Genomic DNA, 55527 nt, shown 5'->3' with positions numbered 1-55527 from the left:
AAATTGGCGGCATGAAAACCAACCCGGATACACCTTAGATCAGCCGCTGAGCTGTCCGAAAAACCGGGACCACTTCACCCAATTCAGCCAGGGTATCGAAGGCCAAGTTCGGATTGCCTTTGCGGGTCGGCAGGTGATCGCTCTGGCAACGGGCGGTGCCGATCAGATACCAAAGCGCGAGTGCTTTCCGGTCGAGCGACGGGCAACCCAGAACAATCTGGCGCAGGCGGTCATCTGACATGGCGGCGAAGTGGGTGCGATCTTCGGCCAGATCAGGCAGCCGTTCGAGGCTCATGAGTAGATCATCGGCAGCGCGGGATTTGCGGGCGTCCACCATGCGCCGGATCAGGTAATCCGTGACCAAGACATCCCCGCCCAGATCTCGCCGTATCTTGGCGCTGGCCAGACAGGCGGCTGTAATCCCCACGGTTTCGATATCCGCCATGCCGATGTCTTCGGCGGCGATGACATTGAGACGGCGCAGCAGGTGTTCCCTTTTGGCCTCCAGCAAAAACCGTCCGGCTTGACGCGCCGCATACAGGTCGCCACGGCGGATGGCCTTCTGCAACAACGAGCTGGCGACCCACTGGGTGCTGGTAAACGGGGCGATCCTTGGCCCCGGATCAACTGCGGCAATCTCCTGCGCGGCGATGGTCTGAAATCTGGTGAGTTTGGATGTGTCTATCACGTCGTGCCCTCCTTGGCATTTTCGGAGGGGGGCGAGATCGTCTCACCCACATTAAGCGTATCCAGTGACACCTACAGGGGAAGGGAAATCGGCCAGATGGGCGCAATATATTGAGTGCAATTGATTGCAATCCACTACGAGTACCCCAAACGTCCACATTTTGTCGCTACTGGGACCCCCGCCAAATTCCCACTTTCAGAAAGGCGATTTCGCCCAATCCCCGTTGCCCAAAGCAAGGAAATTGGATTGTCGCGAAAACTGTCCCGGTCGGGTTCAGGGACACTTTTGTTGATCTAAGGAAATAGCCTAGCTTTGATTGTTGGAGCCAGGTTTCAGGTTCGGGTACTTTTCGTGAAATTCGGAACTGTCTTCCGCCATGACAGCTTGCACTTCTTCCCAAGACATCTTCTTCTTTTTCGGTGTGTGCTTCGCCTTCTTTCCAGTCGAAGGCGTTGTCTGCATTGATGAAGGCCCCGGCGCTTCAACCTTCGGACCGACAGTGCCCTTGGATATAAACTCTCCGTTTGCCCACTCGAGATTGTACTCCTGTTGCCAGAGAAAAATCGCCGTTTGGATGAATTTTAGCAGGAAACCTGTTGTCGGCGTATCTGGCACCTTGAATGCAGCGTGGTGCGTCTTCGCGTAGCCAACAAGCGATGGCCAGTTCTCAATCGCGTGCCGGAGAATGTTACCAGCATAGTCTGGCGGACAGGCCTTCACGAAATCTTTGAGCTGCTTGCCTTGAACGGACGTGAGCGGCAGCAGAGTGCTGGGAAAGCTCTTTTCGACTGCCTCCTGCCAAACCTCAGAGATTGGTTCGTGCAGTGGTAGCGGAAGGCCTGCGGCAGTTTTCTTTTCTCCTTCCCCGGGAAAGGGGTTTCCCGAAGGGGGACTTGGTGCGTCTTCCGAAAAGGAAGCGCAAACTGTCGTATCGGTCGTATTGATCGTTCCTTTCGGTTTATGTGTGTAATCGGTTGGCGCACCGATTGGAGCATTCGGGGGTGCAGGCGGAGGTGCGCCCGGTGGTGAATAGGCCGCACCGAGGCGCTTGATGTCGTCCGGCCTTCCCGCGTAGTCGAGCGCTCGGGAAGAGGGTTGCAGATGAGCAAGGACCTTGGAGCCGCCGAAACGGTGGCGCTCGCTCAAGACAAGGCCATCGGCAACGAGAACGCGCAACGCGCGCTTGTACTGGTCGAACGAAAGCCCCGAATGCATACACCAATCCTGTCTTGGGTATACTGCCCATGGCCCAGGTTTTCCCCGCACCTTGATCGTGGACACCCGCCATCTGAAAATAATTGTGTCGAGCAGCTTGGCGGCGTTCGGGTTTGCCAGTCTCCAGCCCTTGAAATCCTTCAAGTCGTTGATCTGATACACGTCGGTATGTGTCATGGATCAGCCCCCGCCTTGCCTGCGAAAGCGTGGAGACCACATTGGTTCGAAACATGGGCACGGCTCTCTCGGGTGTGATCAAACATTGTTCACCCTCGCGTCAATTTCGGCCTCCAACAGGTCGACGTAGTAGGTCGCCATATCATTGAAAACTGCGGCTTCGGCTCTCTTATTTTTGTCCATTAGCGCTCGGCGCATCGTGATTTTGAGCGCCTCGGCGTGATGTCGCGAGTATCTCGACCTGACATTTGCAATCATGGATTTCTTGCTGTCCTGAAGGTCTTGGATTTGGTCTTCGAGCTCCTTCCAGGCCAAATAAAACTGAAAGACGAAATCAGGTGACAACAGGTCACGCTCCCCTTCGCGTGTATGCGCGCCGTGCGCGTGCGCATGTGCGTGAGACTGATTTTCCATGCGCTCACTCCACCCGGCTTTCATCAAGGAAAACAATCACATCGCCGCGACGATAGCGCACGGTGCGGTGCCCCATGTTCATGTATGGAATTTTGGGAGAGGTGCCGTTAGCCCGCGCTTCATGGCGGTCCTTATCGAGAAAGCGGCGGCTGACGCCAAGCAACTTCGCGGCTTCGTCGGTCGTCAGAAGGTCGTCCACAGACGAGACAGATCTATTTAATTTGATGGGCATGACGCGCTCCATGGCAAGGAATAGAAGATTGCTTCGCGTCTGCCCGCTCCACCCGCGACCCTAGGGTCGCCAATGCAGCAGGACGGGCCTCCTTGCCGAACGCAAATTTCCATCTATCACGCCTCAGCTAAGGATTCAATCCCTCTTCTTTCATCAATATAGTCGCTAATTGCCTGAACCGCCCCCAGCATCATTTCAGGGTCAGTCAAAATCTGGTATCCGGCGGTCACGTCATTGGCCGTCGAGTGGTTCATGAGCTGTTTGAGTTTGGTTTGCTGGACATCAAGTCGTGTCGCCACCGTGGAAAAACTGCGGCGCAGGTCATGGAAGCCGATAGGCCAGCCAAGCGCCTCACGAAAGGCCATGAGCGTCTTGCGTGGGTCGCCATAGGGTGCAGCCCCCCAAACATAGGTTTCGCCCCCGGTGCGCTCTTCCTGAGCCTCAAAGAGCCTAACGGCTTGCTGGGCTAATGGCAGGGTTATGGCTTCCCCGTTTTTCGCCCTCTCAGCTATGATGGTCAACGTCTTGGCCTTTAGGTCCACATCGGCCCATTCCAGATAGGCGGCCTCAGTCTTTCGCATTCCGGTGCGCGCAAGCAATTCAACATAAGCTTTGAACTTCTCCCCCGCCTCAGGGTGGCGGTTTGAATTTGTTTCAAGGGTATCCAATGCCTCAAAAAACGCCTTCCAATCGCTCACAAAAGTCTTTCGGCGCTTTGGCTTGGGCATGATCTTTTTGCGCTTCACGATATCGGCGGGGCATTCCGGCAATAGCGGGTTTCCCTCAGCATCGGTCACGTCAGCCCGTGCCCAATTCCAGCAACTCTTGAACGTGCGCACAGCCAGAGCGGCCCCAGCGGGGGTGCGGTCCTTGATTTCATGAAAACGGGTCTGGAATTGCTTGGGTGTGATCCGGCGCAGTTCCATGCTCAGCCAATCGCCAAACTCACGCTGCATCGTAGCCCGGTATGTCGCAGCCGTGCCGTCACGGTGTGGGCGCTCTTCTAGCCACCCGTCCATCGCTTGGCCAAGGGTCATGAGCTTGGCCCGGTCTTGCCTGAGTTGGGCGTTGCGGTTTTTGCCATCGGCCATTTCAGCCAGCGCCTTCATGGCGAGCTTTCGGGCATCATTGAGCGTCAAGGTGTCAGCCCGGCCAAGCGTGACGCGCCGGGTTCGCCCCTTCACGCGGCTTTCAGCGAAATAGGATTTCGATCTCGTGCCAACCCTCACACCAAAGCCTGGCAATGCATCGTCTGTTATCAGGGACTGCCCGGCTCTAGCGAACGGCAGGTCTCTGACAAATTGCGCAGTCAACTTTGGCATCTTACATCCAATTAGTAGGCATTTAGTAGGCAGACATTGAGCGGATACCGACGACTATGGAGTGGAAAGAAAGATCGCGCAAGATAGGTTTATCATTTATTTTCAATGGCATGTAATGATTTGTGTAGGCATGTGGAGCTTTGGGGGAATAATGGCAATGGTAACTGTTAATCAATTGGTCGTAGGTTCGATCCCTACCGCCGGAGCCAAAATCTCTTAACGAGATCAAAGTGTTACAAAGCCGCCCTCCGGGGCGGTTTTTGTTTTCTGCAACATTGACACTGGCGGCACGGCGTTAACGCTTTGGTAACCTCGTTTGGTTAACGATTAGGAAATCGGCTGAGCGAATCTGTTTGAAATCAGTGCCTTGCTCACAGCATAATCAGGAGCAAGCGCACCGATGCTGCACTATGCGTCAGGAACACCAGCAAATGACGACTTTCAGGTGGTTGAGAACCAGTTGGCCCGTCAGCGGTTGTTCTCGGTGCATCCAAATCATTTCCAGCCGTTGTCTCGGTGGGTACTCGAAGAGCGGGTGGCGATGGGCGGCAAGCCGAAGAATACTCTGAAGGAGTTGTTCGAACTCGCGCTGCACTTTCTGTCAAGCCGCTGGAATATCTGGCAAAATGGTCGGATTGAGTGGCAAAAAACGGTGCTTCGAATGGCATTTTCGGAGCCTGTTCGGTACAGCCGTAGTCAGGGTGTTCGAACCGCGATTTTTTCTTTCCCTTTCAAGGTGTTGGAGGGATTTTCAACAGTCGAAAGTGAAATGGCGCACCTGAGAGGATTCGAACCTCTGGCCTCTGCCTTCGGAGGGCAGCGCTCTATCCAGCTGAGCTACAGGTGCCTGACGCGCGGTATAATCCGCACCGACCGGGGCCGCAATGTCAAAATTGCGGCTCAGGCAAACAGTTCATGCGCCAGTTCCAGCGCGTCCACCAGCGTATCCACCTCGTCGGTTGTGTTATACAGGCCAAAGGACGCCCGACAGGTTGCCGTGACGCCAAGATGGTCCATCAACGGCCCGGCACAGTGATGCCCGGCGCGCACCGCCACGCCTTTCTTGTCCAGAATTGTCGAGATGTCATGCGCATGGGCCGCCCCGTCCAGCGTAAAGCTGAAGATCGCGGCCTTGTCCGGCGTGGTTCCCTGGATCTGCAACCAGTTCAGCCCGCCCAGACGTTGCATGGCATAATCGCGCAATCCCGCTTCGTGGCGGGCCACGTTGTCCATACCCAGATCCATCAGATAATCCAGAGCCACACCCAGCCCGATGGTCTGAACGATGCCCGGCGTGCCGGCCTCGAATTTCATGGGCGGATCGTTATAGATCACGGCCTCCTTGGAGACCTCCTTGATCATATCGCCCCCCCCCAGAAACGGGCGCATTTCCGCCATGCGCTCTGGCTTGCAGTAAATCGCGCCCGACCCGGACGGGCCATACAGCTTGTGCCCGGTAATCGCGTAGAAGTCACAGTCGATGTCCTGCACATCCACGGGCAAGTGCACCGCCCCCTGCGACCCATCCACCAACACCGGCACGCCCCTGGCATGGGCGCCTGCACAGATCGTCTTTACGTCCACCACCGTGCCCAACACATTGGAGCAATGTGTCACCGCCACGAGCTTGGTTTTGGGCCCGATCGCGTCGATCACGGCTTGCGGGTCCAACGCGCCGGTGGCGTCCACATCCACCCATTTCAACACCACGCCCTGCCGTTCACGCAGAAAATGCCAGGGCACGATATTGGCGTGATGTTCCATGACCGACAGAACGATCTCGTCCCCGGCCTGCATCCGCGGCATGGCCCAGCCATAGGCCACCATGTTGATGCCCTCGGTCGTGCCGGAATTCAGCACGATCTCGTCCTCATGGGCGGCATTCACAAAGCGCGCGATCTTGCCGCGCACCGCCTCGTATTCATCCGTCGCCAGATTGGAGAGATAGTGCAAGCCCCGGTGAACATTTGAATACTCCCGGCTATAGGCCCGCGTGACCGCATCGATCACGACCTGCGGTTTTTGCGCCGAGGCGCCATTGTCCAGATAGGTCAGCGGCTTGCCGTTCACTTCCCGGCTCAGGATCGGGAAATCGGACCGGATCTTGGTGACATCATACATTTTCAGGACATCCCCATTGCGGTCACACCAATGACCGAAAGAAAGATCGACAGGCCCACGGTCAGCCCCATCAGCGTAAAGATCAGCATCATCACGGCCTTGCCAATCGTATCGAAACGATGCGCCACCATCAGGAAATTGATCACCACCCAGGCGCCGTAAAGGCCGGTAGCCATTACAAAAATCTGGGCCAGCCCCGGCAGGAAAAGCATCAGCACCAGAGACACCAGCTGTACCGCCAGCCGCATGTATTGCAGCCAGCCCATCATCAGCAGAATATCCTCAAACGCCGCCTGCCCCCCCATGGCGCGCCCGACCCAGTAAAAGGCAAACACGAAAATCACCACCACCCCGCCCAGCACAAAAGTGACAAGAACCGGCGACGTAAACAATGCCATCGTGAATTCCGCCGGCACAGGAAACAGCGTGGTCGACAGGAAGTAGGCCAGGGTGTTTAGGATTACCGCAAGACCAAGGATCATCCAGCAGATGCTCCTGTCCATTCCTTGTCCCACAAGCAACCTGGCCGCCTCTGCCGGGTTGCGGATCGTCAATACGAAGAGTTCGCGAAAAAAGACAATCATGCCCTGGCCTCCCTGCCCGCCTGCACCAAACCGGCACTCCAGAACCATAAAAACACCGCCACCCAGATCAACCCGACCGCGCCAAGCGCGGGGCCCGGCCCGACAAACCCTGCAACAAGTCCGTGCAACAGGATCAGCGGCGACGCCGCGAACAGCGCCCAGAACAAAGCCACCCGCGCACCATAAGCGCTGATCCGGCGGCCCAGCACACGCAACAGCAGATAGGACACCATTGCCAGCGCATAGAAAAACAGCGGCGCCACGAACAGCCAACCAAGCAACGCGCCACCCATCAGCGGATTAAGCTCCTGTCCGGTGAAATACGCCTCGCGCGCAAGGCGGGGCCATTGCGCCACGAAAACGATCACGCAGCCCGCCATAAGAATGGCCAGCGCCCGGTCTTCGCGCACTCCGGCGGCAAGGAGCCGCGACACCACCGCGCGTGGCCCCCGATAGGTGGCCAGCATGTCCCCTGTCACCGACATCAGATCTGACGCCGGCGTTCCAGCCACTCGGTCATTCTCCCGACAATGTCGTTGCGCAGGTCTTCGCGCTCAATCTCTTCCACGGCCTCCGCCAGAAACGCCAGGGTCAGAAGATCCGTCGCGATCTCCCTGGGCACGCCGCGCGCGCGCAGATAGAACAGCGCATCCTCGTCAATCGCCCCCGAAGTCGAGCCATGCGAACAGGCCACGTCATCGGCATAAATCTCCAGCTCCGGCTTGGCGAGGAACTGGCTGTCCTCATCCAGCAACAGCGACTGGCTGATCTGGTATCCGTCGGTCTTCTGCGCCCCTGATTTGACCAGAATCTTGCCCTGGAACACGCCGGTAGCACCATTGCGCAGGACTTTCTTGAAAACCTGCCGGCTTTCGCAATTCACCGCGTCATGGGTGATGAAGACCGTGTCGTCATGGTGGAAATCACCATCGCCCGCACAGGCCCCGGCCACATGCGCCACCGCGTCATCTCCGGCCAGCGTGATAACGGTTTCGTTGCGCGTCAACACACCATTCACAGTCAGCGTAAAGCTCTTGAACACAGATTCGCGCCCAAGCCTGGCAAACATATGCGTCACCGCGCGGCGCTCGTGATCGCGTCCCTGCGCGCGCACATGGTGCAATACACCGCCATCGGCAATGTCGATTTCCATGCACTTGTTGAACCGCGCCGCTGCCGGGCCATTCTCCAGAATGGTCGCTTCGGCCCCGCTTTCCACCCGCACCACATGATGCAGGAAAACATCCGAGCCTTCATCCTCGTGCGTGTAGACAAGGCTGATCGGTCTGGACGGCTTTCCCGTCACCCGGATCGTCACACCGTCCCCAGCAAAAGCCGTGTTCAGCGCCGCCAACGGGCGATCCACCGGCACCTGCCCGGCCGCCTCCAGCGTGCCATACAGGTCTTCGGCCCAGTGATCATCCTGACAACAGACATCTTCCAGCCGGTCGATCTGAACTCCTTCCAACGCAAGATCATCGGAACGCTCGGGGCTGAAAACCCCGTCGACGAACACGATCCTGAGCCGGTCAAACCCGGCAAACATCGGTTCTTCACCCGCATCGAATACCGCCGCGCGCGGCGCGTCGGTCCGGGTCAGGGTGTCAGGACGGGTAAATTTCCAGTACTCGTCGCGACGTTGCGGCAGCCCCATGGCGCGCACCCGTTCCAGCGCCGCGCCCCGCGCGGCCTTGGTACAGCCCACATCGGGCATGACCATTGCCGCCAGCCGCGCCTCGGTGTCGCTTGCTTTTCGATCGTCCAGCGCCATTACGCCACCTCGGCCAGGATATCGGCATAGCCGTTCTGTTCCACTTCCAGCGCCAGTTCCGGCCCGCCGGATTTGACGATCCGCCCGTCGGCCATGATATGCACCACATCCGGTTTGATATGGTCCAGCAAGCGCTGATAGTGGGTGATCACAAGAAATCCGCGGCCCGCATCACGCAATGCGTTCACGCCCTCGGACACAAGCTTCATGGCGTCCACGTCCAACCCCGAGTCGGTCTCGTCCAGGATGCACATCTTGGGTTCCAGCATCGCCATTTGCAGGATTTCGTTGCGCTTTTTCTCACCGCCCGAGAACCCCACATTGACGGGACGTTTCAGCATGTCCGCATCGATCTTCAGCGTCTTGGCCTTGGCCCGGATCACCTTCAGGAACTCGGCCGCCGACATGTCTTCCAGCCCTTTCGCCTTGCGCTGGGCGTTCACGGCGGTGCGCAGGAAGGTCATGTTGCCGACGCCGGGAATTTCCACCGGATACTGGAATGCCAGAAACAACCCCAGCGCGGCGCGTTCTTCCGGCTCCAGTTCCAGAAGGTCCGCACCCTCCAAAGTGGCGCTTCCACCGGTCACTTCATACCCGTCACGACCCGACAGCACATAGGACAGCGTCGATTTACCCGATCCGTTCGGCCCCATGATCGCGTGCACTTTGCCCGCCTCGACCGTCAGATCCACACCCTTGAGGATCTGCTTGTCTTCTTCTTCAAGTTTGACCCTCAGGCCCCTGATTTCCAACATATTATCTTCCTTCGACATTTCCCGGACGGTTCGCGCGCCGCCCTGTTATTCCACGGAGACGGCGGTGCCGCTGGCCGAAACCATCAACATCGAGTCGCCCACGACTTCGTAATCCAGATCCACGCCCACCACGGCATTGGCGCCCTTGCCTGCCGCCCGCGCTTCCAGTTCCGCCAGCGCGACTTCGCGCGCATCCTGCAATTTGCTTTCATAGGCGCCCGAGCGCCCGCCAACCACATCGGTGATCGAGGCAAAGAAATCGCGCACCAGATTGGCGCCCATGATTGCCTCACCCACGACAATGCCGTGGTATTCGGTGATCCGGCGCCCCTCGATGCCGGGTGTTGTCGTCACGATCATGCTCAGAACCCTCCGACATAGGTGATCAGCATCATCACGCCCAGCGCGACCGTTCCGAAGACCGCCGAGGTGACAAAGATGGATCCATTGATCAGCCCGTTACTGTTGCCGGTCCGGTGGCGCCGCACCAGCAGGCCAATGGCCGTTCCAATGGCCACGCCCGCCCCCGCGCCCGCGGATTTCTGCATGAGGATTTGCAGGGTTTCCATCAGCGCCGCCGTTGCATGAGTTTCAGAAGGATCCGGCCGGCGATCCAGCCGCCCACGATGCCCCCGCCAATCCCCAACACGGGATTGATGAATTCCGACTTGTTCATGTTCACCCAGATCACCCCGGCCAGCCCGCCAAGCGCCGGCATGACAATGGGGATCGCGGCCTCGATGCGTCGTGTGAAATCAGCCAACGGACCCCTCCAGCGAAATCGCCACAAGCTGTTGCGCTTCCATGGCAAATTCCATCGGCAGCGCCTGAAGCACCTCCTTGGCAAACCCGTTGACGATCAGCGCCACGGCCTCTTCCTCGTCCATGCCGCGCTGGCGGCAATAGAACATCTGGTCATCATCCACCTTGGACGTCGTGGCCTCGTGCTCCACTCTCGACGAGTTGTTCCTGACTTCGATATAGGGCACCGTATGCGCGCCGCATTTGTCGCCGATCAACAAGCTGTCGCACTGTGTATAGTTGCGGGAATTCTTCGCCCTTGGGTGCATCGACACAAGGCCCCGGTACGTGTTTTGCGCCACGCCCGCGCTGATCCCCTTGGAGACAATGCGCGACTTGGTGTTCTTGCCCAGATGGATCATCTTGGTGCCGGTGTCGGCCTGTTGGTGGTGGTTGGTGATGGCGATCGAATAAAACTCGCCCTGGCTGTCATCGCCGCGCAGGATGCAGGACGGGTATTTCCAGGTCACGGCAGAGCCGGTCTCCACCTGTGTCCACATCACCTTGGCACGGTCGCCGCGGCAATCGGCGCGCTTGGTCACAAAGTTATAGATGCCGCCCTTGCCGTTTTCATCGCCCGGGTACCAGTTCTGCACCGTGGAGTATTTCACCTCGGCGTCTTCCTCGACAATGATCTCCACCACGGCGGCGTGCAACTGGCTGGTGTCGCGTTGCGGCGCGGTGCAGCCTTCCAGATAGCTGACATAGCTGCCCTTGTCGGCAATGATCAGCGTGCGCTCGAACTGGCCGGTGTTTTCGGCATTGATGCGGAAATAGGTCGACAATTCCATCGGGCAACGTACCCCCGGCGGGATATAGACAAACGAGCCATCCGAGAACACGGCCGAATTGAGCGTCGCATAAAAATTGTCCGACACCGGCACCACCGATCCCAGGTATTTGCGGACCAGTTCAGGATGCTCGCGGATCGCCTCGGAAATCGAACAGAAGATAACCCCCGCCGCTTTCAGTTCTTTCTGGAACGTCGTGCCGACCGACACGGAATCGAACACCGCGTCCACAGCCACCTTGCGCCCCTCGGCGGGCGCGGCCTCGGCCCCTTCAACCCCGGCCAGGATCATCTGCTCTTTCAGCGGGATACCCAGCTTTTCATAGGTGGCCAACAGCTTGGGGTCGACTTCGTCCAGCGACTTGGGCTTGATTTCCATGCTCTTGGGGCGGGCATAGTAATATTGATCCTGAAAATCGATTTCGGGATAATCCACCATCGCCCAATCCGGCTCTTCCTTGGTCAGCCAGCGGCGATAAGCGTCCAGCCGCCATTCTGTCATCCACTCCGGCTCTTCGTTCTTGTGCGAAATCAGGCGCACGATGTCCTCGGTCAGCCCTTTTGGGGCATAGTCCATCTCGATCTCGGTTTCCCAGCCGTACTTGTACTTGCCGCCAACTTCGCGCACGGCATCGACGGTTTCCTGATCGACACCTTCCTTGACATCCGTCTGGTCCAGAGTGGCCATGATCTCTCCTGTTCAACTCACGCCGCGCGGGCGCGGAATTTCCTGTAATGTGCCAGCCAGCTTTCGGCAAAGCGCATCACCTCTTCCTGTTTCGTTTCCAGCCCCAGCGAGACCCGGATGGCCCCTGCCGCAGTGGCGTCTTCAAATCCCATCGCGGTCAGCACCCGGCTGGCGCGCACCTTGCCCGACGAACAGGCCGACCCGGCACTGATCGCGAAACCGGCCAGATCCATCTGCATCACCTGCGTTTCACCCTTCCAGCCGGGCGTGGCGATACAGGATGTATTTGGCAGGCGTCCGGAACCTTTCCCGACAAAAATGGTATCTTTTGCCTCGACGGCAAGGGTCTCTTCCAGCAAATCGCGTAAAGACGCAACCCGATCCCACGCCCCATCCGCCAAATCTTTTGCCGCAGCCGTGGCCGCAGCGGCAAATCCGGCGGCTCCGATCACGTTTTCCGTGCCCGCGCGCCGGCCCATTTCCTGGCCACCCCCGCGCAACTGGGCGGCCACATCCGTGCCGCGCCTGACCACCAATGCGCCAATCCCTTTTGGCCCGCCCAGCTTGTGCGCCGAAATCAGTGCCATACCGGCACCGGACCAGTTGAACGCCAGCGCCAGTTTGCCAAAGCCCTGCGTCATATCGGAAACCGCCAGACCCGCAGGCAAGTCCTGCACCACGCCGGTTTCCGAATTGGCCAGTTGCAACGCGCATCGCGCGGGGTCGCCCACGATCACCCGCCCCTGAGCGTCCACCGGCAAATCCGATGCGACCCAGGCCGCAACCGCATCATGTTCGATATCCCCGGCGTGCAGTTCCCGTCCGCGCAGGGCCAGTGCCGCCGCTTCCGTGGCACCCGAGGTGAATATCACATCCGCCCCGTCCGCTCCAAGCGCGCTGGCAATCTGGCCACGCGCCTTTTCCACAATCGCCTTGGCGCGGCGTCCCTCACCATGCACGCTGGATGGATTGCCCACGACATCCATCGCCGCAATCATCGCCTCGCGCGCTTCGGCGCGCAGGGGCGCTGTGGCGTTATGGTCCAGATACACGCGCATCAGCCGTCGTCATCCACCACAGAAAACAGGGTCGGCACCGCAGGGCACGGCGCCAGGTCATTGCGCACGACATCCGACAGGCGCGTCTGGTGCAGGAACACATAGACATGGGCCGACAGCCCCTCCCACAAGCGGTTGGCCATGGATTGCGCCCGCGATCCGCTCAGCGCCCCCGTTGCCCCGGCGCCCGTATGCAGGGCAGACACCGTTTCATCCACGGCCCCCAGAATGTCCACCACCCGAATTTCCGCCGGCGGCAGCGCCAGGCGATACCCGCCACCCGGGCCGCGCACCGAGTCCACCAGCCCGGCCCGGCGCAGCTTGACAAACAACTGTTCCAGATACGGCAGTGAAATGTCCTGACGCCGGGAAATCTCGGACAGGCTGACCAGACCATCCGCCGGTTGCATGGCAATATCGGCCAGCGCGACAACTGCGTAACGGCCTTTCGTAGACAGTTTCATCGCGCATCCCTTGCGAATAGATTGACGAAAGCGCCCTGTGCGCTTAAGTCCCTTGAAACCCTGCCGGTTGCGATACCGATCAGTGATTAGAACAGTTCTAAGGTGTCCTAGCAAATTCGTCAAGAATTGCCGTGCACCTTTCACAGGAGAGAAGCGACACACCATGCCCGAGGTGATTTTTCCCGGACCCGAAGGCCGCCTGGAAGGCCGCTACCACCCCCAGAAAGAAAAAGACGCCCCCATTGCCATCGTGCTGCATCCGCACCCGCAATTCGGCGGGACGATGAACAACAAGGTTGTCTATAATCTGCATTATGCCTTCTACAATATGGGCTTCACGGTCTTGCGGTTCAATTTCCGCGGCGTGGGGCGCAGCCAGGGCGAATATGATCAGGGCGTGGGTGAATTGTCCGATGCCGCCTCGGCGCTGGATTACCTTCAATCGATGAACAACAACTCCAAGCATTGCTGGGTTGCCGGTTTCTCGTTCGGGGCCTGGATCGGCATGCAGCTTTTGATGCGCCGCCCCGAGATTACCGGGTTCATCTCCGTCGCGCCGCCGGCAAACATGTATGATTTCTCGTTCCTTGCGCCCTGCCCCAGTTCGGGCCTGGTGATCAACGGCACCAGCGACAGGGTGGCACCGCCGCCAGACACGCATACGCTGGTCAACAAGCTGCACGAACAGAAGGGTATCACCATCACCCATACCGAAATCGACGGTGCGGGGCATTTCTTTGAAAACGACAACTACATGGACCAGATGGTGGGCAACGTGACCGATTACGTCAAACGCCGACTCACCGAAACCACCCGCTGATGGGGACGATCGAAACACTCGCGGCCAAGCTGGCCGAGGACACGCTGAAGGCACAGCGGATTACTGGCGACGATCGCCTGTTTGTCGAGGTCGGAAACGTTCTCGCCGCCGCCTCGCAATCGCTGGAAGAGGCGTTTCTGACAGAGGTGCGTGTGCGGCTGGCCGAGGAAAAGGCCCGGTCGTTTCTGGTGGCGCGGGTCAAGGAAGCGCGAAAGAACGCCGGGCCGGACGAATGACGACGGCCCGCATCAATTCCCAGATCGCCTTTCTGAAAGAGACCGATCATCTCAAATCGGTGTTGCGGGCCTCACGGCTGATTGACGACAGCCGGTTCGAGAATTCCGCCGAACATTCCTGGCACGTGATGCTGTATGCGCTGGTCTTGGCGGAACATGCCGAAACACCGGTAAACATCAACCGCGTGCTCAAGATGCTGCTGCTGCACGACATTGTCGAGATCGACGCGGGCGACGCGCCCATTCACGCACAGGTCGACCGCGCCGCCGTCGAGACCGCCGAGAAGGCGGCCGCGGATCGGATTTTCGGCATATTGCCTGAAGATTTACGGAATGAATTCCGTACCTTATGGTTTGAATTTGAAGCGGCAGAAACTCCCGAATCGCGATTTGCCAAGGCAATCGACCGTCTGCCCACGCCAATCACCAATATGGAAATCGGAGGCGGGTCGTGGACCGACTACGATGTCACGCTCGACCAGCTTGACACCCGCGTCGGCACGCCGATCCATCGCGGCGCCCCGGCCTTGTGGGCATGGCTGCGCCCGAAACTGGCGCGCTGGTTTGCCCGCTGACCCTCAGAAACACTGGGCCCAGCCATACCCCCAGCGCCAGGGCAACCCAGAACAGGGCGCACCGCCCAGCCGCACCGCGCTGAACATCGCCTGCCCGAACTGTTCATAGGCCCGCTCGACCTGAGCCGCGCTCATGCCATACCGCAGCTGCAATTCCGCGCTCCGGGTCACGCCGGTTTCCACGACACAGGCCCGCAACGCCCGATCCGCCGCAAGCCGCGCCTGATAGCTGGCCATCGGCGCCGGGTCCGGGCCGCCCAGATGATAGGCCCGGTCATGGGTCACACAACAGGCTTCCCAGGGGGGCGCTTGCTCATGCGCCGCGCCAAATTCCGGGAACCACCGCGCAACCTGTTGCCAAACCGCCGACATGCCCCCGGAACAGCCATCCGTGGTAAACGGGGCCAGCGTCGCGCCCTCGGTTGCGCGGGTGTCCTGCAACCGCTCATGGCGCCAAAGCTCCAGCCGCGCCGTCGGCCCCGACATCTCCCCGGCCGCCCCGGTGGCCGCCACAAGCAATGTCGCCAGCACTGCTGCCCTAGGGAGACTCGTCACGATACTCTCCGCTGCGCATGTCCAGCCCCAGCGACCCCGCCAACCCAAGCACCATCCGCTCCAATGTGTTCAGCTCATGCCGTTCCGCCAGAACTTGCCCTGCCAGTTCCGGTTCGTCGGTGATCAGCCCGTCCACACCCATCGACACCATCTGCGACATCGACAGCGCGTCATTGATCGTCCAGACATACAGGTCCTTGCCCGCCGCCCGTGTCTCGCGCACCATCCGGTGCGACACGGCCGCGCTGTTCACGGCCAGAAAATCCACATCCAGCTCCCACATCCGCCCCAGCGAGGCCGTGGCCAGAAGCCCGATCTCCCAATCGGGCCGCAGGGCGCGCATCTTCCGCACCGCATCGTATTTCAGCGACATGATCTTGACCTGCTCCACCATGTCCAGATCCTCGACAATCTCCACCACGCGCTCTTCCAGCCTTTCGTCGTGGCCGTAGTATTTCAATTCGATCACAACCCCGGCCCTGCCCCTGGCCAATTCCAGCGCATCGCGCAGCAACGGTGTGCGCTGGTCCGAAAATGCCGGATCGAACCAGCCGCCAATGTCGATCCCGGCCAGGTCCGCTTGTGTCGCGTCCCAGATCTTCAGATTGACGCCGGCGATTTTCATGAAATCGCTGTCATGCACCACGACAACGTCGCCGTCGCCGGATTCCTGCACATCCAGCTCCACCCAATCCGCCCCAACCTCAATGGCCCTGGCAAAGGCGGCCATGGTGTTCTCCGGCGCCGCCCCCGCCGCCCCGCGATGGGCGATGACCTGTACGCGCGGGCTGGTCTCGAACCGGGCCAGACCGACAAGTCCGATCCCGCCCAGAACCGCCGCCCCCAGCGCCGCGCCAGCAACAAGCGCCAGCCCCCAGCGCGGCATATCGCGCGCCGATTCTGTCAGGCGCGCATCAGGCCACCCCGCGCGCGCCATGATCAGCGCGGCCAGCGCCCCGGTCGAAAGACCCGTCACCACGAAATTCGCCAATGCGCCCAGCCCGGCGAACAGCCCCAGCATTGCCACAAGCACCGACAGCCGCCCGTCAAACCCCGAAACCGTGGCATCCGCCACCGCGCCGATCACCGCCAGCGGAACCGCGCCGATCACGGTTGCCCCGATCAACCAGCCCGCAATGCGCAGTGCAAAGCCAATCTCGCTGCCCTTCATTTCAAGGGCGCTTTGCGAAAACGCCGCACGCGGGGAAACACCCTCGAACAGGACCAGCGGCAATACCAGCGTCCAACGCACCAGGGCCCGTCCCAATACCAGAACCAAAAGCGCCAGCACGCCACCGATCAACACAACAGCACGCAGGAATTCTGGTGGCCTTTGGGACAGGTAATAATTGATGTCGAACGCGGTAAGCTGTGTAACATAGATCGCTCCCGCAACCGCCAGGAACGGCAGGCTCAGCGCCAGGATGCGCAAGGTCAGCCAAACGCCCAGCTTGATGATTGCCACGGCGCGCGGCAGTACCAGCGCCACCGCATCAGACAGGTTCGGCTGGCCATTGCTGCGGGCCCGCACCCCAACCGCCATCATCAGGGCCAGATCCAGAACGAAGAGAAACAGCGCCAGACCGGCAAGGAGAAGAAAGCAGATGAACCCGACAGGTGACAACAGGAAATAGGCAATGTCGAAATCCGCAAGCGCCGGCTGCCCCGCGAAAGACAGGGCCAGCCGCACCGCCAGCGCCATCAGCGGAACCAACAGCAAACCCAGCGCCAGGTTGAATCCAAGGTGGACCGCCCAAATCGGCCACCGAAGCCGCCACGCCGTGCCAAAACCTGCCACGATGTCCTGAAATATCATAAATGAATCCTCTCAACTTCTGACAACCTAGATGCATTTGCGCACCCGGTCGACTGTCCCGATCCGCGAAACTCTGTATACAATTGCATACCGCTCCTTTCGCCCGGGGCGAAACTCCGCTACAAGGCCGCAAAACACACCGACTCGGATGTCACAGGAGGCCCCGATGACCAAGATCAAGGTAGACAACCCCATCGTCGAAATGGACGGCGATGAAATGACCCGCATCATGTGGCAGTTCATCAAGGACAAGCTGATCCTGCCCTATCTCGATCTTGATCTGTTGTATTACGATCTGGGGATCGAGGAACGCGACCGCACCGAAGACCAGATCACCATCGACGCCGCCGAAAAGACAAAAGACGTGGGCGTGGCGGTCAAATGTGCCACCATCACCCCGGACGAGGCGCGCGTCGAGGAATTCGGCCTCAAGAAAATGTGGCGCAGCCCCAATGGCACGATCCGCAACATCCTGGGCGGCGTGGTGTTCCGCCAGCCGATCATCTGCCGCAACGTGCCCCGCCTGGTGCCCGGCTGGACAAATCCCATCGTCGTGGGGCGCCACGCCTTTGGGGATCAGTACAAGGCCACGGATTTCACCTTTCCGGGACCGGGCAAGCTGACCATGAAGTTCGAGGGCGCCGACGGCTCGGTGATCGAACGCGAGGTTTACGATGCCCCGTCGGCGGGTGTCTATCAGGCGATGTACAACCTTGACTCGTCGATCATCGATTTTGCCCGCGCCTCGCTGAATTACGGCCTCAATCTGGGCTGGCCGGTGTATCTGTCCACCAAGAACACCATTCTCAAGGCCTATGACGGCCGCTTCAAGGATCTGTTCCAGAAGGTCTATGAAGAGGAGTTCGAAGACCGGTTCAAGAAGGCGGGCATCTGGTACGAACACCGTCTGATCGACGACATGGTGGCCTGTGCCCTGAAATGGAACGGCAAATTTGTCTGGGCCTGCAAGAACTATGACGGCGACGTACAGTCCGACACCGTCGCGCAGGGTTTTGGCTCTTTGGGGCTGATGACATCGCAGCTGATGACGCCCGATGGCCGGATCGTCGAAGCCGAGGCCGCGCATGGAACCGTCACCCGCCATTATCGCCAGCATCAGGCGGGCGAGGCCACGTCAACCAACTCCATCGCCTCGATCTACGCCTGGACCGGTGGTCTCAAGCACCGCGCCAAGCTGGATGAAAACGTCGCGCTGCGGGCCTTTGCCGAAACCCTGGAACGGGTGATCGTGGAAACGGTGGAAAGCGGCCACATGACCAAGGATCTGGCCCTGCTCGTCGGTCCCGATCAGGGATGGCTTACCACCATGGGGTTCCTGGAAAAGATCGACGAAAACCTGAACAAGGCGCTTGCGGGCTGACAAGTTGCCGCCCCCCTCGGCCGGCGTCTGGACATTCCCGGCCGCCGGTGAAATGCAGACGCCATGGTCAGTTTCCTTGAACCCGCCCGCGCCGAACGCCACAGCCCGCTGGAGGATCTCCAGGGGCTGATCGTGGGCACCCTGTTGATGGCCCTGTCGGTTCAGTTTCTGCAAGCGGCGGCGCTGATCACCGGCCAGATAGCAGGTCTTTCACTGACGGTTGCCTATGCGGGCGGTTTTACATTCGGCGCGGTGTTCTTCGTGCTCAACCTGCCGTTCTACATCGTCGCCTTCCTGCGCATGGGGCTGGCCTTCACGCTCAAGACCTTTGCCGCCGTGGCGCTGATGAGCCTGTGGACGTACCTGTTGCCGCTGGTGATGGGGTTTTCCATGCTGCATCCCGGCGCGGCCGCCGGATTGGCCGGTGTCACGGCCGGGGCCGGGCTGATCGTGCTGTTCCGCCATGGCGCAACGCTGGGCGGAGTCGGGATCGTGGCGCTCTGGCTTCAGGATACGCGCGGGATCAGGGCCGGATGGGTTCAGCTGGGCTTTGATGTCGCGGTCTTTGCGCTGGCCATGTCGCTTTTTGACTTTACCACGGTCGGCTGGTCGCTGCTGGGGGCTGGCGTGACCAATATCATGATTGCCACAAACCACCGCCGCGACCGTTATATCGCCCGCTGAGGACCGCGCCCCATGCCCAAAGCCTATCTGATGCTGTTCATTGCCGTGCTGTTTGAAACCATCGGCACCTCGGCCCTTCAGGCCAGCCAGCAATTCACCCGGCTGGTGCCGTCCGTGATTGTTGTTCTGGGCTATGGCGCGGCGTTCTACTTCATGGCCATTACCCTGAAATTCCTGCCGGTGGGCATCACCTATGCGATCTGGTCCGGCCTGGGCATCGTGCTGATCGCCGTCATCGGCTTCATCGCCTTCGGCCAGCGGCTCGACTGGCCCGCGATTCTGGGCATGGCGATGATCCTTGGCGGCATCCTTGTCATCCATCTGTTTTCCCAAAGCGCCACACATTAATCTCTGGCCTTTTCTGCGCGCGCATTATAGGCGAGGCGCGAACAGGAGTAGAGACGCCCAATGGACCTTCGTAATATCGCCATCATCGCCCACGTGGACCACGGAAAAACCACCCTCGTGGATGAGCTGCTGAAACAGTCGGGGGCCTTTCGCGCCAACCAGGAAGTGGCCGAGCGTGCCATGGACAGCAACGATCTGGAACGCGAGCGCGGCATCACCATCTTTGCCAAGCCCACCAGCGTCGAATGGAAGGGCACCCGGATCAACATCGTTGACACCCCCGGCCACGCCGATTTCGGCGGCGAGGTTGAACGGATCCTGTCGATGGTGGATGGCGTCGTTCTGCTTGTCGATGCGGCCGAAGGCCCGATGCCGCAAACCAAGTTCGTGACCTCCAAGGCACTGGCGTTGGGGTTGCGCCCCATCGTGGTGCTGAACAAGGTCGACAAGCCCGATGCCGAACCCGACCGTGCGCTGGATGAATGCTTTGACCTGTTCGCTTCACTGGATGCGGATGACGACCAGCTGGATTTCCCGCATATGTACGCCTCGGGCCGCAATGGCTGGGCCGATGCCGAACTTGACGGGCCGCGCAAGGATCTTCATGCGCTCTATAACCTGATCGTCAACCACGTCCCTGCCCCCAGGCAGATCAGGCATCAGGACGAGGATTTCCGCATGTTGGCCACCACGCTGGGCGCGGATCCTTTCGTGGGCCGCATCCTGACGGGGCGCGTTGAATCCGGCCGGCTCAAGGTGGGTCAGACCGTACAGGCCATCACCCGCGTGGGCCAGAAGATCGAACAGTTCCGCGTCACCAAGATCCAGGCGTTTCGCGGCCTCGCCCAGCAGGATATCGATGAGGCGTTGGCAGGCGACATCGTTTCCATAGCCGGAATGCAAAAGGCCACGGTGGCCGATACCATCTGCGCGCTGGCCGTCGACACACCGCTCAAAGCCCAGCCCATCGATCCGCCCACCATCACCGTGACCTTCGGCATCAACGACAGCCCGCTTGCGGGCCGCGACGGCAAGAAGGTGCAAAGCCGCGTCATCCGTGACCGCCTGATGAAAGAGGCGGAATCCAACGTTGCCATCAAGATCGCCGACACCCCCGGCGGCGAGGCGTTCGAGGTTTCCGGCCGGGGCGAATTGCAGATGGGCGTGCTGATCGAGAACATGCGCCGCGAAGGGTTCGAGCTTTCGATTTCGCGCCCTCAGGTGATCATGCGCGAAGAAGACGGCCAGAGGCTGGAACCCATCGAAGAAGCCACCATCGACGTGGATGACGAATATTCCGGCGCCGTGATCGAGAAACTGACCGGCGCGCGCAAGGGTGAGCTGGCCGAAATGAAACCGGCCGGCGCGGGCAAGACCCGCATCATCGCCCATGTTCCGTCGCGTGGCCTGATCGGCTATCACGGCGAATTCCTGACCGATACACGCGGCACCGGTGTTCTGAACCGCGTGTTCCATGGCTGGGCGCCGCACAAGGGATCGATCCCGGGCCGCCGGGCCGGTGTTCTGATCTCCATGGAAAACGGCGTGTCCGTGGCCTATGCCCTTTGGAACCTCGAAGAGCGCGGCAAGATGATGATCGGTGCGCAGGAACAGGTCTATACCGGCATGATCATCGGCGAACACAGCCGCGAAAACGATCTCGAGGTGAACCCGCTCAAGGGCAAGAAGCTGACCAATGTGCGTGCCAGCGGCACGGACGAGGCCGTGCGCCTGACCACACCGATGAAATTGTCGCTGGAAGAGGCCATCGCCTATATCAACGATGACGAACTGGTCGAGGTCACGCCCAACACGATCCGTTTGCGCAAGCGGTTCCTTGATCCGCACGAGCGCAAACGCATGGCCAAGGCCAGCCAGTAAATCCGCCCGGGCCCCGGCATCGCACGGGGCCTGGCTTTTTGCTCCCGATTATTGGCGTATTGGTAGCATCGGGGTTGCCCGGAATCGCGTTTCGGTCAACTCTCGGGTCATGTCGATACCAATTTCCCGCCCCGCAATACCGCTGGCCGTGTTCTGCCTGCATCTGCTCGCTGCTTTCGTATTCCTGACGATGCCGCTATCCGCCCAGGGCTTTGGCGAAAGCGGCCTGATATTCGACCGGCCACTAGGGTCCGCACCTCTCAAGGCGGGCGTGGCCATCAAGGTGGACCAGATCACCTTCGTTGACCAGCAGGCGGAAAACTTCGGCGTGGTCGGCAATTTCATCATACAAATGAACGAGCCGGAACTGGCCTTTGACGCGGCCGAAAAGGGCGGCGAATTCATCAGCCTCTCGGTAGAAGAATTTCGCCAATACGCACGCGACCGCAATATCCTCCTGCCCTTTTTCATCCTCCACAATCAGCAAGGCCGCCGTTTCACACAACAGTCACAGGTGGTTCTGCGCTCGGATGGCCGGGCCACGTTTGTTGAACGCTTTTCGGCAACACTCCAGGCGCCATACTTCAACTTCAAGCGCTACCCGTTTGACAATCAACAGTTTTATGTAGAAGTCATGTCACTTTTTCCTGTCGAGGCGGTAGAACTTTATCCCATGGAAGAGTTTTCGGGGCTTGGAGACCTGCTGGGCGAAGAAGAATGGGTTCTGGAAAATGCTCAGATATCCGGCTCGGTTGTAACAGGCCCCACAGGCCTGAGAACATCGCAAGTGCAACTCGGCTTTCAGGGGAAACGGCATGTGCAATATTATCTGCTGCGCTTCATGTTGCCGCTGTTGATCATCCTGTTCGTGTCATGGGCAACTTTCTTCCTGGAAGAGTACCGCCGCCGCATCGATATGGCGAACGCAAACCTGCTGGTCTTTGTCGCCTTCAACTTCGCGATTTCCACCAGCCTGCCCAAACTCGGCTACCTCACCTTCATGGACAGCCTGCTTGTGGGTATGTTCATCATCACCGGCTCGATGGTGATCGTGAATATCGCGCTGCGCCGCCTCAAGCTGAACGATCGCGAAATGCTGGCCCGAAAACTGGACATGTACCTGATCGTCTGGGTCTACCCGCTGATGTATGCCGGGTTTCTTTATTGGGCCGTCCGATTTTTCCTGATTTAGGAAAACTTCGTAAAACCAACGTCATAAACCCATACGACTTTTGTTTAGACGGCCCCCGGCCTGCCTTTCGGACGATATCGCATCGTGTCTCCGGCTGTCAGGTTTGCCCCGTCGCGGCGCTACATGCCGTGGCACTGCAAACCACCAGCAAAAGGATATGACCAATGAACACCCCAATCTTTACCCGCCGTATTCTGATCCTTGCTTCGGCCATTTCCCTGGGCGGCGCCCTGTCCGCCGACGCCGGCCAGATCATGGCCGACACAACGTCCCGAACCCGGATCGCGGCAGAGGTGGATGCCAATCCGACGATGACCATGACGGCCGATACCGTCCGGCGCGCGGCATCCACAGCTTCGGCCACGGCCAGGACCGGCCAAACCGCCGTCCTGACAACCGGTAAAAAGGCCCGCGCCAGGGCGCTTGCTTCTGCCCGGTTTGGCCGGAAACGTCTGCAAGATGCGCAAGGCGCGCTCATTCGCCTGTCGCCAGGGTCCGGTCCAGCCGCGCGCGCGGAAATCGCCCTGTCCGCAAAGGCGCGTACAAATGCGTCCGTTGAAAAGAGCGATGCCACCGGCATGGCCGCAGATGTCGACGGCACCGGGGCCATCGGCGTGAATTTCTGATACCTGCCAGGACGCGCGGCCATTGACGGCCGCGCGTCGAATTGACTATGTCACCCAACCACGAAATTGCGGGTTCCCGAAAATGCTCCGTACGATCGCCCTGTCCCTCACCCTGATGCTGACGCCGATTGCGGCTTTGGCCAACCCGGATATCGCCGCTCCGGTGATCGAGCGGATCGAATCCCAGGGTTACACGGTCGAGGAGGTGCGGCGCAGTTGGCTGGGCCGGCTGATCATCACCGCCCGCAACAAGGACAGCCAGCGCGAAATTGTTCTGAACCGGAAAACAGGCGAAGTGCTGCGCGACACCGCCTTTCCTACACCCCGACAAGATACCATCGGCACGCCCTCCGCTCCCAGGGACGCACTGAATGATGCCCTTGGCTCCGGGATCGGGGCCGCGGATGGCGGTTTGCTCGAATAATGCTCAGCCACCCCGCCCTCGTCTGGTCGCTTGTGGCCGTACAGCTTGGCTGCGGCGCCTATTTCCTATGGGAAATTCTCGCCTCGATCCTGGGTCTGCCGACGCTTCCTCTTCGCTGGCAAACCCGGGAACTGGTTGAGATCGGCGCAAGTCTTGGCCTTGTGCTGGGCGCGGTCATGGGGGTTGCGCTTGCGGTGTCGGCCCGTCGCGAAATCACCCGGGCCAGCACCGCCCGGCGTCTTACTTCAGGCCAGTTCACCCAGGTGACCGACGAGTATTTTGCGCGTCTTGGCCTTACACCGGCCGAAACCGAAGTCGCGTGGTTCCTGCTCAAGGGCATGAGCCTGGGAGAAATCGCCGCGCTGCGTCAAACCGCGGAAGGCACCGTCAAGGCACAATGCACCGCGATCTACCGCAAGGCCGGCGTGTCCGGAAAATCCCAGCTGTTTTCACTGGTGGTCGAAGATGTTCTGCTATGAGGCTGGCTTATTCGTTGGTCTCGACAACCATCAATTCGCGTTCCGAAGCCCCGCGCGCGTGGCTTAAGGCCTCCTGGTATTCTGCACTGTGATAACAGTTTACCGCGCTGTCCACATCGGGGAATCTGGCAACAACATTGCGCGGACGTTCCTTGCCCTCCAGCTGCACGAACCGCCCCCCCCGCGCAATGAACTCCCCGCCATGCTTGGCAATTGCCGGTCCGGCAAGTTCGGCGTATTTGCCATAAGCCTCGGCATCCGTCACCGTGACATGCGCAATCCAAAGTGCACCCATTTCTCTATCCTCCGATCACCGCCTCGGCTGCGGCAATCGCGGCTTCGGCATTATTGGCATCCCTGGCGCCCCCCTGCGCCATGTCCGGGCGTCCGCCCCCGCCCTTGCCGCCAAGCGCGGCGACGGCGGCGCGTACAAGTTCAACAGCCGACACGGCGCCGGTCAGATCCTGGGTCACTCCGGCGGCTACGGCGGCCTTGTCCCCGGTATCCGCGATCAACAGAACCGCGCCGCTTTCCATACGGGCCTTGTGCTCGTCGATCAGCGGCGGCAAATCCTTGCCCGTCACGCCCGAAATCACCTGCGCAAAGAATGTCACGCCTGCGATCTGCTTGTCTTCGGGCCCGGCCCCCCCGGCCATGGCCAGTTCGCGGCGCAACTGGGCAACTTCGTTCTGCAACGCCTTGCGCTCGTCCATCAGCACCTTCAACCGGTCCAGCACGTCAGACGACTGCGCCTTCAACGTCCCGGCCACTTCGGCCATCCGGCCTGCTTCACGTTCCAGATGTGCAAAGGCCGCCTCGCCTGTCAGCGCCTCGATCCGGCGCACGCCGGCGCTCGATGCGCTGTCGCCCAGGATCACGCAAAGCCCGATATCGCCGGTCTGCTTCACATGCGTCCCGCCGCACAGTTCGATCGAATAGGTCTGGCCATCCAGCCCCTTGCCGGTCTCGGCCCGGCCCATCGACACAACCCGCACCTCATCACCATATTTCTCGCCGAACAGCGCCTGCGCCCCGATCGCGCGCGCATCGTCCGGTGTCATGATCCGGGTTTCCACAGGCGTGTTCTGGCGGATATAGGCGTTCACGTCCGTACCCACCTTGTGCAGCTCTTCCACTGTCAGCGCCTTGGCGTGGCTGAAATCGAACCGCAGGCGATCCTGCGCATTCAAACTGCCGCGCTGCGCGACATGCGCGCCCAGGGTTTCGCGCAATGCCTCGTGCAGAAGATGCGTCGCCGAATGGTTGGCCCGGATTGCGCTGCGCCGGGCGTGATCCACCTCCAGCACGGCCCCAACGCCCACGCCGATCTCGCCTTCCACCACCTTGGCCACGTGGATGAACACGCCTGCGGCCTTACGGGTGTCCGTGACATACGCCAGCCCACCATCAACGCGGATCTGGCCCGTATCACCCACCTGCCCGCCGCTCTCGGCATAAAACGGCGACTGGTTCAGAACGATCTGCACCGTTTCGCCGCTGGTGGCCTTGTCCACTTCGGCCCCGTCGCGCACCAGCGCCAGAACCTGCCCCTCGGCCGTCTCCGTATCATAGCCCAGAAAATCGGTCGTGCCCTTGTGCTCGGCGATATCAAACCAGATCGTGCTGTCCGCCGCCTCGCCCGAACCGGCCCAGGCCGCGCGCGCCTTGGCCTTTTGTTCGGCCATGGCCGCGTCAAACCCGTCCGTGTCCACGGTACGGCCCTTTTCACGCAGCGCGTCCTGCGTCAGGTCCAGCGGGAAACCATAGGTATCATACAGCTTGAACGCGGCCTCCCCTGTCAGCGGGGCGCCATCATCCAGCCCGTCCAGTTCTTCGTCCAAAAGTTTCAGCCCACGGTCCAGTGTCTGCTTGAACCGGGTTTCTTCCAGCTTCAATGTCTCCTCGATCAGTGCCTGCGCCTGCCCCAGTTCCGGATAGGCCGCGCCCATCTTGCTGACCAGCGAGGGCACCAGCCGGTGCATCACCGGGTCTTGTGCGCCCAGAAGATGCGCATGGCGCATCGCGCGCCGCATGATACGGCGCAGCACATAGCCGCGCCCGTCATTGCTGGGCATCACCCCGTCCGCGATCAAAAACGAGGTCGAGCGCAAGTGATCCGCGATCACCCGATGATGAACGTTCTGCTCCCCAAAAGGTTCGCTCGATGTCACATGCGCCGAGGCCTCGATCAGAGATTTGAACAGATCGGTGTCGTAATTGTCATGGCTCCCCTGCAACAACGCGCCGATCCGCTCCAACCCCATGCCGGTATCGATCGATTGCATGTCCAACGCCCGCATCGAGCCGTCCTCGAACTGCTCGTTCTGCATGAAGACAATGTTCCAGATCTCGATGAACCGGTCGCCATCCTCTTCCGGGCTGCCCGGAGGCCCGCCCCAGATGTGATCGCCATGGTCGAAAAAGATCTCCGTGCACGGCCCGCAAGGGCCGGTCGGGCCCATCTGCCAGAAATTGTCCGACGTGGCGATGCGGATGATCCGATCCTCGGGTACGCCAACCTTCTTCCAGATTTCAAAGGCTTCGTCGTCCGTGTGATACACCGTCGTGTACAGCCGGCTCTTGTCGATACCGAAATCCCGGGTAATCAGTTCCCAGGCAAACCGGATCGCGTCGTCCTTGAAATAATCCCCGAACGAAAAATTGCCCAGCATCTCGAAAAACGTGTGGTGGCGCGCGGTATAGCCCACATTGTCCAGATCATTGTGCTTGCCCCCGGCGCGAACACATTTCTGGCTGGTCGTGGCGCGCTTGTAGTCGCGATGCTCTACCCCGGTGAACAGGTTCTTGAACTGAACCATCCCGGAATTGGTGAACATCAATGTCGGATCATTGCGCGGTACCAGCGGCGACGAGGAAACAACCTCGTGCCCCTGCTTGGCAAAGTAGTTCAGAAAGGTCGACCGGATGTCGTTCAGACTGGGCATATTGCGGGGTCTCTCGCGGAAAGTTTTGCGTACCGTGCGGGTTTATAACCCCAGCCCGCCCCTGTCCACATGTCAAAGCACGCTCAGGGGTGTTCAACCTTCGACAACACGTCGCCCGTGCGGATCACCCCGTCGCGCCAGACGCTGCACAAGACGCCACGCAGCCTCAGTTCGGGATGGCCCGGCGCCGTAATCCAATCCTTCGCCGCCGCGCCATAGCGCACCTTCCATTTCACACAACCTTCGTTGAACACGTCCGAAACCTGCAACATCGCGCTCCCGACACGCATCAATTGCCCCGCGGGCAGGTTGGCCTCGGACATGTCCATATCCGCCACAAACGTATCACCCGGATGCGCCACGTTGACCCGATCGCGCCATACCAGATCCAGAACCCTGCGCGGCAGGATCGACACCTGGATACCGGGATGCGGTGCGTCGAATTCGTCGCGCAACCATGGTTCGCGCAACCATCTTTCGCCCGGAATACCGGCCTTGCGCGTCAACGTGATCTCGTCCACAAACCGGCGTGCATTGCGTGCCGGCCGCAGGCACAACATGTCAATGGCCGCCCCGTTTTTCGGAGCGGCCAGAACATGCGGCAAAGCCTGCATGAGCGCGCGTGCGGTCACATGGTCGGGCGCATCAGCCTGCAACCAGCGCCTCATCATCGTTGGCGTCATCCGCAGGCATGTCAAAGTCCAACCCATGCGCCGCGCGGATCTTGTCTTCAATTTCCAGGGCGACGCGCTTGTTTTCCTTCAGGAACGTCTTCGCATTCTCGCGCCCCTGCCCGATCCGCTCGTCGCCGTAGCTGTACCAGGATCCGGATTTTTCAACCACGCCGGCCTTTACCCCCAGATCCAGCAATTCGCCGGTCTTGGAAATGCCTTCGCCATACATGATGTCAAATTCCACCTGCTTGAACGGTGGTGCCACCTTGTTCTTGACCACTTTCACGCGCGTCGCGTTGCCCACCACCTCGTCGCGATCCTTGATCGAGCCGATGCGGCGGATATCCAGCCGCACCGAGCTGTAGAATTTCAGCGCATTGCCGCCGGTTGTCGTTTCCGGGCTGCCGAACATCACGCCGATCTTCATGCGAATCTGGTTGATGAAAATCACCATGCAGTTGCTGCGCGAGATAGATCCGGTCAGTTTTCGCATCGCCTGGCTCATAAGGCGGGCGTGCACGCCAACGCTGCTGTCGCCCATCTCGCCTTCCAGCTCGGATTTTGGCGTCAGCGCCGCCACCGAATCGACAACAACCATGTTCACCGCGCCCGAACGCACCAACGTATCAGTAATCTCCAGCGCCTGTTCACCGGTGTCGGGTTGCGAGATCAGCAATTCATCCAGGTTGACGCCCAGCTTCCGGGCATATTGCGGATCCATCGCGTGTTCGGCATCCACAAAGGCACAAACCCCGCCCTTCTTCTGCTCCTCTGCAATACAATGCAGCGTCAGCGTCGTCTTGCCGGAACTTTCCGGCCCGTAAATCTCTATGATGCGCCCCTTTGGCAGACCACCGATGCCCAAAGCAATATCCAGGCTCAGAGACCCGGTCGAGGTCGCCTCGATTTCCTGAATCGGGTTGTCGGCCCCAAGTTTCATGATCGACCCTTTGCCGAACTGCCGTTCGATCTGGGCCAGGGCGCTGTCCAGCGCCTTCTGCTTGTCTGGAGAGGGTTTCTTGCTCATCGTCAAAAGATCTGCCGTTGCCATTTGCTCGCTTCCTTATTCCACACCCGTCCCCGGGCAGCAATCATTGCCTGCGTTCACCTCTTGTTCTCGTCCCCTTATGAGACCAAAAAGTGAACACTTCAATAGAAATCTCCGCATTCCACTTTTGCCGCGAAGCGTTAAAGAGTAGTTTACGAACCAGGATCAATTTGATGAAAAAACAAACGGGGCCTCGCAGATGCTTGTTTTCTGGAAGCAAAAACTGGTTATTCTGTCGGTTCCCAAAACCGGCACCACGGCCATCGAGGCCGCACTTGCGCCCCATGCCGATATCGTCGTGTCGCATCCGCCCGAACTGAAGCACGCCCCCCTTTATCGGTACAACCGTTTCTTTCGCCCCATGTTCGAGCGCGCCTGCAACACTGAAGACATGCAAACCCTCGCCGTCATGCGCGAACCGATCAGCTGGCTGGCCAGCTGGTATCGTTACCGCCGGCGCGATGCCATGCGCGGCCACCCGAACGCCACGCATGACGTTACATTCGATGAATTCGTACAGGCCTATATGCGCGGCGATCGACCAGCATACGCCAATGTCGGAAGTCAGGCAAAGTTTCTGGAACCCCGCCCGAACGGTGTGCAGGTCGACCATCTCTTCCGATACGATGACCAGCCCGGTTTGCTGGATTTCCTGCAAGATCGGCTTGGCACCGAAATCGCCCTTGAGCAGCGCAATATCTCGCCAAAGCTGGACCTTCAGCTATATGAAAAGACAGAAGAAAAATTGCGCCGCAAATGCGCTGCCGATTTCGAGCTTTACGACTCCATCAAGTCTGTCGTCTGACGCGCGCGCAGGCAGGACTGAACCGCAGATATCAAATCGACAAGCGAAAACGGCTTGGGCAGGAAGCTTGAATGCTCGATTCGCGCCTGATCGTCACTGAAACTGTCTTCTGCATAGCCTGACACGAAAATGACCGGTATCTCGGGGTAGGATTCACGCGCGGCGCGCACCCAGCCCGGACCATCCAGACCGGGCATGATCACATCTGTCACGAAGATGTCCACGTGGGGGGGCGCTTCGCCTGCCAGCAGGTCCAGCGCCTCTTCACCACTTGCAGCTTCGAGCACTGTATATCCACGCAAACGCAACGCGCGCGACGCGAAAGAGCGCACAGGCGCCTCGTCCTCAACCAGCATAACCACACCCGCCTGTTCCCCCCGGGCTTCGCCTTGTTCTTCCGGCAGGACCGGCGCGGTGGCCTTTGGGATCAGACCCTCACAAACCGGGAACAAGAGTGTGAACACGGTTCCCACACCGCGCGAACTGTCGACGAAAATATACCCGCCCGTCTGCTTGACGATCCCATAGGCGGTCGACAATCCCAGGCCGGTCCCCTCGCCGGTACGCTTGGTGGTAAAAAAGGGCTCGAACACTTTCTGCAACTTGTCCGAGGCGATCCCGACCCCGTCGTCGGCCACACGCACCGAGACATAGCGCCCTTCGGGCACCACTACGCGGTCGCGCTCCATCGGATCGGTCAGGTTCAGCGGTTCGGTCTGAATCCGGATTTCTCCGCCATCCGGCATCGCGTCGCGGGCATTCACAACCAGATTCATCAGCACCTGTTCCAGTTGTCGTTTGTCGGCACGAATCGTTGGCAGCGTCGGTGCGTTGCTCAACTCCAGCGTTACCTTCTCTCCCACAAGCCGGTTCAGAAGATGGGTCAGATCCGCCAATGTATTGCGCAGGTCCAACACTTCGGGGCGCAAGTTCTGTTTGCGTGAAAACGCCAGCAGCTGACCCACAAGCGCCGCGGCGCGATTGGCGTTCTGATTGATCTGCACCAGATCGCCATAATCCGGGTCTCCGCGGTCATGGCGCAACAGCAAAAGATCGCAATGCCCTGAAATCGCCGTCAAGAGATTGTTGAAGTCATGAGCCACGCCACCTGCAAGCTGGCCAATGGCTTGCATCTTCTGGCTTTGGACAAATTGCGCCTCCAAGGATTTCAGCTCTGTCGCATCGCTAAGAACCGCAATCAAGGAGCTGGTCTCGCCCTCGATCACGCGGTTCAGGCTGACCTGCACGAACACTTCGCGATCCTCTCGCCGAAGGCGCAGGAATTCCGTGTGATGTGTGCCGTGGCCCGCCGCCGCTTCGGCCAGCCAATCCTGTATGGACCGGCCAAGCCCCTCCATCAGGTCGCTCATCACGGTGGCCGCGCCGATCGGAACCCCCACAAGCCCGCGCGCCGAACGGTTGGCCATTTCAACCTGCCCGTCGCGGCGCACTTTCAACAATGCCACAGGAAGCTCATCGAATTGAATGGCGCCGCCGCGTACCGTCGGAACTTCCGTCGGCAAAAGATAGATCTCCCGGCGCCCGGCCGACAAGTCCACTTCCGCCACAAGACATTGGCGAACACCATCCGCGGTTATCACGGTATTGGCCTCGTTCACGACGGGAAGACGCTGATCGAACACGTCCGCCAAGGTTTTCTTGCGCGCGCCCAACAACGTCCGCGCCGCCATATTCATGAACAAGATCGTACCGTTGCGCCCGATCGTCAGCATCGGGATCCGCGGCATTCCGGCCTGGGTCGGTTCCTGGTGAACTTGAACCTCCTCGATCTGCCAGTAGATCACATCATGCGCCAATCGCGCGGCGTGCACATTTACCTGGCCATGCCGCGTCGGGAACACCCGTTCCAGGCGCCCGAATGCGGCGGCCCGGCGCACCAGCTTGTCGGCTTCGGTCTCGTCCAAAGCGGCCGAGTGGATCAGCACCTCGATCATGGTGCCATTTTTCTGTCCATCCGCATTCGCACACAGGATGCGCCCCGCCCCGGTGCTCAGCAACCGCCGCCCCGCCCCCAGTTCCAGCATCGGCGCCAGGACGCGTATCGCCCGGTTTCGGGCAATTCGTTCGCTTAGTCTTGCAAGACCGCCGAGAGCAACCAGCCCCCCAAGGCTCCCGCCGCTGACAAGCAACACCGAATGCAGCCAACCGGGCTGCAAAAAGGCCGATGCGCCGAATGCCACCAAACCCGCCAAAAGCATCGGCCAGGCAAGCGCCCACAACCGCGCCGAGATCGTGCTGGCCTGTTCGGTTACGGCTTCTGATAGCGCCACACGCGTTCCCCATTCAATTCACGGGGCCACCTAAACGCAACTTCCTTAAACCCGGATTAACGCGCCACGCATCCCGCTTTGGTTGTGTATCGCGCACATCACTCTCTCGTCAATAAAGTATGGAAAAATCCGTCCGCAACCGGCCGGATCGGCTGTGCATTTTCCGCCACCACTCTCCAACCTGAGCTTCGCTCCAAAAACAACTGTATTTGCTCAATATTTTCACTTCTCAAAACCGAACACGTGGCGTAAACCAGCACTCCGTTCTCGGCAACCAATGCTGCGGCGCTGTTCAGAATTTCGGCCTGTTCGCCTTGTATCCTGCGCAGATCATCCAGGTGAAAACGCCACATGGCATCGGGATTGCGTCGCCAGGTACCACTGCCCGAACAGGGCACGTCACAGAAAACAAGATCATACGGAGCGTCCGCCCCAGGATCAGACAGCACGCGCGCCCGGATCCCGGCCCGCAAGGCGCGGGCGGGCAAATCCCGCATCCGCCCCGGCAGCGCGTCATAGGCGTTGAACGCGCCATCGATCCGCGCGGCCATGGCCAGCAACTTGCCGCCGCCCCCCGCACAATAATCCAGAACCCGCATCCCATCGCGCAGCGGAAGCGAGGCCACGGCCGCCTGGCTGGACACGTCCTGCAATTCGATCCAGCCTTCGGCATAGGCGCGTGATTGCCCGACGCGACGCGCACCGTCATCCACAATCAGCGCGGTATCCGCCAAATCGCAGGGCACCGCGGAAACACCGTCCTCGCTCAGACGCGCAATCGCCGCCACGCGGGTGGTCTTGCGCAAATTGACCCGCAGCCCGACCGGCGCGCGGTTGCGCATTGCGCTCAGCGCGCTGTCGAAATCCGCACCCAGCCCCGCGCGCATAGGCGCAACCAGCCATTCGGGTACATCCAAAGGCAGGTCGCAAACCGCAGGCGCGCGCTCGGCGTCGCTCAGCGGTTCGGGCGCGTAATTGGCGCCGCTAAAGATCGCATCCAGATCCGCGCCCTGCTGGCGCAACAGCCCCAGAATCACCCCCCGGCCCGTCAACCCGCCCCCCATGGCGGCCGCCGAATTCCGCCGTCGCAAGCCGTCAAACACGTGATCCCGCACCGCGGCCCGGTCCCTGGACCCGGCAAACCGGCTGCGGCGCGCCCACGCCGTCAACACCTTCTCCGCCGGGGCACCGCCAAGGATATCGTCCAACAGCTCAATCGCGGTCTGAACCCGCGCTGCCGGTGTCATCACTCGATCCGGTAGTTCGGGCTCTCGCGGGTGATCCGCACATCATGCACATGGCTCTCCTTGAGCCCCGCGCCGGTGATCTTCACAAACTGGCAATTGCGCCGCATGTCCTCGACCGTCGCATTGCCGGTATAGCCCATCGCCGCGCGCAAACCGCCCACCAGCTGGTGGATCACATTGCCCGCCGGCCCCTTGTAAGGCACCTGGCCTTCGATCCCCTCGGGCACCAGCTTGTCGCTGGCCGCGTCCTTCTGGAAATAGCGATCCGCCGAACCGCGCGCCATCGCGCCAAGCGAGCCCATGCCACGGTAAGACTTGAAGCTACGCCCTTGATATAGAATAACTTCTCCGGGGCTTTCATCGGTCCCGGCAATCATGCTGCCGACCATGGCACAGCTGGCGCCCGCCGCGATTGCCTTGGCGAAATCACCCGAAAACTTGATCCCGCCATCGGCAATCACCGGCACATCGCCCGCCGCCTTGGCGCAATCGCCGATCGCCGTAAGCTGTGGCACGCCCACACCGGCCACCATGCGCGTGGTACAGATCGAGCCCGGCCCGATCCCCACCTTGACGGCATCCGCGCCCACATCGATCAAGGCCCTGGTCGCGTCGCCGGTGGCCACGTTTCCGGCGATCACCTGCACCGCGTTGGAAAGCTGCTTGGCCCGCTTCACCGCGTCCAGAACGCCCTCGGAATGGCCATGCGCCGTGTCCACCACAAGAATATCCACGCCGGCATCCACCAGCGCACCGGACCGCTCATAGCCCGCATCCCCCACCGAGGTCGCCGCCGCGACCCGCAAACGTCCCAACTCGTCCTTGCAGGCGGTCGGGTTCAGCACCGCCTGTTCGGTATCCTTCAACGTCAACAGCCCGGTCAGCCTGCCCTGCCCGTCATGCACCAGCAGTTTTTCGATCCGGCGCGCGCGCATCAGGCTCTTGGCCTCTTCCAGGTCCGCCGGTTCGGCCAGCATGGCCAGGTCATTGGTGGTCATCATCGCATGGACCGGCGTATCGTCCGACTGGGCAAACCGCATGTCACGGTTGGTCACGATCCCCACCACGCGGCTGTTTTCGTCCACCACCGGGAATCCGGTGAAACGATAGCGTTCGATCAGCGCCTTGGCATCGGCCAGCGTCTGGTCCGGGCGCAGCGTGACCGGGTTATAGACGATGCCCGATTCAAACCGCTTCACCCGCCGCACTTCGCGCGCCTGCGCCTCGATGTCCAGGTTCTTGTGGATCACACCCATCCCCCCGGCCTGCGCCATGGCAATGGCCATCCGGCTTTCCGTGACCGTGTCCATTGCGGAACTCAGCAAGGGAATGTTCATCTTGATGGAACGCGTCACACGCGTGCGCGTATCGGCGGTCGAAGGCAACACCGCCGAGGCCGCCGGAACCAGCAAAACATCATCGAAAGTAAGCGCCTCACGAATCTCCATCACACATCTCCTTGGGGGACCCTCGTTTGGCACTTCCCTATTTCACGACCGTTCTGAAAAGAAAAGTGGGAAACGCCCTTGCCGCGCCTCTGGCCGCTGCCTCGGTGGCGTTCATCCACGCAACCGCCGCCTGGCTTGGACATTTGCAAAATGACGCGCAAGATACATGTTTTGCCGCGCCTTGGCATTTGCGTGTCCCCGCCTGCCCTATCTTGCGACTTGGCGCATAGACCACTAAGGGATTTGACCCATGAGCAACGATCCTCTTGTCATCTTCACCCCCTCGGGCAAACGCGGCCGTTTCCCCGTGGGAACGCCGATCCTCACGGCCGCGCGCCAGCTTGGCGTCGATCTTGACAGCGTCTGCGGCGGGCGCGGCATCTGTTCCAAATGCCAGATCACGCCATCTTGCGGAGAATTTCCCAAACACGGCGTCACCGTGGCCGACACCGCCCTGTCGGGCTGGAACGCCGTCGAGGAACGCTATGACCAGAAGCGCGGCCTGCCCAAAGGGCGCCGCCTTGGCTGTCAGGCCACCGTGCAGGGCGACGTGGTGATCGACGTGCCCCCCGAAAGCCAGGTCCACCGACAGGTGGTGCGCAAACGCGCCGAGGTGCGTGAGATCACGCTCAACCCCACCATTCGCCTCGCCTGTGTCGAGGTGGAACAGCCCGACATGCACAAGCCCACGGGCGATCTGGAACGCCTGCGCGCCGCGCTGCGGGCTGCCACGGGTCAGGACAGCATCGGCTTTGATCGCCACCTGCTGCGCGATCTGCAACCCACGCTGCGCAAGGGCAACTGGCAAGTCACCGCCGCCCTGCATCAACCCCGCGATGATGCCGATCCCAGCGTTGTCGCACTTTGGCCCGGCTTTTTCGAAGGTCCGCTCTATGGGCTGGCTGTCGATCTTGGCTCGACCACCATCGCCGGGCATCTGTGCAACCTCTCCACCGGAGAGGTCGTGGCCTCTGCCGGGCTGATGAACCCGCAGATCCGCTTTGGCGAAGACCTGATGAGCCGGGTGTCCTATGCCATGATGAACAAGGGCGGCGACCTGGAAATGACCGACGCCGTGCGCGCCGGGCTGAACCAGCTTGTCACCGACATCACGGCCGAGGCCGGGGCCGACCGTTCCGCCATCCTGGATACCGTGTTCGTGATGAACCCGGTCATGCACCACCTGTTCCTGGGTATCGATCCCTTCGAACTGGGCCAGGCGCCTTTTGCGCTTGCCACCTCCGATGCGCTTTCCCTCATGGCTCGCGATCTGGGTCTGTCCATCGCGCCGGGCACCCGCGCCTATATCCTGCCCTGCATCGCCGGTCATGTCGGGGCGGATGCCGCCGGTGTGGCGCTCTCCGAAGCACCCGACCAGTCCGAAGACCTGGTTCTGGTGGTCGATGTGGGCACCAATGCCGAGATCCTCCTGGGCGACAAACGGGGCGTTCTGGCCTGTTCCTCGCCCACTGGCCCGGCCTTTGAAGGCGCCCAGATCAGCGCCGGACAACGGGCCGCCCCCGGCGCCATCGAGCGTGTCGAAATCGATCCCGTCACCAAGGAGCCGCGTTTCCGCGTGATCGGCTCCGATCTCTGGTCCGACGATGACGGGTTCGATGCGGCCATCGCGGCCACCGGCGTCACCGGGATCTGCGGTTCCGGTATTATCGAGGTCATTGCCGAAATGCGCATGGCCGGGCTGGTCGATGCCAGCGGCCTGATCGGATCCGCCGAACAGACCGGCAGCTTGCGCTGCTTTGCCGATGGGCGCACCCATTCCTATCGCCTCTGGGACGGCTCCGCGGATCACGGGCCCATCACCGTCACCAACGGCGATATCCGCGCCATTCAAATGGCCAAGGCGGCGCTCTATTCCGGTGCGCGCCTGCTGATGGACAAGCGCGGCGTGAACAAGGTGGACCGCGTCGTGCTGGCCGGGGCGTTTGGTGCCCATATCTCGGCCAAACATGCCATGGTCCTGGGCATGATCCCGGATTGCCCGCTGGACAAGGTTACGTCCGCCGGGAACGCCGCCGGAACCGGCGCGCGCATCGCACTGTTGAACCGGTCCGCGCGCGACCAGATCGAAACGCTGGTAGGAAGGATCGAGAAAATCGAAACCGCCGTGGAACCGCGCTTTCAGGAGCATTTCGTGAATGCCTCGGCCCTGCCCAATGCGTCCGATCCGTTTGCGATCCTGCGTTCGGTGGTGGATCTGCCCGATCCGTCCTTCAACACCGGTGGTGGCGATTCCGGTGCGGGCGGGCGTCGCCGCAGACGCCGGGGCTAAGCCGCGCGGGCAAGGGACATTTCAAGAAACCGACACCCTGCCGGACGCCTCGTTAAAGGCAGTGTTCGCGCGTCTTTGAACCGACGCGATACCGACGCCATGCCGACGTGATACCGAAACCGGTTTTGTCACACAGTTCAACGCGTTAACCCCCGATTCGGTGCGATCTGCCCCGGTGGCGCCTTTTCCCCGCTTGACGCGCTCCCGCCGCTCCACTACCTAAAGCGTCACGGCGGGTGTAGCTCAATGGTAGAGCAGCAGCTTCCCAAGCTGACGACGAGGGTTCGATTCCCTTCACCCGCTCCAGATGCCCTCAGCCCGTCTGCCCCAGAACATGCGCCAGCAAGGCTTTCGTCGAACCGCTGGCATCCTTGGGAACCGGCCCGCCCGTCATGGCCGGCACCAACCCGTTCGCCAGTTCCTTGCCCAGCTCCACCCCCCATTGGTCAAACGAATTGATCCCATAGATCACCCCTTCCACAAACACACGGTGTTCATACAGGGCGATGATTTGTCCAAGAACATAAGGGGTTAGACGTGGGTACACCAGCGTGGTCGAAGGCCGGTTGCCCGGGAAAACGCGGTGCCGCGACAACTGCGTCAACTTCGCGCCGCCAATCCCCTGCGCCTCCAGCTGTGCGCGCGCCTCGGCCTCGCTGCGCCCCTTCAAAAGCGCCTCGGACTGGGCCAGGCAATTCGCCACCAGTGCCCGGTGATGTTCGATCAGTTCCGGCTCGTGGCCTTCAACGCCAATCATGAACTCACAGGGCACAACCTGCCTGCCCTGGTGAATCAACTGGTAAAACGCGTGCTGCCCGTTGGTGCCCGGCTCGCCCCAGACAACCGGTCCCGCAACCCTGTCCAGCGGCGTGCCGTCCAGCGACACGCTCTTGCCGTTGGATTCCATTTCAAGCTGCTGCAAATAGGCCGGCAGTCGCTCAAGCCTTTGTTCATAAGGCAAAACCGCACGCGATCCATGGCCACAGACCTGCTGGTTCCACAAGCCGACAAGCGCCAGCATGACCGGCAGGTTCGCGGCCAACGGTGCGTCGCGGAAATGCCGATCCATGGCTTGCCCGCCCGCCAGGAAATTCTCGAACGCCGCCGGTCCGATGGCCAGCATCAGCGAAAACCCGACCGGCCCCCAAACCGAATACCGCCCGCCAACCCAGTCACCGAACCCGAAAACACGCTCTTGCGGGATCCCGAATTCGGCGCATTTCTCCACTGCGGACGAAATCGCCACAAACCGCCCCAGCGCGTCTTTTCCTCCGGCCCAGTTCAGGGCTGAACGGGCATTCAACATTGTTTCCTGCGTGGTGAATGTCTTTGACGCAACCAGAACCAGCGTGGTGCGCGGGTCCAGCGGCGCCAGCGTGTCGGTCAGATCCGCGCCGTCCACGTTGGAAATGAAATGGCATCTAGGCCCGTCATGATAAGGCGCCAGGGCCTTCACCGCCATCACCGGGCCCAGATCGGACCCGCCAATGCCGATATTTACAACATCCTTGATCCTGCCCCCATCGCCCGGAAAACTGCCGTCGCGCACGGCTTGCGCAAGGGCCGCCATACGGGTACGCGTGTCCCGGATGCCGGGCATCACGTCCTGTCCATCCAGTTCAACAGCGCTTCCGTCAAGATTGCGCAATGCCGTGTGGAGAACGGCGCGCTCCTCTGTCTCGTTGATACGGACTCCGCCGAACATCGCGGCGCGGCGGCCACAAACATCGGCTGCCCCGGCCAGCTCCAGCAGGGCATTCCGTCCCTCTGCGTCAAGGCTGGTCTTGGAATAGTCAAACAGCAGACCATCCACATTCAGCGCAAATTCGCGCGCGCGCCCACTGTCGCCTTCGAACAATTGCGCAATGGATCGCGTCCGCGCCGCATCCCGCATCCCGTCCAGTTTCTTCCACATCTCAATCACTCCGACCAATGAACCTGCGCGCCACTCAGAACAGCCCGGATCGGCGCCTCTTCCCGCGACAAACCCGCCGCCATTTCCAGCGCACGGCGCTTGTCTTGTCCACGTATCAGCACATGCTTGCGCACCGCCCCGTCCAACACGCGCGCCGACACTGTCACACGGGTATCGGGCAGATCGTCGCGGCGTATCGGCACCAGAATCGGCGCATCCGTTGCCAGCGCCTCGCTCAACCCGTCAGAGCCGGGAAACAACGAGGCCGTGTGCATGTCCGCCCCCATCCCCAACAGAACCGCGGCCATCGGCAAAGCCGGTGCAATCATGGCCTCCAGATCGGCCAGCACGGATTCGGGCGCCCTTGCCGGGGCATAAAGCGGCAGAAATCGCGCCGGCATGGCGCGGTTGACCAGCAATCGCTCCTTGATCAACCTTGCGTTGGACCGTTCGTGATCCTCGGGCACCCACCGCTCGTCCGTCAGCATCACGTCGATCCGCTCCCAGTCAAGGTCTGCGGCGCTCAGCGCGTCAAAAACCGGCCCCGGCGTGGTGCCGCCCGCAACCCCAAGCAGCGCGCGGTCGTCATGATGAAGCGCCTCGGCCAGATCGTCGGCCAGCGCGTTCGCGACATCGATCGCCATCATCTCGAAATCAGGATAGCTTTTCAATTTCAATGGGTAATCCCCCTCCATTCACGTCCATCCCGGCGCATCAGCAGGGCCGCGTCGTCCGGACCGGCCGAAAAGGAATCATAAGGTTTGGGCGCATCTCCCCGCGCTTCCCAGCCCCGGATGATCGGGTCGGTCCAGGCCCAGGCGGCTTCTACCTCGTCGTTGCGCATGAACAGCGTCTGATTGCCCCGGATCACGTCCATGATCAGCCGTTCATAGGCGTCGGGCGTGTCGGCATCCGGTCCCAGCGCCTCGGCAAAGCTCATGTCCAACGGCACGTCAATCAGCCGCATCCCGCCCGGACCCGGCTCCTTGATCGTCACACCCAGCGTGATGCCCTCGTCGGGCTGCAACTGGATGGTCAGTTCGTTGCGATGCCGCCCCGCCTCGGGACCAAAAATCGAATGCGGCGTGTCCTTGAACACCACCGTGATCTCGCTGTCACGCTCCTTTAACCTTTTGCCGGTACGAAGGTAAAACGGCGTTCCCGCCCATCGCCAGTTGTTCAGGTGGCATTTCAGCGCGATGAAACTTTCGGTTTTCGAGCGCGGATTGCCCACATCCTCGCGATAGCTGGAATAGCCGTCCGCCGCCGTGTACTGGCCACGCACGATATGGTGCGGCTGCACCACGTCCAGCGCGCGGATAACCTTCAGCTTTTCGTCCCGCACCGCGTCCGGTTCGAACATGGCGGGCGGCTCCATCGCGATCAGACACAGCAGCTGCATCAGGTGATTCTGCATCATGTCGCGCATGGCCCCGGCGTTCTCGTAATACTCGCCGCGTCCGCCCACGCCCACCGTTTCGGCCACGGTGATCTGGATATGGTCGATATACTGCGCGTTCCACAGCGGCTCGAACAGCATGTTGCCAAACCGCACCGCCATCAGGTTCTGCACGGTTTCCTTGCCCAGGTAGTGATCGATCCGGTAGATCTGACTTTCATCGAAATGCTGTGCCAGTTCGCGGTTCAGCCCGCGCGCGCTGTCCAGATCGTGCCCAAATGGTTTCTCGACCACGATCCGCGTTTCGGCATTCACCAGCCCGTGTTTGTGCAGCCGGGCGGACAGATCCGAAAACAGCCCCGGACCAACCGAATAATAGAACGCGCGCACCGGGCCATCCGTCAGCATCGCGGACAGGTCATCCCAGCCCCGCCCGTCCCGTGCGTCCACCGCAACATATTCAAGTGTCTGGCAGAATTCGGTGACAGAGGCATCGTCCAGCGCCGCTTCGCCGGCAAATTCCAACAGCGCGGCCCGCGCAATTTCACGATAGTCGGCCGCGCTCATTTCGGCACGTGCCGCACCGATCAGACGCGACGGCGCCGGCATCTGCCCGGCACAGAATCGCTTGAACAAGGCCGGGAGAATCTTGCGGCGTGCCAGATCGCCCGTGCCGCCAAAAATGATCAGGTCGAACGCGTCGACCGGAATTGTGCGCGAAACCATTTGCCCTGTCGCTTTCCTGTGCGGCCCCCGTGTTCCCACGCGGTCCATGTTATCGCTTTCCGTCTTTTCCGCTTTCTCTACCGTCTTCCGTTAGCGCTAACGTATTCGGTATCATATCGATACTATCACCGCAACCCGGCTTCACAACTGTGTCAGCCGGCGACACACCTGTTTTCCTGCTTCAATGGATTGGCTAGGTAAGCACAAGGAAAACGGGAACGACAAGACATGAAAGACCACACCAACTGCGGCAAGTTCGTTGACCCTTTCATCACCGCCAAGGGTGAAACACGCGCCCATGTTGCGCTCAGCGATCCGCAGACCCTTTGGTTCAATACCGGAACATTGTGTAATATCGAATGCACGAACTGTTACATCCTCAGTTCGCCAACCAATGACGCGCTTGTCTATCTGACCGCGGCCGAGGTGGATCACTTTCTGGATCAGCTGGACGAACGGAACTGGGGAGCGCGGGAAATCGGTTTCACCGGTGGCGAACCATTCATGAATCCCGAAATGATCGAAATGGCGCGTCACGCGCTGGATCGCGGCTACGAGGTTCTGATCCTGACCAACGCGATGCAACCCATGATGCGCAAACGTATCCGAGAGGGGCTGACGCAACTGAACGCCGCGCATGGGCGGCGGCTGACATTGCGCGTCTCCGTGGATCATCACAGCGCCGCGCTGCACGACAAGGAACGCGGCGCGGGCAGTTTCGCGCGAACGCTCGAAGGCATGGCCTGGCTGCGCGACAATGGCATCCGCATGACTGTCGCGGGGCGCACCGTCTGGGGCGAGTCACAGGCTGACGCCCGCGCCGGATACGCCCGCCTGTACGCCCGGCACGGCTTTGAAATCGACGCGCAAGACCCGGCGCAAACCGTGCTGTTTCCGGAAATGGACGAAACCGCCGAAGTGCCCGAGATCACCACCGCCTGCTGGGGGATTCTGGGCAAATCGCCAAAGGATGTCATGTGCGCCAGCTCGCGCATGGTGGTGCGCCACAAGGGCGCCGCCGCGCCCTCTGTCATCGCCTGCACGTTGCTGCCTTACGATCCGCAGTTCGATCTTGGCACAACCTTGCGCGAGGCCGAAGGCCCGGTTCAACTCAACCACCCCCATTGCGCCAAGTTCTGTGTGCTGGGCGGGGCGTCCTGTTCGGCCTGACGCCCCCGCGCTCACAGCTCGATCACATGTCCGTCGCGCGGTGCCGCGCGCCCCTGCGCCAGGTCGTCATACACCCCGGCAGCCACCGCAATTCCGGTGTGAGTTCGCAAATCCAGCCATTCGCCCGCCTCCCCCGCAATGCGTTTCCAGGCCGCGCCGATCCTGCGTTCGATCACCCCCGGCCCCCAATCGGCCCGGCGCTTTTCGATCTGTGCGGGTGCAAAGAAAAACTGCGGTCGTGGCCCGGCCAGTTCCTGCCGGGGCTGAAAACGGTCCCAATGGCTGGTGCCGACCGCGCTGGAATGGCGCAAATGCCTGTCCAGATGCGCATGCAACCGCACCTTGACATCGGCGTTTCCGGCCATGTCCACATACACTGACGGCACCGTGTCCAGATCCTCGATCCGGTCATAGGTCAGGACGCTGTCACAGGCCCCCAGCCCTTTCACAAATGCCGCGTTGCCTTGCGATGTCAGCCCCACGATGCGCACCGGGCGCGGGCTGATTTCGGCCAGAAACTTGCATAGCCCTAATCCCGTCTTGGATGAAGCGCTCCCCACAATTACTTGTTCTGCCTCAAAAAAATCATTGTCCTGCAACCAGTCACACAACAGATAGGACGTGGCCAGCAAGGGCTGCAACAACGCCTGAAGGCCCTCGTCATGCGCCGCCCCGGCGACACTTCGCACATAGCGGTTATACACCGGTGGCAGATCGGCCCGGTGCGGCGCGGCGTCCTCGACCACGGCCTCGCCCACGGCCTTCGGGAACATCACCAGCTCGCCGGCAAGCGGGAAAAAACCGTATACCCTTTCGCTTACCGCAAGCGCCTCTGATCTGCTTTCGACCACCTCGCCAAATCCCCAGACCGGCACCAGCCCCTGTCCATCCACACCGCTGGGAAAAAACTTCCAATAGCCGATCACATGGCCGGCGGCGGCATAGGTCACGTTGTTCGCGGTCAGCGCAAACCGGCGAAGCGCCACCCGCGCCTGCCCGTCCGCCAGCGCCGGGGAATCCACGCTATCCACTTTTGTCCGGGTAATGTCGCCCTGATCCACCAACAATCGCTGCATCGCTTTTTCTCTCCTGACGCCGTTTGACGGCAGCATACGAGAGCGCCCGCTGATCGCGAAACGCTCTGCGCCGCCGCTACGTCACGTCAGTTCAGCTCCGGCGACCGCCAGTATTTCGTGCCCTGGGCCGCCGCGCCAATTCGCCAGCCCGGTATCACAGCACATCAAGCCAAGCACGTACAGGCCGGATTACTGAAGCCGGAACTCGCCCACGACATTGCGCCATTCCCCCGGCGAAATCATCTTGCGATGCGAAAACCGCACCGAATGCAATGGCCCGTCCAGTTCCCGCTGCCAGAATTCGATGAACCCGAACAGCCGCGGATGATCAGGCGCCAGATCGTAGTCCTGCCAGACATAGCTGTTCAGGACGTGAACATGATCGGGCATATGATAAAAGAATTCCGCCGTGGTCAGCCCATAGCCTTTCAGCATCATTTCGGTTTCGGACATTTGCGTCACGTTTGCCTCCTGTCTTCTCGATGGAATCAGAATGCCGCGTCCAAATTTAATTTTCAATAAAAACAGTGTGTTATCACTTCACAGCGATCAGTGCCAACCGCAACAGCCCTGCGCCATTGCACCCTATATCCAGCCTCTGATATACCCATGACAACAAGATATGGACCGCCACAAAGAAGCGAGCACAGGACTTGAGCGACACGCCGGAAACCCCTGAAAACGAAGACGAATCTCCGATCCACGAGCGGATGCATCATGACGGCCCGACCGTCACGATCGAAGAGGAGATGCGCGCGTCCTATCTCGATTACGCGATGAGCGTGATCGTCAGCCGCGCCATTCCCGATCTGCGCGACGGCCTCAAACCCGTGCACCGGCGCATTCTTTATGCCATGCACGAAACCGGCAACGGGCATGACAAGCCCTATCGCAAATCGGCCCGTCCGGTTGGCGATGTCATGGGTAAATACCATCCCCATGGCGACAGCGCGATCTACGATGCCCTGGTACGCATGGCACAGGATTTCTCGATGTCGCTGCCGCTTCTGGACGGCCAGGGCAACTTTGGGTCGATGGACGGCGATAACCCCGCCGCCATGCGGTATACCGAAGTGCGCATGGACAAGCCGGCGGCGTACATGCTGTCCGATATCGAAAAGGAAACCGTCGATTTCCAGGACAACTATGATGGCAAGGACCGCGAACCAACGGTTCTGCCGGCGCGTTTTCCGAACATGCTGGTCAATGGCGCGGGCGGTATCGCCGTGGGCATGGCCACCAATATCCCGCCCCACAATCTGGGCGAAGTGATTGATGCCACCCTGGCCCTGATCGACGATCCGGATCTGACCAGCGAACAGCTGATCCACTACGTTCCCGGCCCCGATTTCCCCACCGGCGGCATCCTTCTGGGCCGCTCCGGCGCGCGCAAGGCCTATCTGGAGGGCCGTGGCAGCGTCATCATCCGTTCCAGGACCCGGGTCGAGGAAATCCGCAAGGATCGCTATGCCATTGTCATCGACGAGATCCCCTATCAGGTGAACAAGGCGTCGATGATCGAAAAGATCGCCGAAGCCGCGCGCGAGAAACGGATCGAGGGCATCGCCCATGTCCAGGACGAATCCGACCGTCAGGGCGTCCGTGTGGTGGTCGAACTGAAACGCGATGCCACCGCCGAGGTGGTGCTGAACCAGCTGTTCCGCTTTACCCCGATGCAAACCTCTTTTGGCTGCAACATGCTGGCCCTGAACGGCGGCCGCCCCGAACAGCTGACCCTTCGCAAATTTCTGACATCTTTCATAGACTTCCGCGAGGAAGTTGTTGCGCGTCGCACGGCTTATGATCTGCGCCGCGCCCGCGAACGCAGCCACGTGCTGTGCGGCCTGGCCGTCGCTGTCAGCAATGTGGACGAGGTGGTTGCCACCATTCGCTCCTCCGCCGATGCCGCCGAGGCGCGCGCCCGTCTGATGGAACGCCGCTGGCCCGCGGGCGAGATCGTGCCCTATCTGAAACTGATCGACGATCCGCTGCACCCGGTCAACGACGACGGCACCTATAATCTCAGCGAAATCCAGGCCCGCGCCATCCTTGACCTGCGCCTGCAACGCCTGACCCAGATCGGCGTCAAGGAAGTCACCGGCGAACTTGAAGATCTGGCCGGCAAGATCAAGGAATATCTGGAAATCCTTGGCTCGCGCGAACGCATCATGGAGCTGATTTCCCATGAGCTGCAAGAGGTCAAGGACCAGTTCGCCGTGCCCCGCCGCACCGAAATCAGCGACTGGTCCGGCGACATGGAAGACGAAGACCTCATCGAGCGCGAAGACATGGTCGTGACCGTCACGTCTGGCGGCTACATCAAGCGCACCCGCCTGACCGATTTCCGCGCCCAGAAACGCGGCGGCAAGGGTCTGTCGGGCATGGCTACCAAGGAAGAGGATGTCGTCACCACGCTTTTCGTGGCCAATACCCATACGCAGCTTCTGTTCTTCACCACGGACGGCATGGCCTACAAGCTCAAGACATGGCGCCTGCCGCTGGGCGGACGCACGTCCAAGGGCAAGGCCATCGTCAACATCCTGCCGATCCCGCAGGGCGTATCGATCGCCGCGATCATGCCGGTTGACGTGCCCGAAGAAGACTGGGCCGACCTCCAGATATTCTTTGCCACAAGTGCCGGCGACGTGCGCCGCAACGCGCTGTCCGATTTCACCAACGTGATGCGCAATGGCAAGATCGCCATGGACCTTCCCGACGGTGTCGAACTGGTGAACGCGCGCATCTGCTCCGAAGACGATGACATCATGCTTGTCACCAATGCGGGGCGCGCGATCCGCTTCCCGACAACCGAAGTGCGCGTCTTCAAGGGGCGCAAATCCACCGGTGTGCGCGGCATTCGCCTGTCCGGCAAGGATCGCGTGGTCTCCATGTCGGTGATCCGCCACTTCGACGCCAGCGCCGAGGAACGCGCCGCCTATCTCAAGATGCGCCGCCTCGTCGCGGGCGTGACCGAAGATGACAGCGAAGAGGAAGACGGGCCCGCCGGCGAATTGCCTCAGGCGCGCTATGCCGAAATGTCGGCCGCCGAAAACCTGATCCTCACCATCACTGCCCAGGGCGCGGGCAAACTCAGCTCCAGCCATGATTACCCCGTGCGCGGGCGCGGCGGACAGGGCGTGGCAGCCATGGACAAGGCCATGCGCGGCGGTCAGCTTGTGGCGTCGTTCCCCGTCGAACTGAGCGATCAGATCATGCTTGCCACATCCAAGGGGCAATCCATCCGTGTGCCGGTCGATGGCATCTCCTTCCGCTCCCGCAGCGCCGGGGGCGTGCGCGTCTTCAACACCGGGCGCGGCGAAGAAGTGGTCTCGGTCGCACGGATTGCCGAACAGCAGGAAGGTGACGAAAGTCAAGGCGCCAACAGCCCCGAAAGCTGACAAATGCTCCGGGGGCGCCCCTTGCCCCCGGAACCACGAGGCCCCCGATGAAGTCCACCCTGCTGCCTGCACTGCCCCTGTTTCTGGTCGCCCTCGCCCCGCCCGCAATGGCCGAAGAGATCACCGGCGCCGACCTGCTATCCCTCCTCAGCGGACAAGGCTTTGACTGCGTTCAGGGCCAGATCCCCCTGGAATGGCACATCGCCAAAATCGCACCGGATGCCAAAACCATCCCCTATCGCGCCGTGGTACGGGGCAAGACGGTCGAGGCCGAATATGACATCACCGCCAATGGGCGGCTCAGCTCGGACGGCTATGGGGCGGAACGGATCGTCAAGCGCAACGCCGATGGCACACTCACCGTCACCCGCGCCGACGGCAAGGCCATGATCTGCACCCTGCGCTAATCGCGCCCGGCCCCCCTCCGCGCGAAACCTGCGGCATCCCCCCGGCGCCCCCGGCGCCCTCAGTGCCGCCGCTTGGGCACCCGCCGCGACCGTCCACCTTCATTTTGCCCGAAATACTCCGGGGAGTCGCAGCGCCGCTGCGACGGGGCAGCGCCCCACCGGCGCCAAAGGCGCATATACGGCGCGCCCTCGGGGGCGCACCTCCCGACAACGCTCAAAGCCGATAAAGCGCGCCGAACTTCTCTTCCAGATAGGCCAGCAACGGCTCGGGCGACGGCGCCATGCCGCTGGCATGGGCGATGGTCTCCGCCGGGGCGCGCAACCCGCCATGGCGTTGCAGCCTGTCCCGCAACCACGCGGTCGCCGCCGAAGTGTCGCCACCGGACAGTTGCGCATCCAACCCCGGTACGGCCCCCCGCAGAGCCTCATGCAGACACCCGGCATACACATTGCCCAACGCATAGGTCGGAAAATAGCCAAACAGCCCCACCGACCAATGCACATCCTGCAAGATCCCGTTGCTCGGCTTGTCCACCGCATAGCCGAAATCGGCCGCGAACCGGTCGTTCCAGGCCGCCTCAAGATCCGCCACCGCCAGATCGCCGCCCATCAACGCCCGCTCCAGATCGAACCGCAGCATAATATGAAGATTATACTGCACCTCATCCGCCTCGGTCCGGATATATCCGTCATGAACCCGGTTGACCGTGGCATAAAACGCCTCCGGGCCGGCAATCCCGAAATCGCCGAACGCCTCGGTCATCTGCCCGAACAGCCACCCGGTAAAGGCCCGGCTGCGCCCCAGCTGGTTTTCGTAAATCCGGCTCTGGCTCTCATGCACCCCCATCGACACGCCCTGCCCCAGCGGGGTCAACAGGTAATCCCGGTCAATCCCCTGCTCATAGGCGGCATGACCAACCTCGTGAATGGTCGAATAGAAACAGTTGAACGGATCCAGCTCGCTCGTGCGCGTGGTGATCCGAACGTCCAGCCCGGACCCGGACGAAAACGGATGCACCGCCTTGTCCACGCGCCCATGATGAAAATCATAACCAAATGCCTTGGCCAGCTTCCGGGTCATCTGCATTTGCACCCTGGCCGGAAAATGCCCTTCCAACGGCTTGGGCGCCCGCGCCGCCAGCACCGCCTCGCGCAGCGCCACCAACCGGGGCCGCATCGCGTCAAACATCCGCGCCAGTTGCGCCGCCGTCATCTCCGGCTCGTAATCGTCGATCATGGCATCATAAACATCGCCACCCGCCGACAGCGCCTGCCCTTCCTGCCGTTTCAGCGCCACAACCTCTTCAAGCACCGGCAGGAACGCGGCCACGTCCTCATCCGCCCGCGCCTGCGCCCATTGCCCCTGCGCCCGGCTTGTTACGCGGGCAATCTCGGCGGCCAGCCCGGCCGGCACCTTCATCGTCCGGGCATAGCTCTTGCGGATATGGCGCATCTGCGCCCGTCCCACCTCATCCAGCCCCGCATCGTCAATTGCGGCCAGCCACTCCCCCACGCGCGGATCGGTCCGGCGCGCATGAAGAACGGTTTCCATCGCCGCCATTTCCTCGGCCCGCTGCGGCGCGGCCCCGCGCGGCATCACCGTTTCCTGGTCCCAGCCCAGCCGCCCGGCCACCTGCCCCAGCGCCTGCGTCGTCGCGGTAAAGGCCATCAGATCATCATAGGCGCCCATGTCACCCCTCCCGGATCATGCTCGATTTCGGATAATACGCCAGGAACCGCGCCCGCAGAATCAGCGCCCAGACAAGAACAGCCATGACCTGGTGCACGATCGCGATCTGCACAGGCGCGGCATAAATAACCGTCACGATGCCAATCCCCACCTGCACCGCCACCGCCGCCAGCACGGCATTGAACCCAAGGCGCGTTGTCGCATTGGCCGATCCCCGCGCGCGCCGCCAGACAACCACCGCAAAGATCGCGAACAGATAGCCCCAGACCCGGTGAACGAATTGCACCAGCCCCGGGTTCTCAAAGAAATTTTTCCAGACCGGCTCGAGAATGAACGCATCCGGCACAAACACCTGCCCGCCCATCAAAGGCCAGTCCGTATAGGACCGACCGGCATCGATCCCGGCCACCAACGCGCCCAGAAGAACTTGCACAAACGCCACGTGCAAAAGCCCGGTCGACATGGAAAACAGCTTTGCCTCCCTGCCCCGGCGCGCCTGCATCAGATCACGCTCCGTGCGCCCCAACGTCAGGATGTACCAGCCGATAAATCCAAGGATCACAAAGGCCAGCCCAAGATGCACCGCCAGCCGGTAACTCGCGACCGAGGTCATGTCTTCACCCGAAGTCACCCCCGAGGCCACCATCCACCAGCCCACGGCGCCCTGCACGCCGCCAAGCGCTCCGATCAGCAACAGCCGCCCGCTCCAGCCGGCCGGCACCTGCCTGGCGATCATGAATCCCGCAAATCCCAACGCCCAGACCAGGCCAACAATCCGACCCAACTGGCGGTGGCCCCACTCCCACCAGTAGATGTACTGGAAATCCGCCAGCGTCATCCACTGGTTCTCGATGCGCCACTGATCGATTTCCTTGTACTTGTCGAACTCCGCCTGCCAGTCCGCCGCATTCATCGGCGGGATCGCCCCGGTCACCGGGCGCCATTCCGTGATCGAAAGCCCGCTTTCGGTCAGCCGTGTCAGCCCGCCAACCGCGATCATCACCACGACCATGGCAAACAACACCATCAGCCAGGCACGAATGCCGCGCCGCGCGCCGCGCACCCCCTTGTCGATCATGCCCACGGAGTCCGGAACGTCTCCGGGACCGTCCTCGCCCACCTCTTCGAAAATGCTGCGCTTGCGGCTCATGGCCTCTCCCCTGACTTTTCCCGCGACATTAGGCACGCCGCATCACGGCTTCAACCTCTCCTCACAGGATTAATCGCCACGCGCCTTCCAGCGCACCATCTGGCGCAACACCCCATGCAGTATCTGCACATCCGCCCGCGTCAACGGCATCCGGCTCCACATGTTGCGCAGATTGATCTTCATACCGTCCGCCTTCTCGGGCGGGAAAAAGAACCCCGCCTCGTCAAGCCGCGTTTCGTAATGCGACTGAAGCGCCTCCATTTCGGCACCATTGGCCCAGTCCGTCCTGGCCATGTCCACCCGATCCGCAACGATGTCCGCGCTGGCCCGGCGCCACTCATAGGCCGTCAGCAACACGCATTGCGCCAGGTTCAACGAGGCATAATCCGGGTTCACGGGCACATTGATGATCGCGTTGGCCCGCGCGATATCGTCGTTTTCCAACCCCGCCCGCTCAGGGCCGAACAACACCGCCACCTTGTCGCCCGCCGCGATCTTTTCGGCGGCCATTTCCATGGCCCGCTCCGGTGTCACCACCGGCTTGGTCAGCCCCCGCGCCCGCGCCGTCGTGGCAAACACGAAATGACAGTCGCGCAGCGCCGCCTCCGTCGTGTCACACAGAACCGCCTCATCCAGCAACCGCCCCGCCCCGCTGGCCAGGGCCACGGCCCGCTCATTGGGCCAGCCATCGCGCGGCGCCACCACCCGCATCCAGTCCAGCCCGAAATTCCACATCGCGCGCGCCGCACCGCCGATATTCTCGCCCATCTGCGGGCGCACCAGAACAAAAGCAGGCTGTGGGGTTCCGCTCGGCATCACTCTCTCCACGAAAAACGTGGCCGCTGATACCGCCGCCCTTGGCCGCACACAACCCGCCGCCCCTTCTTTTGGCTGTAAATATCCCCGCCGGAGGCCTAAAATCTCCTGCACACCACCGGAGACACCCACCATGGCCTATGACGACGGGCTCGCAGCCCTTCTGCGCGACGATCTTGCCAACCTCACGGGCATCACCGAAAAAAAGATGTTCGGCGGGCTTTGCTTCATGCTCAACGGCAACATGCTGTGCGGCGTGCACAAGGGCGGCGGCATGTTCCGTGTCGGCAAACAGAACCACGACACGGCCCTTGCCATCCCCGGCGCCGGGCCCATGGCCTTCACCGGGCGCCCCATGGGCGGCATGGTCGATGTCGATGACGATCTGATGGCCGACGACACCCGCCGCGCCCGGGTCATGGCGCTGGCCATGAATTTTGTCGAACCGATGCCGGCAAAGTAGCCAAGCCCGCGAATCCGCGCTATAGCGGCGCGACCCCCTTCAAGGAGCCCGAAGATGGCCGATACCGAGCAGCCCCAGATCTATCTCATCACCCCCCCCGAGATCGAGCTCAGCCGCTTCCCGGACCAACTCGGGCGCGTCCTGGACGCCGGCGAAATCGCCTGTGTCCGCCTGGCACTTGCCACCCGCAACGAAGACCGGCTCAGCCGCGCGGCGGACGCGGTGCGCGAAACCTGCCACGCACGCGACGTGGCCGTGGTCATCAGCGAACACGTGCTGCTTGCCGAACGTCTCGGCCTGGATGGCGTGCATTTGACGGACGGCTCTCGTCTGGTGCGCAAAATCCGCAAGGATCTCGGCAATGACGCAATTGTCGGTGCCTTCTGCGGCGCCTCCCGCCATGACGGAATGACAGCGGGCGAACTGGGCTGCGACTATGTCAGCTTCGGCCCCGTGGGACGCACACCGTTGGGCGACGGCACGATCGCCGAACATGCCCTGTTCGAATGGTGGTCGCAAGTGATCGAAGTCCCGGTTGTCGCCGAAGGCGCGCTGGACGAGACGATCATCCGCACACTTGCCCCTGTCACCGATTTTTTCGGGATTGGCGAAGAAATCTGGCGCGGCGAAGATCCCGTCGCCGCCCTCGCCACCCTGCGCGCCGCCTTCGCCTGATTCCAAAGCGCCATCCCGCGCCCGGCAACCCGCCCCACCACTTGCCAAGCCCCCGCCAACCCGCCACAACCAGACCATGACACGTGATCCCGATATCCTGTGCATCGGTTCCGTCCTGTGGGACGTGATCGGCCGCGCACCCAGCCACATGCGGCAAGGCTCTGACGTGCCCGGCCGCATCACGCGCCTGCCCGGCGGCGTGGCCATGAACATCGCCATGACACTGGCGCGTTTCGGCCTGCGCCCCGCCCTGCTTTCGGCCATCGGCCAGGATGATGAGGGCCACGAAATGATGCGCGCCTGTGACGAACTGGGCATGATCACCGATTACGTCTACCGCTCGGCCGACCTTCCCACCGACAAATACATGGCCGTCGAGGGCGCCAACGGCCTGATCGCCGCCATTGCCGACGCCCACTCGCTCGAAGCCGCAGGCGATCGTATCCTGCAACCTCTCGCCGACGGCACCCTGGGATCGCAATCCACACCCTATCCCGGCTTCATCGCCCTGGACGGCAACCTCACGCGCCGCCTTCTCGAACAGATCGCGCGGTCGCCGCTCTTTGCCGCCGCCGATCTGCGCGTGGCCCCGGCCTCGCCCGGCAAGGCCGAACGCCTGCAACCGTTCCTGGCCCATCCGCGCGCCGTGCTGTACGTCAATCTCGAAGAGGCCGGGCTGCTCTGCCAGACCGAATTCGCCACGTCCCACGCCGCCGCCGAAGCCCTGCTCAAACGCGGCGCTCTGCGCGCCCTTGTCACCGATGGCGGAAAATCCGCCTCCGACGCCACGATCGATGGCATCCTTACCCAAACCCCGCCCGCCGTGCTTGTCACCCGTGTCACCGGCGCGGGGGATACGTTCATGGCGGCCCATATTGCCGCCGAGGCCGCCGGTTGCGCGCGCGACGAGGCCCTCACCCGCGCGCTCAACGCCGCCGCCACCTATGTTTCCGGAGAACACGCCACATGACCCCCATAACCCTTTCTCCCGCCGTGGCCGAGGCCCGCGCCAACGGCACGCCCATCGTGGCGCTGGAAAGCACGATCATCACCCATGGAATGCCATTTCCGCAAAACCTGAAGGTCGCGCGACGGGTCGAATCCGACATTCGGGCAAATGGCGCGGTGCCCGCCACCATCGCCGTGCTGAATGGCACCCTGCACGCCGGCCTGACCGACGATCAGCTTGACGGCCTGGCGCAATCGCAAGACGCCGCCAAGCTCAGCCGCGCCGATCTCGCCGTCTGCATGGCCCAGGGGCGCACCGGCGCCACCACCGTTGCCGCCACCATGATCGCCGCGCGCCTTGCCGGGATCGATGTTTTCGCCACCGGCGGCATTGGCGGCGTGCACAAGGGGGCCGGCGACAGTTTCGACATCTCCGCAGACCTGACCGAACTGGCCCAAACCGCCGTCACGGTGGTGGCCGCCGGGGCCAAGGCCATTCTCGACATTCCAAAAACGCTGGAAGTGCTGGAAACCAATGGCGTGCCGGTGATCGCCTACCGGCAAGACAGCTTTCCCGCCTTCTGGTCCGCCCGCTCACCGCTTGATGCGCCGCTGCGCATGGACACGCCCGACCACATCGCCCGCGCCCATCTCATGCGGGCCCGCCTTGGCCTGCCCGGCGGCCAGCTGATCGCCAACCCGATCCCGGAGGCGGATGAAATCCCCGCCGATACGCTCGCGCCCGTCATCGCCCGCGCCACCGCCGAGGCCGCCAGCCAGGGTATCACCGGCAAGGCCGTCACCCCCTTCCTTCTGCAACGCATCTTCGAACTCACGGACGGACAATCGCTGACCGCCAATATCGCACTGGTGCGTAACAATGCCCGCCTTGGCGCCGAGATTGCCGCGCAAATCGCCACACTCCGGTCTCAGGGCTGACTGCGGCGCAATCCCCGTTGATCAGGCCCGGCGAAAGCCGTATGGAGTGAGAGCCTTATCGGATACACTCCAATGACCACCCCGTTCGACGAACAACCGCCCCCAAAACACCGCACCGGATTTTTCGGCGGGCTGCGCTCCAGCTTCTTCACCGGTATCGTGGTGATCCTGCCCATCGGGCTGACGATCTGGCTGATCTGGACACTGATAGGCTGGGTCGACGGGTTTGTCCTGCCGCTGGTTCCAGAGACAATCCAGCCGGAAAAATACATCGGCATCAACTTGCGCGGCGTCGGCGTGATCATCTTCCTGATCTTCACCATCATCGTGGGCTGGATCGCCAAGGGTCTGATCGGGCGCTCGCTGATCCTCTGGGGCGAAGGGCTGGTCAATCGCATGCCCGTGGTGCGGTCAATCTATTCCGGCGCCAAACAGATCGCCGAAACGGTCTTTGCCCAGACTGAACGCAGCTTTGAAAAAGCCTGCCTGATCGAATATCCGCGCCGCGGCATCTGGGCCATCGGCTTCATCTCCACCAATGCCAAGGGCGAAGTTTCCCAAACCGCCGCCACGTCCAGCCAGCTGATGAGCGTCTTTGTTCCGACAACGCCCAACCCGACCTCGGGGTTCCTGCTGTTCTTTCCCAAAGACGATGTCATCGAACTCAGCATGTCGGTCGAAGACGCGGCCAAGCTGGTGATTTCCGCCGGACTGGTCTACCCCAACCCGAAAGACCCCACCAAACCGCCACAGCCATGATCCTTCAGCCGTAGGTCGCCTCCAGATCCACCGTGCCCCGCACGCCCAGATCGTCGCGATGGGCCGCCAGAAAGTCACGCGCCGCCGCCTGCCCGGCCGCCTTGAGCACCGCCATGACATAGGCAATCGGCGTGGTCTTGGTGGCCACCGACAAGTCCGTCATCAACGCATCATCTGAAATCATGTGCACCTTGACCTCGCGCATGTCGTTGCGCGACAACGTGCCCTGCGCGATCAGGCGGCGCACAAAGGCAATGGCGCGCAATTCGCTCATCATCGCGGCGTTGAAACTGATCTCGTTCACCCGATTGGCGATCTGTTGCGGCGTCACCGGCAAAGCCTCGCGCCGCAACGGATTGATGTTCACGATCACCACGTCTTCGGGCAATTCACGGTCAAACAACGGCCACAGCGCCGGATTGCCCGTATACCCCCCGTCCCAGAACGCTTCGCGCTTTCCTGTTTGTGGATCGTCGATCTCGACCGCCTGGAACATGGTTGGCAGACAGGCCGATGCCAGCAGCACCCCCGCCGAAATCTCCGCCCCCGAAAACACCCGCGCCTTGCCGCTGCGCACATTCGTGGCGCAAATGAACAGCCTGGGTCCGGCCCCGGCGCACACCCTGTCATACCGGAACTGCTCCGCCACCCGCCGCAGCGGATGCGCATAGAAGGGCCCATACAGATATGGCGTCGTCATCCGCTGCGCCATGTCCGCCACCTGGAACGGCCAGGACTGTTCCAGCAACCGGCTCACCGCCCCGGCTCCCGGACCAAGCCCCGCCATCCACTCGGCCATGCCGGGCGCCGTAACCGCGCCCAACTGGCCCCAAAGCCAGTCCAGATTCGCCCGCGCCGCCTGTCTGCCGCCTTCCAAAAGACCGGCCTTCAGCGCCGCGGCATTCATGGCCCCCGCGGATGTTCCGGAAAGACCGGCAATCTCTATCCCCGGATCCTGCAACAGCACATCCAACACCCCCCAGGTAAAGGCGCCATGCGCCCCCCCGCCCTGAAGCGCCAGGTTGATCCTCTTCACCTCGCCCAAATCAATGCCCGCTCTTCATTTTGCCGGAAATACTCCGGGGGTGTGGGGGCAGCGCCCCCACCCGGCCCTACATGGCGGTCCAGCCACCATCCACCGAAATCGTTGT

General features: G+C 61.4%; 56 protein-coding genes and 2 tRNA genes (1 of these 58 running past the window's edge). 22 read left to right on the top strand and 36 right to left on the bottom strand.

From position 1 onward, the window contains the following. Positions 1 to 34: 34 nt before the first annotated feature. The 17 genes from I3253_RS12775 to iscR form a co-directional block, all read right to left on the bottom strand. Positions 35 to 688 carry a hypothetical protein gene (locus I3253_RS12775; RefSeq protein WP_232237030.1) on the bottom strand — a complete coding sequence of 218 codons (654 nt, stop codon included), beginning with the start codon at positions 686 to 688 and terminating at the stop codon, positions 35 to 37. Between the two features lie 306 nt (positions 689 to 994). Then, a complete protein-coding gene (locus tag I3253_RS12770) occupies positions 995 to 2080 on the bottom strand; it encodes a hypothetical protein (RefSeq protein WP_197918066.1) in 1086 nt (361 codons plus the stop codon). 78 nt (positions 2081 to 2158) lie between these two features. Continuing rightward, positions 2159 to 2494, bottom strand: coding sequence for a hypothetical protein (locus I3253_RS12765; RefSeq protein WP_197918063.1), 336 nt, complete (start codon positions 2492 to 2494; stop codon positions 2159 to 2161). Between the two features lie 4 nt (positions 2495 to 2498). Beyond that, positions 2499 to 2726, bottom strand: a complete 228-nt coding sequence (locus tag I3253_RS12760) for a helix-turn-helix domain-containing protein (RefSeq protein ID WP_197918061.1) — start codon at positions 2724 to 2726, stop codon at positions 2499 to 2501. Positions 2727 to 2842: 116 nt separating this feature from the next. Next, positions 2843 to 4048: a tyrosine-type recombinase/integrase gene (locus I3253_RS12755; protein ID WP_197918059.1), complete on the bottom strand. Its 1206-nt coding sequence runs from the start codon at positions 4046 to 4048 to the stop codon at positions 2843 to 2845. A gap of 770 nt (positions 4049 to 4818) precedes the next feature. After that, a tRNA-Arg gene (locus I3253_RS12750) sits at positions 4819 to 4895 on the bottom strand. Between the two features lie 53 nt (positions 4896 to 4948). Then, entirely contained in the window at positions 4949 to 6169 is a 1221-nt protein-coding gene (locus I3253_RS12745) for a cysteine desulfurase (RefSeq protein ID WP_197918056.1), read from the bottom strand. A 2-nt stretch (positions 6170 to 6171) separates the two neighbouring features. Then, positions 6172 to 6753 (bottom strand): Yip1 family protein, encoded by a 582-nt coding sequence (locus I3253_RS12740; RefSeq protein ID WP_197918054.1) that lies wholly within the window; start codon positions 6751 to 6753, stop codon positions 6172 to 6174. Then, positions 6750 to 7238, bottom strand: a complete 489-nt coding sequence (locus tag I3253_RS12735; RefSeq protein ID WP_197918108.1) for a YIP1 family protein — start codon at positions 7236 to 7238, stop codon at positions 6750 to 6752. Before I3253_RS12735 ends, I3253_RS12740 begins: the two co-directional genes overlap by 4 nt. Continuing rightward, entirely contained in the window at positions 7238 to 8524 is a 1287-nt protein-coding gene (locus I3253_RS12730; RefSeq protein WP_197918052.1) for a SufB/SufD family protein, read from the bottom strand. Before I3253_RS12730 ends, I3253_RS12735 begins: the two co-directional genes overlap by 1 nt. Next, a complete protein-coding gene (gene sufC, locus I3253_RS12725; protein WP_197918050.1) occupies positions 8524 to 9279 on the bottom strand; it encodes a Fe-S cluster assembly ATPase SufC in 756 nt (251 codons plus the stop codon). The genes I3253_RS12730 and sufC overlap by 1 nt, the downstream gene beginning before the upstream one ends. 45 nt (positions 9280 to 9324) lie before the next feature. Continuing rightward, positions 9325 to 9639 carry a heavy metal-binding domain-containing protein gene (locus I3253_RS12720; RefSeq protein ID WP_197918048.1) on the bottom strand — a complete coding sequence of 105 codons (315 nt, stop codon included), beginning with the start codon at positions 9637 to 9639 and terminating at the stop codon, positions 9325 to 9327. A 2-nt stretch (positions 9640 to 9641) separates the two neighbouring features. Further along, positions 9642 to 9848, bottom strand: coding sequence for a hypothetical protein (locus I3253_RS12715; protein WP_197918047.1), 207 nt, complete (start codon positions 9846 to 9848; stop codon positions 9642 to 9644). Further along, positions 9848 to 10042 (bottom strand): hypothetical protein, encoded by a 195-nt coding sequence (locus tag I3253_RS12710; RefSeq protein ID WP_197918112.1) that lies wholly within the window; start codon positions 10040 to 10042, stop codon positions 9848 to 9850. Before I3253_RS12710 ends, I3253_RS12715 begins: the two co-directional genes overlap by 1 nt. Then, positions 10035 to 11558: a Fe-S cluster assembly protein SufB gene (gene sufB, locus I3253_RS12705; RefSeq protein ID WP_197918046.1), complete on the bottom strand. Its 1524-nt coding sequence runs from the start codon at positions 11556 to 11558 to the stop codon at positions 10035 to 10037. The genes I3253_RS12710 and sufB overlap by 8 nt, the downstream gene beginning before the upstream one ends. A 17-nt stretch (positions 11559 to 11575) precedes the next feature. Further along, the gene (locus I3253_RS12700; protein WP_197918106.1) at positions 11576 to 12619 is read right to left on the bottom strand and encodes a cysteine desulfurase family protein; all 1044 of its coding nucleotides are present in this window, start codon (positions 12617 to 12619) and stop codon (positions 11576 to 11578) included. Beyond that, positions 12616 to 13080: a Fe-S cluster assembly transcriptional regulator IscR gene (gene iscR, locus I3253_RS12695; protein WP_197918045.1), complete on the bottom strand. Its 465-nt coding sequence runs from the start codon at positions 13078 to 13080 to the stop codon at positions 12616 to 12618. Before iscR ends, I3253_RS12700 begins: the two co-directional genes overlap by 4 nt. Before the next feature lie 163 nt (positions 13081 to 13243). Between iscR and I3253_RS12690 the strand changes: the two genes are divergently transcribed. Genes I3253_RS12690 through I3253_RS12680 form a run of 3 tightly spaced genes read left to right on the top strand, consistent with a single transcriptional unit; the run spans position 13244 to position 14711 of the window. Further along, positions 13244 to 13900, top strand: a complete 657-nt coding sequence (locus I3253_RS12690; RefSeq protein ID WP_197918044.1) for an alpha/beta hydrolase — start codon at positions 13244 to 13246, stop codon at positions 13898 to 13900. Next, on the top strand, positions 13900 to 14136 hold the full coding sequence (locus I3253_RS12685) for a hypothetical protein (protein WP_197918043.1): 237 nt from the start codon (positions 13900 to 13902) through the stop codon (positions 14134 to 14136). Before I3253_RS12690 ends, I3253_RS12685 begins: the two co-directional genes overlap by 1 nt. Continuing rightward, entirely contained in the window at positions 14133 to 14711 is a 579-nt protein-coding gene (locus I3253_RS12680; RefSeq protein ID WP_197918042.1) for an HD domain-containing protein, read from the top strand. Before I3253_RS12685 ends, I3253_RS12680 begins: the two co-directional genes overlap by 4 nt. A gap of 3 nt (positions 14712 to 14714) precedes the next feature. Here the strand turns inward: I3253_RS12680 and I3253_RS12675 are convergent, their stop codons facing one another. After that, positions 14715 to 15266, bottom strand: coding sequence for a hypothetical protein (locus I3253_RS12675; RefSeq protein ID WP_232237029.1), 552 nt, complete (start codon positions 15264 to 15266; stop codon positions 14715 to 14717). After that, positions 15250 to 17082 carry a glycerophosphodiester phosphodiesterase family protein gene (locus tag I3253_RS12670; RefSeq protein ID WP_197918041.1) on the bottom strand — a complete coding sequence of 611 codons (1833 nt, stop codon included), beginning with the start codon at positions 17080 to 17082 and terminating at the stop codon, positions 15250 to 15252. Before I3253_RS12670 ends, I3253_RS12675 begins: the two co-directional genes overlap by 17 nt. A gap of 166 nt (positions 17083 to 17248) precedes the next feature. Between I3253_RS12670 and I3253_RS12665 the strand changes: the two genes are divergently transcribed. From I3253_RS12665 to I3253_RS12630, 8 genes are all read left to right on the top strand, one after another. Next, positions 17249 to 18463 (top strand): NADP-dependent isocitrate dehydrogenase, encoded by a 1215-nt coding sequence (locus I3253_RS12665; RefSeq protein WP_197918040.1) that lies wholly within the window; start codon positions 17249 to 17251, stop codon positions 18461 to 18463. Positions 18464 to 18526: 63 nt separating this feature from the next. Then, the gene (locus I3253_RS12660) at positions 18527 to 19147 is read left to right on the top strand and encodes a YitT family protein (protein ID WP_197918039.1); all 621 of its coding nucleotides are present in this window, start codon (positions 18527 to 18529) and stop codon (positions 19145 to 19147) included. Positions 19148 to 19159: 12 nt separating this feature from the next. Then, positions 19160 to 19495 carry a DMT family transporter gene (locus I3253_RS12655; protein ID WP_197918038.1) on the top strand — a complete coding sequence of 112 codons (336 nt, stop codon included), beginning with the start codon at positions 19160 to 19162 and terminating at the stop codon, positions 19493 to 19495. Positions 19496 to 19555: 60 nt separating this feature from the next. Then, positions 19556 to 21376: a translational GTPase TypA gene (gene typA, locus I3253_RS12650; protein ID WP_197918037.1), complete on the top strand. Its 1821-nt coding sequence runs from the start codon at positions 19556 to 19558 to the stop codon at positions 21374 to 21376. Further along, the gene (locus tag I3253_RS12645; RefSeq protein ID WP_197918036.1) at positions 21279 to 22568 is read left to right on the top strand and encodes a ligand-gated ion channel; all 1290 of its coding nucleotides are present in this window, start codon (positions 21279 to 21281) and stop codon (positions 22566 to 22568) included. Before typA ends, I3253_RS12645 begins: the two co-directional genes overlap by 98 nt. Before the next feature lie 164 nt (positions 22569 to 22732). After that, a complete protein-coding gene (locus I3253_RS12640; protein WP_197918035.1) occupies positions 22733 to 23194 on the top strand; it encodes a hypothetical protein in 462 nt (153 codons plus the stop codon). Positions 23195 to 23276: 82 nt separating this feature from the next. After that, complete coding sequence (locus I3253_RS12635; protein WP_197918034.1) at positions 23277 to 23618, top strand: PepSY domain-containing protein; 342 nt, start codon at positions 23277 to 23279, stop codon at positions 23616 to 23618. Then, on the top strand, positions 23618 to 24097 hold the full coding sequence (locus tag I3253_RS12630) for a helix-turn-helix transcriptional regulator (protein WP_197918033.1): 480 nt from the start codon (positions 23618 to 23620) through the stop codon (positions 24095 to 24097). Before I3253_RS12635 ends, I3253_RS12630 begins: the two co-directional genes overlap by 1 nt. Positions 24098 to 24104: 7 nt before the next feature. On the opposite strand, the gene I3253_RS12625 is transcribed toward I3253_RS12630, so the two are convergent. From I3253_RS12625 to recA, 4 genes are all read right to left on the bottom strand, one after another. Continuing rightward, positions 24105 to 24392 carry a DUF1330 domain-containing protein gene (locus I3253_RS12625; protein WP_197918032.1) on the bottom strand — a complete coding sequence of 96 codons (288 nt, stop codon included), beginning with the start codon at positions 24390 to 24392 and terminating at the stop codon, positions 24105 to 24107. A gap of 4 nt (positions 24393 to 24396) precedes the next feature. Continuing rightward, entirely contained in the window at positions 24397 to 27042 is a 2646-nt protein-coding gene (alaS, locus tag I3253_RS12620; RefSeq protein ID WP_197918031.1) for an alanine--tRNA ligase, read from the bottom strand. 83 nt (positions 27043 to 27125) lie between these two features. Next, entirely contained in the window at positions 27126 to 27710 is a 585-nt protein-coding gene (locus tag I3253_RS12615) for an MOSC domain-containing protein (RefSeq protein WP_197918102.1), read from the bottom strand. Then, positions 27688 to 28767 carry a recombinase RecA gene (gene recA, locus I3253_RS12610; protein WP_197918030.1) on the bottom strand — a complete coding sequence of 360 codons (1080 nt, stop codon included), beginning with the start codon at positions 28765 to 28767 and terminating at the stop codon, positions 27688 to 27690. Before recA ends, I3253_RS12615 begins: the two co-directional genes overlap by 23 nt. 196 nt (positions 28768 to 28963) lie before the next feature. Here recA and I3253_RS12605 point away from each other — a divergent pair, with 196 nt between their 5' ends. Then, a complete protein-coding gene (locus I3253_RS12605) occupies positions 28964 to 29569 on the top strand; it encodes a sulfotransferase family protein (RefSeq protein ID WP_197918029.1) in 606 nt (201 codons plus the stop codon). Here I3253_RS12605 and I3253_RS12600 read toward each other — a convergent pair. The 3 genes from I3253_RS12600 to guaB all read right to left on the bottom strand — a co-directional run bounded on the left by I3253_RS12600 (position 29542) and on the right by guaB (position 34555). Next, positions 29542 to 31788: a hybrid sensor histidine kinase/response regulator gene (locus I3253_RS12600; RefSeq protein WP_197918100.1), complete on the bottom strand. Its 2247-nt coding sequence runs from the start codon at positions 31786 to 31788 to the stop codon at positions 29542 to 29544. The two genes, I3253_RS12605 and I3253_RS12600, sit on opposite strands and share 28 nt — an antisense overlap. Positions 31789 to 31958: 170 nt before the next feature. Continuing rightward, a complete protein-coding gene (locus tag I3253_RS12595; protein ID WP_197918028.1) occupies positions 31959 to 33107 on the bottom strand; it encodes an RsmB/NOP family class I SAM-dependent RNA methyltransferase in 1149 nt (382 codons plus the stop codon). After that, positions 33107 to 34555 (bottom strand): IMP dehydrogenase, encoded by a 1449-nt coding sequence (gene guaB, locus I3253_RS12590; protein WP_197918027.1) that lies wholly within the window; start codon positions 34553 to 34555, stop codon positions 33107 to 33109. The genes I3253_RS12595 and guaB overlap by 1 nt, the downstream gene beginning before the upstream one ends. Positions 34556 to 34805: 250 nt before the next feature. Here guaB and I3253_RS12585 point away from each other — a divergent pair, with 250 nt between their 5' ends. Further along, positions 34806 to 36845: an ASKHA domain-containing protein gene (locus tag I3253_RS12585; protein ID WP_197918026.1), complete on the top strand. Its 2040-nt coding sequence runs from the start codon at positions 34806 to 34808 to the stop codon at positions 36843 to 36845. 232 nt (positions 36846 to 37077) lie between these two features. Further along, positions 37078 to 37151: transfer RNA gene (locus I3253_RS12580), tRNA-Gly, on the top strand. Positions 37152 to 37158: 7 nt separating this feature from the next. Here the strand turns inward: I3253_RS12580 and pgi are convergent. Genes pgi through zwf form a run of 3 tightly spaced genes read right to left on the bottom strand, consistent with a single transcriptional unit; the run spans position 37159 to position 40885 of the window. Next, positions 37159 to 38760, bottom strand: a complete 1602-nt coding sequence (pgi, locus tag I3253_RS12575; protein WP_197918025.1) for a glucose-6-phosphate isomerase — start codon at positions 38758 to 38760, stop codon at positions 37159 to 37161. Positions 38761 to 38765: 5 nt separating this feature from the next. Continuing rightward, positions 38766 to 39437 (bottom strand): 6-phosphogluconolactonase, encoded by a 672-nt coding sequence (gene pgl, locus I3253_RS12570; protein ID WP_232237028.1) that lies wholly within the window; start codon positions 39435 to 39437, stop codon positions 38766 to 38768. Further along, entirely contained in the window at positions 39434 to 40885 is a 1452-nt protein-coding gene (gene zwf / locus I3253_RS12565; RefSeq protein WP_197918023.1) for a glucose-6-phosphate dehydrogenase, read from the bottom strand. The genes pgl and zwf overlap by 4 nt, the downstream gene beginning before the upstream one ends. A 228-nt stretch (positions 40886 to 41113) precedes the next feature. Here zwf and I3253_RS12560 point away from each other — a divergent pair, with 228 nt between their 5' ends. Next, positions 41114 to 42055, top strand: coding sequence for a radical SAM protein (locus tag I3253_RS12560; RefSeq protein WP_197918022.1), 942 nt, complete (start codon positions 41114 to 41116; stop codon positions 42053 to 42055). Positions 42056 to 42066: 11 nt separating this feature from the next. On the opposite strand, the gene I3253_RS12555 is transcribed toward I3253_RS12560, so the two are convergent. Next, complete coding sequence (locus tag I3253_RS12555) at positions 42067 to 43131, bottom strand: DUF2855 family protein (protein ID WP_197918021.1); 1065 nt, start codon at positions 43129 to 43131, stop codon at positions 42067 to 42069. A gap of 189 nt (positions 43132 to 43320) precedes the next feature. Then, positions 43321 to 43584 carry an usg protein gene (locus I3253_RS12550; protein ID WP_197918098.1) on the bottom strand — a complete coding sequence of 88 codons (264 nt, stop codon included), beginning with the start codon at positions 43582 to 43584 and terminating at the stop codon, positions 43321 to 43323. A gap of 200 nt (positions 43585 to 43784) precedes the next feature. Between I3253_RS12550 and gyrA the strand changes: the two genes are divergently transcribed. Further along, positions 43785 to 46529, top strand: a complete 2745-nt coding sequence (gene gyrA / locus I3253_RS12545; protein WP_197918020.1) for a DNA gyrase subunit A — start codon at positions 43785 to 43787, stop codon at positions 46527 to 46529. A gap of 47 nt (positions 46530 to 46576) precedes the next feature. Next, positions 46577 to 46936, top strand: coding sequence for a hypothetical protein (locus I3253_RS12540; RefSeq protein ID WP_197918019.1), 360 nt, complete (start codon positions 46577 to 46579; stop codon positions 46934 to 46936). A 214-nt stretch (positions 46937 to 47150) separates the two neighbouring features. Here the strand turns inward: I3253_RS12540 and I3253_RS12535 are convergent, their stop codons facing one another. The 3 genes from I3253_RS12535 to I3253_RS12525 form a co-directional block, all read right to left on the bottom strand. Further along, entirely contained in the window at positions 47151 to 48626 is a 1476-nt protein-coding gene (locus I3253_RS12535) for a carboxypeptidase M32 (RefSeq protein WP_197918018.1), read from the bottom strand. A gap of 1 nt (position 48627) precedes the next feature. Continuing rightward, a complete protein-coding gene (gene ctaA, locus I3253_RS12530) occupies positions 48628 to 49776 on the bottom strand; it encodes a heme A synthase (RefSeq protein WP_197918017.1) in 1149 nt (382 codons plus the stop codon). Between the two features lie 69 nt (positions 49777 to 49845). Next, positions 49846 to 50592 carry an RNA methyltransferase gene (locus I3253_RS12525; RefSeq protein ID WP_197918016.1) on the bottom strand — a complete coding sequence of 249 codons (747 nt, stop codon included), beginning with the start codon at positions 50590 to 50592 and terminating at the stop codon, positions 49846 to 49848. A gap of 133 nt (positions 50593 to 50725) precedes the next feature. On the opposite strand from I3253_RS12525, the gene I3253_RS12520 reads away from it, so the two are divergent. The 5 genes from I3253_RS12520 to I3253_RS12500 all read left to right on the top strand — a co-directional run bounded on the left by I3253_RS12520 (position 50726) and on the right by I3253_RS12500 (position 54376). Then, complete coding sequence (locus tag I3253_RS12520; protein ID WP_197918015.1) at positions 50726 to 51055, top strand: TfoX/Sxy family protein; 330 nt, start codon at positions 50726 to 50728, stop codon at positions 51053 to 51055. A 54-nt stretch (positions 51056 to 51109) separates the two neighbouring features. Continuing rightward, positions 51110 to 51730, top strand: a complete 621-nt coding sequence (locus I3253_RS12515) for a thiamine phosphate synthase (RefSeq protein WP_197918014.1) — start codon at positions 51110 to 51112, stop codon at positions 51728 to 51730. Between the two features lie 76 nt (positions 51731 to 51806). Continuing rightward, positions 51807 to 52700, top strand: a complete 894-nt coding sequence (locus I3253_RS12510) for a PfkB family carbohydrate kinase (protein WP_197918013.1) — start codon at positions 51807 to 51809, stop codon at positions 52698 to 52700. Beyond that, on the top strand, positions 52697 to 53617 hold the full coding sequence (locus I3253_RS12505; RefSeq protein ID WP_197918012.1) for a pseudouridine-5'-phosphate glycosidase: 921 nt from the start codon (positions 52697 to 52699) through the stop codon (positions 53615 to 53617). Before I3253_RS12510 ends, I3253_RS12505 begins: the two co-directional genes overlap by 4 nt. Positions 53618 to 53689: 72 nt before the next feature. Continuing rightward, a complete protein-coding gene (locus tag I3253_RS12500; RefSeq protein WP_197918011.1) occupies positions 53690 to 54376 on the top strand; it encodes a DUF502 domain-containing protein in 687 nt (228 codons plus the stop codon). Between the two features lie 4 nt (positions 54377 to 54380). Here the strand turns inward: I3253_RS12500 and I3253_RS12495 are convergent, their stop codons facing one another. Both I3253_RS12495 and I3253_RS12490 read right to left on the bottom strand, forming a co-directional pair. After that, positions 54381 to 55412, bottom strand: a complete 1032-nt coding sequence (locus I3253_RS12495; protein ID WP_197918010.1) for a patatin-like phospholipase family protein — start codon at positions 55410 to 55412, stop codon at positions 54381 to 54383. Between the two features lie 76 nt (positions 55413 to 55488). After that, positions 55489 to 55527 carry the 3' end of a 3-hydroxybutyrate dehydrogenase gene (locus tag I3253_RS12490; protein WP_197918009.1) on the bottom strand. The gene runs 735 nt beyond the window's last position, so 39 of the gene's 774 nt are visible here — the last part of the coding sequence; the start codon falls outside the window, past its right edge; it ends in the stop codon at positions 55489 to 55491.

Source organism: Thiosulfatihalobacter marinus, from assembly GCF_016019955.1.
GTDB lineage: Bacteria > Pseudomonadota > Alphaproteobacteria > Rhodobacterales > Rhodobacteraceae > Shimia > Shimia marinus_A.
The sequence above is the reverse complement of the archived record's forward strand: the minus strand, read 5'-3'. Positions and strand labels throughout refer to the sequence as shown.

Bases quoted from the DNA above. Each gene is read 5' to 3' on its own strand.
- I3253_RS12690 (WP_197918044.1), top strand. From the start codon at position 13,244: ATGCCCGAGGTGATTTTTCCCGGACCCGAAGGCCGCCTGGAAGGCCGC.
- I3253_RS12740 (WP_197918054.1), bottom strand. From the start codon at position 6,753: ATGATTGTCTTTTTTCGCGAACTCTTCGTATTGACGATCCGCAACCCG.
- I3253_RS12665 (WP_197918040.1), top strand. From the start codon at position 17,249: ATGACCAAGATCAAGGTAGACAACCCCATCGTCGAAATGGACGGCGAT.
- I3253_RS12655 (WP_197918038.1), top strand. From the start codon at position 19,160: ATGCCCAAAGCCTATCTGATGCTGTTCATTGCCGTGCTGTTTGAAACC.
- I3253_RS12525 (WP_197918016.1), bottom strand. From the start codon at position 50,592: ATGCCGAGCGGAACCCCACAGCCTGCTTTTGTTCTGGTGCGCCCGCAG.
- I3253_RS12625 (WP_197918032.1), bottom strand. From the start codon at position 24,392: ATGGGTGCACTTTGGATTGCGCATGTCACGGTGACGGATGCCGAGGCT.
- zwf (WP_197918023.1), bottom strand. From the start codon at position 40,885: ATGGTTTCGCGCACAATTCCGGTCGACGCGTTCGACCTGATCATTTTT.
- I3253_RS12560 (WP_197918022.1), top strand. From the start codon at position 41,114: ATGAAAGACCACACCAACTGCGGCAAGTTCGTTGACCCTTTCATCACC.
- I3253_RS12770 (WP_197918066.1), bottom strand. From the start codon at position 2,080: ATGACACATACCGACGTGTATCAGATCAACGACTTGAAGGATTTCAAG.
- I3253_RS12715 (WP_197918047.1), bottom strand. From the start codon at position 9,848: ATGGAAACCCTGCAAATCCTCATGCAGAAATCCGCGGGCGCGGGGGCG.
- I3253_RS12635 (WP_197918034.1), top strand. From the start codon at position 23,277: ATGCTCCGTACGATCGCCCTGTCCCTCACCCTGATGCTGACGCCGATT.
- guaB (WP_197918027.1), bottom strand. From the start codon at position 34,555: ATGGAGATTCGTGAGGCGCTTACTTTCGATGATGTTTTGCTGGTTCCG.
- I3253_RS12685 (WP_197918043.1), top strand. From the start codon at position 13,900: ATGGGGACGATCGAAACACTCGCGGCCAAGCTGGCCGAGGACACGCTG.
- sufB (WP_197918046.1), bottom strand. From the start codon at position 11,558: ATGGCCACTCTGGACCAGACGGATGTCAAGGAAGGTGTCGATCAGGAA.
- pgi (WP_197918025.1), bottom strand. From the start codon at position 38,760: ATGTGGAAGAAACTGGACGGGATGCGGGATGCGGCGCGGACGCGATCC.
- I3253_RS12660 (WP_197918039.1), top strand. From the start codon at position 18,527: ATGGTCAGTTTCCTTGAACCCGCCCGCGCCGAACGCCACAGCCCGCTG.
- I3253_RS12630 (WP_197918033.1), top strand. From the start codon at position 23,618: ATGCTCAGCCACCCCGCCCTCGTCTGGTCGCTTGTGGCCGTACAGCTT.
- I3253_RS12515 (WP_197918014.1), top strand. From the start codon at position 51,110: ATGGCCGATACCGAGCAGCCCCAGATCTATCTCATCACCCCCCCCGAG.
- I3253_RS12735 (WP_197918108.1), bottom strand. From the start codon at position 7,238: ATGTCGGTGACAGGGGACATGCTGGCCACCTATCGGGGGCCACGCGCG.
- typA (WP_197918037.1), top strand. From the start codon at position 19,556: ATGGACCTTCGTAATATCGCCATCATCGCCCACGTGGACCACGGAAAA.
- I3253_RS12760 (WP_197918061.1), bottom strand. From the start codon at position 2,726: ATGCCCATCAAATTAAATAGATCTGTCTCGTCTGTGGACGACCTTCTG.
- I3253_RS12510 (WP_197918013.1), top strand. From the start codon at position 51,807: ATGACACGTGATCCCGATATCCTGTGCATCGGTTCCGTCCTGTGGGAC.
- ctaA (WP_197918017.1), bottom strand. From the start codon at position 49,776: ATGAGCCGCAAGCGCAGCATTTTCGAAGAGGTGGGCGAGGACGGTCCC.
- I3253_RS12595 (WP_197918028.1), bottom strand. From the start codon at position 33,107: ATGACACCGGCAGCGCGGGTTCAGACCGCGATTGAGCTGTTGGACGAT.
- alaS (WP_197918031.1), bottom strand. From the start codon at position 27,042: ATGCCCAGTCTGAACGACATCCGGTCGACCTTTCTGAACTACTTTGCC.
- I3253_RS12730 (WP_197918052.1), bottom strand. From the start codon at position 8,524: ATGGCGCTGGACGATCGAAAAGCAAGCGACACCGAGGCGCGGCTGGCG.
- I3253_RS12505 (WP_197918012.1), top strand. From the start codon at position 52,697: ATGACCCCCATAACCCTTTCTCCCGCCGTGGCCGAGGCCCGCGCCAAC.
- I3253_RS12555 (WP_197918021.1), bottom strand. From the start codon at position 43,131: ATGCAGCGATTGTTGGTGGATCAGGGCGACATTACCCGGACAAAAGTG.
- I3253_RS12745 (WP_197918056.1), bottom strand. From the start codon at position 6,169: ATGTATGATGTCACCAAGATCCGGTCCGATTTCCCGATCCTGAGCCGG.
- recA (WP_197918030.1), bottom strand. From the start codon at position 28,767: ATGGCAACGGCAGATCTTTTGACGATGAGCAAGAAACCCTCTCCAGAC.
- I3253_RS12550 (WP_197918098.1), bottom strand. From the start codon at position 43,584: ATGTCCGAAACCGAAATGATGCTGAAAGGCTATGGGCTGACCACGGCG.
- I3253_RS12540 (WP_197918019.1), top strand. From the start codon at position 46,577: ATGAAGTCCACCCTGCTGCCTGCACTGCCCCTGTTTCTGGTCGCCCTC.
- I3253_RS12670 (WP_197918041.1), bottom strand. From the start codon at position 17,082: ATGATATTTCAGGACATCGTGGCAGGTTTTGGCACGGCGTGGCGGCTT.
- I3253_RS12535 (WP_197918018.1), bottom strand. From the start codon at position 48,626: ATGGGCGCCTATGATGATCTGATGGCCTTTACCGCGACGACGCAGGCG.
- I3253_RS12720 (WP_197918048.1), bottom strand. From the start codon at position 9,639: ATGATCGTGACGACAACACCCGGCATCGAGGGGCGCCGGATCACCGAA.
- I3253_RS12520 (WP_197918015.1), top strand. From the start codon at position 50,726: ATGGCCTATGACGACGGGCTCGCAGCCCTTCTGCGCGACGATCTTGCC.
- sufC (WP_197918050.1), bottom strand. From the start codon at position 9,279: ATGTTGGAAATCAGGGGCCTGAGGGTCAAACTTGAAGAAGAAGACAAG.
- I3253_RS12615 (WP_197918102.1), bottom strand. From the start codon at position 27,710: ATGAGGCGCTGGTTGCAGGCTGATGCGCCCGACCATGTGACCGCACGC.
- I3253_RS12765 (WP_197918063.1), bottom strand. From the start codon at position 2,494: ATGGAAAATCAGTCTCACGCACATGCGCACGCGCACGGCGCGCATACA.
- I3253_RS12755 (WP_197918059.1), bottom strand. From the start codon at position 4,048: ATGCCAAAGTTGACTGCGCAATTTGTCAGAGACCTGCCGTTCGCTAGA.
- I3253_RS12600 (WP_197918100.1), bottom strand. From the start codon at position 31,788: ATGCTTTTGGCGGGTTTGGTGGCATTCGGCGCATCGGCCTTTTTGCAG.
- iscR (WP_197918045.1), bottom strand. From the start codon at position 13,080: ATGAAACTGTCTACGAAAGGCCGTTACGCAGTTGTCGCGCTGGCCGAT.
- I3253_RS12585 (WP_197918026.1), top strand. From the start codon at position 34,806: ATGAGCAACGATCCTCTTGTCATCTTCACCCCCTCGGGCAAACGCGGC.
- I3253_RS12640 (WP_197918035.1), top strand. From the start codon at position 22,733: ATGAACACCCCAATCTTTACCCGCCGTATTCTGATCCTTGCTTCGGCC.
- I3253_RS12605 (WP_197918029.1), top strand. From the start codon at position 28,964: ATGCTTGTTTTCTGGAAGCAAAAACTGGTTATTCTGTCGGTTCCCAAA.
- I3253_RS12645 (WP_197918036.1), top strand. From the start codon at position 21,279: ATGACGAACTGGTCGAGGTCACGCCCAACACGATCCGTTTGCGCAAGC.
- I3253_RS12680 (WP_197918042.1), top strand. From the start codon at position 14,133: ATGACGACGGCCCGCATCAATTCCCAGATCGCCTTTCTGAAAGAGACC.
- I3253_RS12500 (WP_197918011.1), top strand. From the start codon at position 53,690: ATGACCACCCCGTTCGACGAACAACCGCCCCCAAAACACCGCACCGGA.